Source organism: Brenneria alni, from assembly GCF_003666245.1.
Lineage (GTDB): Bacteria > Pseudomonadota > Gammaproteobacteria > Enterobacterales > Enterobacteriaceae > Brenneria > Brenneria alni.
Genome location: NZ_MJLZ01000005.1, coordinates 57,672 through 115,342, shown reverse-complemented (window position 1 = coordinate 115,342; position 57,671 = coordinate 57,672). Strand labels below are relative to the sequence as shown.

Annotated in this window: 57 protein-coding genes and 1 pseudogene (2 of these 58 cut by a window edge); 40 read left to right on the top strand and 18 right to left on the bottom strand. The window is 50.8% G+C overall.

The features are described from left to right. Both BIY29_RS04375 and mdoH read left to right on the top strand, forming a co-directional pair. Window positions 1–449, top strand: partial view of a glucan biosynthesis protein G gene (locus tag BIY29_RS04375; RefSeq protein ID WP_121573927.1) — the 3' end only. It extends 1,120 nt beyond the left edge of the window; the window shows 449 of its 1,569 coding nt (coding positions 1,121–1,569); its start codon lies off the left edge, out of view; it ends in the stop codon at window positions 447–449. Continuing rightward, complete coding sequence (gene mdoH, locus BIY29_RS04370) at window positions 442–2,988, top strand: glucans biosynthesis glucosyltransferase MdoH (protein WP_121573926.1); 2,547 nt, start codon at window positions 442–444, stop codon at window positions 2,986–2,988. Before BIY29_RS04375 ends, mdoH begins: the two co-directional genes overlap by 8 nt. 294 nt (window positions 2,989–3,282) lie before the next feature. Here mdoH and BIY29_RS04365 read toward each other — a convergent pair whose 3' ends face one another. Continuing rightward, window positions 3,283–4,203 carry a Kdo(2)-lipid IV(A) acyltransferase gene (locus tag BIY29_RS04365; protein ID WP_121573936.1) on the bottom strand — a complete coding sequence of 307 codons (921 nt, stop codon included), beginning with the start codon at window positions 4,201–4,203 and terminating at the stop codon, window positions 3,283–3,285. Between the two features lie 279 nt (window positions 4,204–4,482). Further along, a complete protein-coding gene (locus tag BIY29_RS04360) occupies window positions 4,483–5,577 on the bottom strand; it encodes an NADH:flavin oxidoreductase/NADH oxidase (RefSeq protein ID WP_121573925.1) in 1,095 nt (364 codons plus the stop codon). 227 nt (window positions 5,578–5,804) lie between these two features. Between BIY29_RS04360 and trhO the strand changes: the two genes are divergently transcribed. Beyond that, window positions 5,805–6,872: an oxygen-dependent tRNA uridine(34) hydroxylase TrhO gene (trhO, locus tag BIY29_RS04355; protein WP_121573924.1), complete on the top strand. Its 1,068-nt coding sequence runs from the start codon at window positions 5,805–5,807 to the stop codon at window positions 6,870–6,872. A gap of 70 nt (window positions 6,873–6,942) precedes the next feature. Here the strand turns inward: trhO and BIY29_RS04350 are convergent, their stop codons facing one another. The 6 genes and pseudogenes from BIY29_RS04350 to pyrC all read right to left on the bottom strand — a co-directional run bounded on the left by BIY29_RS04350 (window position 6,943) and on the right by pyrC (window position 10,649). Next, window positions 6,943–7,518, bottom strand: coding sequence for a YceI family protein (locus tag BIY29_RS04350; protein ID WP_121573935.1), 576 nt, complete (start codon window positions 7,516–7,518; stop codon window positions 6,943–6,945). Between the two features lie 29 nt (window positions 7,519–7,547). After that, window positions 7,548–8,102: a cytochrome b gene (locus tag BIY29_RS04345; RefSeq protein WP_121573923.1), complete on the bottom strand. Its 555-nt coding sequence runs from the start codon at window positions 8,100–8,102 to the stop codon at window positions 7,548–7,550. Between the two features lie 461 nt (window positions 8,103–8,563). Next, entirely contained in the window at window positions 8,564–8,818 is a 255-nt protein-coding gene (bssS, locus tag BIY29_RS04340) for a biofilm formation regulator BssS (RefSeq protein WP_121573922.1), read from the bottom strand. 215 nt (window positions 8,819–9,033) lie between these two features. After that, window positions 9,034–9,291 carry a hypothetical protein gene (locus BIY29_RS04335; RefSeq protein WP_121573921.1) on the bottom strand — a complete coding sequence of 86 codons (258 nt, stop codon included), beginning with the start codon at window positions 9,289–9,291 and terminating at the stop codon, window positions 9,034–9,036. A gap of 180 nt (window positions 9,292–9,471) precedes the next feature. After that, window positions 9,472–9,585 (bottom strand): annotated as a pseudogene (locus BIY29_RS04330) (DinI-like family protein); the annotation flags it as partial. A 20-nt stretch (window positions 9,586–9,605) separates the two neighbouring features. Next, window positions 9,606–10,649: a dihydroorotase gene (gene pyrC, locus BIY29_RS04325; RefSeq protein ID WP_121573919.1), complete on the bottom strand. Its 1,044-nt coding sequence runs from the start codon at window positions 10,647–10,649 to the stop codon at window positions 9,606–9,608. Window positions 10,650–10,842: 193 nt separating this feature from the next. Between pyrC and BIY29_RS04320 the strand changes: the two genes are divergently transcribed. Beyond that, window positions 10,843–11,130, top strand: a complete 288-nt coding sequence (locus BIY29_RS04320) for a putative quinol monooxygenase (protein WP_121573918.1) — start codon at window positions 10,843–10,845, stop codon at window positions 11,128–11,130. Between the two features lie 56 nt (window positions 11,131–11,186). Here the strand turns inward: BIY29_RS04320 and rne are convergent, their stop codons facing one another. Beyond that, on the bottom strand, window positions 11,187–14,411 hold the full coding sequence (rne, locus tag BIY29_RS04315) for a ribonuclease E (RefSeq protein ID WP_121573917.1): 3,225 nt from the start codon (window positions 14,409–14,411) through the stop codon (window positions 11,187–11,189). Between the two features lie 551 nt (window positions 14,412–14,962). On the opposite strand from rne, the gene rluC reads away from it, so the two are divergent. Next, a complete protein-coding gene (gene rluC / locus BIY29_RS04305; protein ID WP_121573915.1) occupies window positions 14,963–15,919 on the top strand; it encodes a 23S rRNA pseudouridine(955/2504/2580) synthase RluC in 957 nt (318 codons plus the stop codon). A 252-nt stretch (window positions 15,920–16,171) separates the two neighbouring features. On the opposite strand, the gene BIY29_RS04295 is transcribed toward rluC, so the two are convergent. Then, complete coding sequence (locus tag BIY29_RS04295) at window positions 16,172–16,756, bottom strand: Maf family protein (protein ID WP_121573914.1); 585 nt, start codon at window positions 16,754–16,756, stop codon at window positions 16,172–16,174. Window positions 16,757–16,896: 140 nt separating this feature from the next. Here BIY29_RS04295 and yceD point away from each other — a divergent pair, with 140 nt between their 5' ends. The 23 genes from yceD (at window position 16,897) to BIY29_RS04180 (ending at window position 37,189) form a co-directional block, all read left to right on the top strand. Further along, window positions 16,897–17,418: a 23S rRNA accumulation protein YceD gene (yceD, locus tag BIY29_RS04290; protein ID WP_121573913.1), complete on the top strand. Its 522-nt coding sequence runs from the start codon at window positions 16,897–16,899 to the stop codon at window positions 17,416–17,418. A gap of 16 nt (window positions 17,419–17,434) precedes the next feature. Further along, a complete protein-coding gene (gene rpmF / locus BIY29_RS04285) occupies window positions 17,435–17,605 on the top strand; it encodes a 50S ribosomal protein L32 (RefSeq protein WP_009112338.1) in 171 nt (56 codons plus the stop codon). A 29-nt stretch (window positions 17,606–17,634) separates the two neighbouring features. After that, the gene (plsX, locus tag BIY29_RS04280) at window positions 17,635–18,681 is read left to right on the top strand and encodes a phosphate acyltransferase PlsX (protein WP_121573912.1); all 1,047 of its coding nucleotides are present in this window, start codon (window positions 17,635–17,637) and stop codon (window positions 18,679–18,681) included. A gap of 6 nt (window positions 18,682–18,687) precedes the next feature. After that, window positions 18,688–19,641, top strand: coding sequence for a beta-ketoacyl-ACP synthase III (locus BIY29_RS04275; RefSeq protein ID WP_121573911.1), 954 nt, complete (start codon window positions 18,688–18,690; stop codon window positions 19,639–19,641). Between the two features lie 18 nt (window positions 19,642–19,659). Next, a complete protein-coding gene (gene fabD, locus BIY29_RS04270) occupies window positions 19,660–20,589 on the top strand; it encodes an ACP S-malonyltransferase (protein WP_121573910.1) in 930 nt (309 codons plus the stop codon). Between the two features lie 14 nt (window positions 20,590–20,603). Then, window positions 20,604–21,338 (top strand): 3-oxoacyl-ACP reductase FabG, encoded by a 735-nt coding sequence (gene fabG, locus BIY29_RS04265; RefSeq protein ID WP_121573909.1) that lies wholly within the window; start codon window positions 20,604–20,606, stop codon window positions 21,336–21,338. Window positions 21,339–21,492: 154 nt separating this feature from the next. Then, the gene (acpP, locus tag BIY29_RS04260; RefSeq protein ID WP_005970506.1) at window positions 21,493–21,729 is read left to right on the top strand and encodes an acyl carrier protein; all 237 of its coding nucleotides are present in this window, start codon (window positions 21,493–21,495) and stop codon (window positions 21,727–21,729) included. 82 nt (window positions 21,730–21,811) lie between these two features. Next, a complete protein-coding gene (fabF, locus tag BIY29_RS04255; protein ID WP_121573908.1) occupies window positions 21,812–23,053 on the top strand; it encodes a beta-ketoacyl-ACP synthase II in 1,242 nt (413 codons plus the stop codon). A 205-nt stretch (window positions 23,054–23,258) separates the two neighbouring features. Further along, on the top strand, window positions 23,259–24,056 hold the full coding sequence (gene pabC / locus BIY29_RS04250; RefSeq protein ID WP_121573907.1) for an aminodeoxychorismate lyase: 798 nt from the start codon (window positions 23,259–23,261) through the stop codon (window positions 24,054–24,056). Window positions 24,057–24,070: 14 nt separating this feature from the next. Then, window positions 24,071–25,093, top strand: a complete 1,023-nt coding sequence (gene mltG, locus BIY29_RS04245; RefSeq protein ID WP_121573906.1) for an endolytic transglycosylase MltG — start codon at window positions 24,071–24,073, stop codon at window positions 25,091–25,093. Then, window positions 25,080–25,748 (top strand): dTMP kinase, encoded by a 669-nt coding sequence (tmk, locus tag BIY29_RS04240; RefSeq protein ID WP_121573905.1) that lies wholly within the window; start codon window positions 25,080–25,082, stop codon window positions 25,746–25,748. The genes mltG and tmk overlap by 14 nt, the downstream gene beginning before the upstream one ends. Beyond that, on the top strand, window positions 25,748–26,761 hold the full coding sequence (gene holB, locus BIY29_RS04235) for a DNA polymerase III subunit delta' (protein ID WP_121573904.1): 1,014 nt from the start codon (window positions 25,748–25,750) through the stop codon (window positions 26,759–26,761). Before tmk ends, holB begins: the two co-directional genes overlap by 1 nt. Before the next feature lie 19 nt (window positions 26,762–26,780). Continuing rightward, the gene (locus tag BIY29_RS04230; protein ID WP_121573903.1) at window positions 26,781–27,578 is read left to right on the top strand and encodes a metal-dependent hydrolase; all 798 of its coding nucleotides are present in this window, start codon (window positions 26,781–26,783) and stop codon (window positions 27,576–27,578) included. 315 nt (window positions 27,579–27,893) lie between these two features. After that, window positions 27,894–29,327 (top strand): PTS glucose transporter subunit IIBC, encoded by a 1,434-nt coding sequence (gene ptsG, locus BIY29_RS04225; protein ID WP_121573902.1) that lies wholly within the window; start codon window positions 27,894–27,896, stop codon window positions 29,325–29,327. A 244-nt stretch (window positions 29,328–29,571) separates the two neighbouring features. Beyond that, window positions 29,572–29,925, top strand: coding sequence for a purine nucleoside phosphoramidase (gene hinT / locus BIY29_RS04220; protein ID WP_121573901.1), 354 nt, complete (start codon window positions 29,572–29,574; stop codon window positions 29,923–29,925). Between the two features lie 4 nt (window positions 29,926–29,929). Continuing rightward, complete coding sequence (locus BIY29_RS04215) at window positions 29,930–30,301, top strand: YcfL family putative periplasmic lipoprotein (protein ID WP_121573900.1); 372 nt, start codon at window positions 29,930–29,932, stop codon at window positions 30,299–30,301. A gap of 21 nt (window positions 30,302–30,322) precedes the next feature. Next, window positions 30,323–30,904, top strand: coding sequence for a penicillin-binding protein activator LpoB (gene lpoB, locus BIY29_RS04210; protein WP_121573899.1), 582 nt, complete (start codon window positions 30,323–30,325; stop codon window positions 30,902–30,904). Then, window positions 30,885–31,742, top strand: a complete 858-nt coding sequence (gene thiK / locus BIY29_RS04205) for a thiamine kinase (RefSeq protein WP_121573898.1) — start codon at window positions 30,885–30,887, stop codon at window positions 31,740–31,742. Before lpoB ends, thiK begins: the two co-directional genes overlap by 20 nt. Window positions 31,743–31,808: 66 nt before the next feature. Continuing rightward, window positions 31,809–32,837, top strand: coding sequence for a beta-N-acetylhexosaminidase (gene nagZ, locus BIY29_RS04200; RefSeq protein ID WP_121573897.1), 1,029 nt, complete (start codon window positions 31,809–31,811; stop codon window positions 32,835–32,837). A 56-nt stretch (window positions 32,838–32,893) separates the two neighbouring features. Further along, complete coding sequence (gene ycfP, locus BIY29_RS04195) at window positions 32,894–33,436, top strand: alpha/beta hydrolase YcfP (RefSeq protein WP_121573896.1); 543 nt, start codon at window positions 32,894–32,896, stop codon at window positions 33,434–33,436. Window positions 33,437–33,708: 272 nt separating this feature from the next. Continuing rightward, on the top strand, window positions 33,709–35,013 hold the full coding sequence (locus BIY29_RS04190) for an NAD(P)/FAD-dependent oxidoreductase (RefSeq protein WP_121573895.1): 1,305 nt from the start codon (window positions 33,709–33,711) through the stop codon (window positions 35,011–35,013). Window positions 35,014–35,360: 347 nt separating this feature from the next. Beyond that, on the top strand, window positions 35,361–35,900 hold the full coding sequence (locus tag BIY29_RS04185) for a glycine zipper 2TM domain-containing protein (RefSeq protein ID WP_121573894.1): 540 nt from the start codon (window positions 35,361–35,363) through the stop codon (window positions 35,898–35,900). A gap of 386 nt (window positions 35,901–36,286) precedes the next feature. Beyond that, window positions 36,287–37,189 carry a hypothetical protein gene (locus BIY29_RS04180; protein ID WP_121573893.1) on the top strand — a complete coding sequence of 301 codons (903 nt, stop codon included), beginning with the start codon at window positions 36,287–36,289 and terminating at the stop codon, window positions 37,187–37,189. Window positions 37,190–37,326: 137 nt separating this feature from the next. Here BIY29_RS04180 and mfd read toward each other — a convergent pair whose 3' ends face one another. Continuing rightward, window positions 37,327–40,776, bottom strand: coding sequence for a transcription-repair coupling factor (mfd, locus tag BIY29_RS04175; RefSeq protein WP_121573892.1), 3,450 nt, complete (start codon window positions 40,774–40,776; stop codon window positions 37,327–37,329). A gap of 137 nt (window positions 40,777–40,913) precedes the next feature. Here mfd and lolC point away from each other — a divergent pair, with 137 nt between their 5' ends. The 5 genes from lolC to cobB are packed head-to-tail and all read left to right on the top strand — an operon-like array spanning window position 40,914 to window position 45,855. Beyond that, window positions 40,914–42,116, top strand: coding sequence for a lipoprotein-releasing ABC transporter permease subunit LolC (gene lolC / locus BIY29_RS04170; protein ID WP_121573891.1), 1,203 nt, complete (start codon window positions 40,914–40,916; stop codon window positions 42,114–42,116). Then, on the top strand, window positions 42,109–42,816 hold the full coding sequence (lolD, locus tag BIY29_RS04165) for a lipoprotein-releasing ABC transporter ATP-binding protein LolD (RefSeq protein WP_121573890.1): 708 nt from the start codon (window positions 42,109–42,111) through the stop codon (window positions 42,814–42,816). The genes lolC and lolD overlap by 8 nt, the downstream gene beginning before the upstream one ends. After that, window positions 42,816–44,060, top strand: coding sequence for a lipoprotein-releasing ABC transporter permease subunit LolE (lolE, locus tag BIY29_RS04160; RefSeq protein ID WP_121573933.1), 1,245 nt, complete (start codon window positions 42,816–42,818; stop codon window positions 44,058–44,060). The genes lolD and lolE overlap by 1 nt, the downstream gene beginning before the upstream one ends. A 38-nt stretch (window positions 44,061–44,098) precedes the next feature. After that, window positions 44,099–45,013, top strand: coding sequence for an N-acetylglucosamine kinase (nagK, locus tag BIY29_RS04155; protein WP_121573889.1), 915 nt, complete (start codon window positions 44,099–44,101; stop codon window positions 45,011–45,013). An 11-nt stretch (window positions 45,014–45,024) separates the two neighbouring features. Beyond that, window positions 45,025–45,855, top strand: coding sequence for a Sir2 family NAD+-dependent deacetylase (gene cobB / locus BIY29_RS04150; protein WP_121573888.1), 831 nt, complete (start codon window positions 45,025–45,027; stop codon window positions 45,853–45,855). A gap of 33 nt (window positions 45,856–45,888) precedes the next feature. Here cobB and BIY29_RS20010 read toward each other — a convergent pair whose 3' ends face one another. Beyond that, window positions 45,889–46,083 carry a hypothetical protein gene (locus tag BIY29_RS20010; RefSeq protein ID WP_147437136.1) on the bottom strand — a complete coding sequence of 65 codons (195 nt, stop codon included), beginning with the start codon at window positions 46,081–46,083 and terminating at the stop codon, window positions 45,889–45,891. 250 nt (window positions 46,084–46,333) lie between these two features. On the opposite strand from BIY29_RS20010, the gene btuC reads away from it, so the two are divergent. The 7 genes from btuC to BIY29_RS04115 all read left to right on the top strand — a co-directional run bounded on the left by btuC (window position 46,334) and on the right by BIY29_RS04115 (window position 52,055). Continuing rightward, window positions 46,334–47,335 carry a vitamin B12 ABC transporter permease BtuC gene (btuC, locus tag BIY29_RS04145; RefSeq protein ID WP_121573887.1) on the top strand — a complete coding sequence of 334 codons (1,002 nt, stop codon included), beginning with the start codon at window positions 46,334–46,336 and terminating at the stop codon, window positions 47,333–47,335. A 62-nt stretch (window positions 47,336–47,397) separates the two neighbouring features. Then, window positions 47,398–47,949, top strand: coding sequence for a glutathione peroxidase (locus BIY29_RS04140; protein WP_121573886.1), 552 nt, complete (start codon window positions 47,398–47,400; stop codon window positions 47,947–47,949). A 21-nt stretch (window positions 47,950–47,970) separates the two neighbouring features. Further along, window positions 47,971–48,741 carry a vitamin B12 ABC transporter ATP-binding protein BtuD gene (btuD, locus tag BIY29_RS04135; protein WP_170158882.1) on the top strand — a complete coding sequence of 257 codons (771 nt, stop codon included), beginning with the start codon at window positions 47,971–47,973 and terminating at the stop codon, window positions 48,739–48,741. A 124-nt stretch (window positions 48,742–48,865) separates the two neighbouring features. Beyond that, a complete protein-coding gene (locus BIY29_RS04130; protein ID WP_121573884.1) occupies window positions 48,866–49,336 on the top strand; it encodes an NlpC/P60 family protein in 471 nt (156 codons plus the stop codon). Between the two features lie 120 nt (window positions 49,337–49,456). Next, window positions 49,457–49,579 carry a hypothetical protein gene (locus tag BIY29_RS20385; RefSeq protein WP_420808405.1) on the top strand — a complete coding sequence of 41 codons (123 nt, stop codon included), beginning with the start codon at window positions 49,457–49,459 and terminating at the stop codon, window positions 49,577–49,579. A 138-nt stretch (window positions 49,580–49,717) separates the two neighbouring features. Then, window positions 49,718–50,443: an EAL domain-containing protein gene (locus BIY29_RS04120; protein WP_121573883.1), complete on the top strand. Its 726-nt coding sequence runs from the start codon at window positions 49,718–49,720 to the stop codon at window positions 50,441–50,443. A 160-nt stretch (window positions 50,444–50,603) separates the two neighbouring features. Beyond that, window positions 50,604–52,055 (top strand): protein adenylyltransferase SelO, encoded by a 1,452-nt coding sequence (locus BIY29_RS04115; RefSeq protein ID WP_121573882.1) that lies wholly within the window; start codon window positions 50,604–50,606, stop codon window positions 52,053–52,055. 8 nt (window positions 52,056–52,063) lie between these two features. Here the strand turns inward: BIY29_RS04115 and BIY29_RS04110 are convergent, their stop codons facing one another. From BIY29_RS04110 to BIY29_RS04085, 6 genes are all read right to left on the bottom strand, one after another. Beyond that, complete coding sequence (locus tag BIY29_RS04110) at window positions 52,064–52,861, bottom strand: heme ABC transporter ATP-binding protein (protein ID WP_121573881.1); 798 nt, start codon at window positions 52,859–52,861, stop codon at window positions 52,064–52,066. After that, window positions 52,854–53,858, bottom strand: a complete 1,005-nt coding sequence (locus BIY29_RS04105; RefSeq protein WP_121573880.1) for a FecCD family ABC transporter permease — start codon at window positions 53,856–53,858, stop codon at window positions 52,854–52,856. The genes BIY29_RS04110 and BIY29_RS04105 overlap by 8 nt, the downstream gene beginning before the upstream one ends. Continuing rightward, window positions 53,855–54,673, bottom strand: coding sequence for a heme/hemin ABC transporter substrate-binding protein (locus tag BIY29_RS04100; RefSeq protein WP_121573879.1), 819 nt, complete (start codon window positions 54,671–54,673; stop codon window positions 53,855–53,857). The genes BIY29_RS04105 and BIY29_RS04100 overlap by 4 nt, the downstream gene beginning before the upstream one ends. Beyond that, window positions 54,670–55,722 (bottom strand): hemin-degrading factor, encoded by a 1,053-nt coding sequence (locus BIY29_RS04095; protein ID WP_121573878.1) that lies wholly within the window; start codon window positions 55,720–55,722, stop codon window positions 54,670–54,672. Before BIY29_RS04095 ends, BIY29_RS04100 begins: the two co-directional genes overlap by 4 nt. 221 nt (window positions 55,723–55,943) lie before the next feature. Then, window positions 55,944–57,269 carry a 6-phospho-alpha-glucosidase gene (locus BIY29_RS04090; RefSeq protein WP_121573877.1) on the bottom strand — a complete coding sequence of 442 codons (1,326 nt, stop codon included), beginning with the start codon at window positions 57,267–57,269 and terminating at the stop codon, window positions 55,944–55,946. Beyond that, window positions 57,266–57,671: the final stretch of an alpha-glucoside-specific PTS transporter subunit IIBC gene (locus BIY29_RS04085; protein WP_121573876.1), read on the bottom strand. It continues 1,178 nt past the right edge of the window; only the last 406 of its 1,584 coding nucleotides appear in the window; its start codon lies beyond the right edge, outside the window; its stop codon occupies window positions 57,266–57,268. The genes BIY29_RS04090 and BIY29_RS04085 overlap by 4 nt, the downstream gene beginning before the upstream one ends.

Genomic DNA, 57,671 nt, shown 5'->3' with positions numbered 1-57,671 from the left:
TCGTTGCTTTCTGGACTCCGGACTCGTTACCTGAAACAGGTAAACCGCTGGAGCTGAGGTATCGTTTGCATTTTACCCGTGATGAAGACCAACTGCATTCACCGGATATTGCTTATGTTCAGCAGACTCGCCGTTCTACCGGGGATGTTAAACAGTCGAATCTGATTCGTCAGCCCGATGGCACGGTTGCTTTCATCGTGGACTTTGTTGGCCCGACGTTGAAAGAGATGGATGAAGCAACCCCTGTCGCCGCTCAGGTCAGTATTGGTGACAATGGCGAGATTGTTGAAAACAACGTTCGCTATAATCCGGTCACTCAGGGCTGGCGTCTAACAATGCGCTTGCGCGTGAAAGACAACAAACAGCCAACAGAAATGAGGGCTGCGCTGATGAATGGTGAAACAACCTTGACTGAAACCTGGAGCTATCAGCTACCTGCCAATGAATAAGTCAACTCCTCCTCTCGATTATATCGGAAAATTGCCCTTGTCTGCCGAGCAGGCAAGGGTGTTGCGTGAAAAGCTACCGCAGTCAGGTAATATCGATCAGTCTGCATTACATCAGGCACTGTCTGGCGACAGCCAGATTAAGATACAGACAGAAGAAGATGCTGCGCTGAATTCGGTTCAGACACGTTTGGAAATGGCCTGGCCTGATGGTTTGAATAACAGTCAGCAACTGGGTAAGGATACGCAAGGGCGAACAGCATTGAAGGCGATGCCGACGATCACGCGTTCTTCTATGTTTCCTGATGTCTGGCGCACGAATCCATTGGTTCGCTGGTGGGAAAGTCTACTGGGTCGGACGGTGCCGCCTCGTCATCACTCCAGTCCGGAAGAAACTATTGCTGAAAACAGATGGCGTATCGTTGGTACTATCCGGCGCTATATCCTGTTGATTCTGACCCTTTTTCAGACGGCAATTGCAACCTGGTATATGAAAACTATCCTGCCTTATCAAGGCTGGGCGCTGATCGATCCATTTGAAATGGCCGACCAGCCATTGATGCAATCATTCCTGCAACTGCTGCCATATGTGTTGCAGAGCGGCATTCTTGTGTTGTTCGCGGTTCTGTTCTGCTGGGTTTCTGCTGGCTTCTGGACTGCCCTGATGGGATTTCTGCAATTATTGATTGGCCGGGATAAGTACAGTATTTCTTCCACCACGGTTGGCGATGAGCCGCTCAATGCGGAACATCGCACTGCGCTTATCATGCCTATCTGTAATGAAGATGTAGAACGGGTTTTCGCTGGCTTGCGCGCCACATATGAGTCTGTGGAAGCAACCGGGATGCTCGAACACTTTGATATTTATGTTTTGAGCGATAGTAACGATCCCGATATTTGCGTCGCTGAACAAAAAGCCTGGATGGATCTTTGCCGTGATGTGGGCGGCGCAGGTCGGATTTTTTACCGCCGCCGCCGCCGCCGTGTAAAACGTAAGAGCGGCAACATTGATGACTTCTGTCGTCGTTGGGGCAGCCAATACAGCTACATGGTTATTCTGGATGCGGACAGCGTTATGAGTGGCGAATGTTTGACCTCTCTTGTCAGGTTGATGGAAGCGAACCCTAATGCGGGGATTATCCAGTCTTCACCGAAAGCATCAGGTATGGATACGCTGTATGCGCGTTGCCAACAGTTTGCAACCCGTGTCTACGGTCCGTTATTTACCGCCGGTCTGCATTTTTGGCAGTTAGGTGAATCCCATTACTGGGGCCATAACGCCATCATTCGGGTGAAACCGTTTATTGAGCATTGTGCGCTGGCGCCGTTACCTGGTGAAGGTTCATTTGCGGGCGCTATCCTCTCTCATGACTTTGTCGAAGCAGCATTGATGCGCCGTGCCGGATGGGGAGTCTGGATAGCCTATGACCTGCCAGGCAGCTATGAGGAATTGCCGCCTAACTTGTTGGATGAGTTGAAACGCGATCGCCGCTGGTGTCACGGTAATCTTATGAACTTCCGGTTGTTCCTGGTTAAAGGTATGCATCCGGTTCACCGTGCGGTATTCCTTACTGGCGTCATGTCTTATCTCTCCGCGCCGTTATGGTTCATGTTCCTGGTGTTGTCAACGGCTTTGCAAGTTGTACATACCTTGATGGAGCCTCAGTACTTCCTACAACCCAGACAGTTATTTCCTGTGTGGCCACAATGGCGACCTGAGCTTGCCATTGCGTTATTCTCCACAACGCTGGTGTTGCTGTTTTTACCGAAATTATTAAGTGTGATACTGGTTTGCGCCAAGGGCGCGAAGGCTTATGGCGGTGTTTTCCGGTTGTTTATTTCGCTGCTGATGGAAATGCTGTTCTCTGTTCTGTTGGCGCCGGTCAGGATGCTGTTTCATACCGTCTTTGTGGTCAGTGCATTCCTTGGGTGGTCGGTACAATGGAACTCGCCTCAGCGTGACGATGATGCTACGTCATGGAGTGAGGCCTTTGTTCGTCATGGTTCACAATTAGTTTTGGGACTGGTTTGGGCATTAGGGATGGCGTGGTTGGATCTGCGTTTCCTATGGTGGCTTTCCCCGATTGTATTCTCATTAATTCTTTCGCCGTTCGTCTCTGTTTATTCCAGTCGCGCCTCATTAGGGCTGGGTTGTAAACGAGCCAAACTATTGTTGATTCCTGAGGAATATGAACCGCCGCGTGAATTGGTTGCGACCGATGCGTATTGTCAGTTGAACCGGCAGCGTAAGTTGGAGCATGGTTTTATTCAGGCTGTTTTTGATCCGTCGATTAACGCGCTTGCCAGCGCGATGGCGACTGCCCGTCACCGTTTCAGCCAGGCTATTGAGGATGTTCGTGAACAGAGCGTCAGTGATGCGTTAAGCCGGAAACCTGAGGATGTTGGCAATAGTCAGCGTCTGGCGCTGTTGAGCGATCCTGTGACGATATCCCGTCTTCATTACCATTTATGGCAGAAGCCGGAACAGTACGCGGCATGGGCCGATTATTACCGGAAATTACCATCACCGGTGATTAAGTAATAATATCCTTCTGCTGGATATAACCTCTAAAAAGCAACGGCATGTACCGTTGCTCAGACCATTGACAAAGTTCCTTATTAGGGAGAGCGTACTGAGGGGTCGTAGCGGCGTAAGCCGCCGGAGTGCCCCTCGGTACGGTAGGCCCGTGTATCTCAGGCTTACAAGCGACTTTGTCAGCAACCTCGCAACGGCGTTGCTTTTTTTGCGTACTATTTAGCTATCGATGAATACGAATAGTCGATATATTCAGGTTTTGCTGACGGTAGGTATACGCCCGGCTGCTGTGAATGGGCTTTAATAAAGCGACGGTTCGCCTGCTGGACGAGTTTTAAAACGGCGGTGCAACCACATATATTGGTCGGGCGCCAATAGGATATTTTTCTCAACGATCTTGTTCATCCACTCCGCTGCGGCCTCTTCGCTTTCCAGTGGAATATCTAATTCAGCTGGCTGAATCAACATCTCATAGCCTTTACCTTTCGGCAGGCGATGCGGCACAAAAGGCACAATAGCCGGTTTAGCCGATCTGGCTAGCATGTAACTGCCCACCGTGGTGGCTGCTTTATCAACAGCAAAGAGAGGCACGAAAACACTGCTGCGTGGGCCATAGTCATGATCGGGGGCATACCAGATGATCTCACCTTGTTTTAGCGCTCGAATCATGCCTTTAAGATCCTTTCGATCCAGCATGGATTTGTTTGAACGCATTCTTCCCCAGGTCTGCAACCAGTCAATCAGCTTGTTATCGTTAGGACGATAGACACCAATACCGGCATTATGAATACCAAAGATACGGGCGCCGAGTTCCAGCGTCAGAAAATGCAGGCCGATCAATAGAATCCCGCGATTTTGTGCACGTAATTGTTGTATGTGCTCAAGACCTTTTACCGTAAACCAACGCTTGATACGCCAGTCAGGCCAGAACCATGCCATGCCGGTTTCAAGTACCCCCATGCCAACAGCCTCAAAATTTTTTCTGACTAATTCATCTCGCTCTGCCAGTGGCATGTCAGGAAAGCATAACTCAAGATTTCGTGTAGTAATTTCAACACGACGTGGCAGCAGTCGTATTGATAGGTGACCGAGTCCAGTCCCAATGCGGTAAAGCAGGGGATAAGGCAGTAATACCACCAGGTAAAGTATGCCAATACCCAACCAGGTTAACCAATAACGCGGGTGCAACAGTGAACGATTAAAAACAGGGAGTTGTGTCATGGCCTCAGTATCAAATTCTGGTGCTTGCAGGCACACATACCGTTAAAAAGAATAAATGGAATTTCCACTCAACAGAATAGATTATTGCGGTACTTTCATTGGAATACAAATTTGCGGCATGCTATAGCCTGATTTTTATACAAAAAACGAGTGAGCCTGTAATGATAACATCGGCAACGAGCGGTTTGTGGCTTTTAATGGCATCGTGATGGGTAAGTCCCGGTTATCTGATAGTGCCGACCCCCGTCCGTGGGCTTTCCGGGGATCAGGCGTTTTGATTTACTGTTTAAATATCCCTTGGGCGTAATGTGGCTCACTGCGCCAGTATTGCGGCGGCACGGTCACCTGAGCACCCAGTCTGGCTGCTGCATACCACGGCCAGCGTGGATTAAACAGAATGGCGCGAGCCAGCCCGACAGCATCGGCTTCTCCCGTTCCTACAATGGCCTCAGCTTGTTCGGGTTCGGTAATCAGCCCGACGGCAATCGTGGTAATACCAACTTCCCGTTTGATCCGCTGTGCATAGGGTACTTGATAGTTTGGTCCTGGGTGAATTTGCTGTTTTACGGACAGGCCTCCGCTGGAGACATGAATAAAATCGCAGCCCGATTCATGCAATGCTTTGCTGAGTTGAACGGATTGGTCTAAATCCCAACCACCTTCAACACCGTCTGTTGCGGAAATGCGTACGCCCACGGCTTTATGCGGCGGGAATACCTGGCGAACCGCTTTATAGACCTCTACTACCAGGCGCAGTCGATTCTGAAGCGAACCGCCGTATTCATCTGTGCGGTAGTTTGCCAGTGGTGATAAGAACTGGTGCAGCAAATAGCCATGTGCGGCATGAAGTTCTATCAAATCAAAACCAAGTCGGTCTGCCCGTTTTGCTGAATCGACAAAGGAAGCAATCAATTCGTTAATTTGCTGGTGCGTCATTGCCAGCGGCGCATCGTCTTTTTCACTGTAAGGAACGTCTGATGGCGCGAGTGTTTGCCATCCTCCTTGTTCCTTTCGCAGAAAGGCGCGTCCGCTCCAGGGGGTATCCGTGGATGCTTTACGTCCGGCATGAGCAAGCTGGATTCCCAAGGGAATATCTGAGTATTTTTTTATTGCCTGAATGACTGAGGCAAGAGCGTCTTCGGTGCCGTTATCCCATAGGCCAAGATCGTTGGGCGAGATTCGGCCTTCTGGTGCAATGGCGGTGGCTTCAAGGATTAACAGCCCAGCGCCTGAATGAGAGAGATTGCCCAAGTGCATGGTATGCCAGGCCGTAGCTTTACCCTCCACGGCAGAGTATTGGCACATCGGAGCGATGATAATACGGTTAGGGAGCGTGAGTTTACCGAGAGATACAGGAGAGAATAACTGACTCATATGGCGACCTTAAATTGTGATTTTCTTATGAGATCCGAAGAGTAATGCTCCAGGTAAGATAGGGCGGTAATCTTCTTACTGTAAGATCACTATTCCATATTCCGCCATCAATTTCACGTCCTGACAGCGATTACGCTATCAGGTATGATGCCGTGTTAATTAGTCTGTCAGGTAAACCTGATGCAGAACAGTAACCCTTAACCTCAATGAAGACAGGAAAGTACACCATGCCAGTGTTACATAACCGGGTTTCCAATGAGGAGCTGAAAGCGCGAATGCTTGCTGAAACCGAGCCGCGTACCACAGTCTCTTTCTATAAGTATTTCACGATCGATGAACCGAAAGCGTTTCGCGATCGTCTGTATACCCAATTTGGGCAATTAAACGTGTTTGGCCGGATCTACATTGCGGCGGAAGGTATCAATGCTCAAATCAGTGTGCCGAATAATCAGTTTGATGCTTTTAAAACCGTATTATTCGGCGCACATCCTGCGCTTGATCAGGTTCGGCTGAACATTGCGTTGGATGATGATGGAAAATCGTTCTGGGTATTGCGAATGAAGGTTCGTGACCGCATTGTGGCCGATGGTATTGATGATCCAACGTTTGATCCGACGAAGGTTGGTCAGTATCTGAAAGCCGAACAGGTCAATGCTATGGCGGACGATCCCGATACGCTATTTGTTGATATGCGCAATCACTATGAATACGAAGTCGGGCACTTTGAAAATGCACTGGAGGTTCCCTCAGATACCTTCCGTGAGCAGCTCCCGATGGCCGTAGAGATGCTTAATCATGAGCGGGATAAAAATATCGTCATGTACTGTACCGGGGGGATACGGTGTGAGAAGGCGAGTGCTTATATGCGCCACCACGGTTTTAAAAATGTTTACCATGTCGAGGGCGGGATTATTGAATATGCCCGTCAGGCACAAGCACAAGGGCTGCCACTGAAATTTATTGGCAAAAACTTTGTGTTTGACGAACGAATGGGCGAGCGAATTTCTGATGAGGTAATCGCACATTGTCATCAGTGCGGAATATCTTGCGACAGCCATACCAATTGCCGTAATGAGGGTTGTCATCTATTGTTTATCCAGTGTCCTGCATGTGCAGAAAAATATGAAGGCTGCTGTAGTGCAGGCTGCCAGCAAGAGCGGCGGCTTCCACTGGAAGAGCAACGCTCCCGGCGCAGCGGTCGTGAAAACGGCATGAAGATTTTTAATAAATCGAAAGGATTATTGAAATCGGCATTACCTATTCCATCACCTCCCACAGAGGGTGATGCTAAGTAACGCTATTAAAAAACCCTTTCATGTGCTGAAAGGGTTTTAATCGAATGTGGATGCTCGTATGGAAGATGCCTTATTTCTGACGAATGCCTTCGAGAGAAATTATCAATTCTACCTCCTGGGATGCTGGCCCCAGATCTGTCGTGATATTAAAGTCTTTCAGTTTGATATCCCCTTCCGCTTCAAAGCCGGCGCGATAGTTACCCCACGGATCATCACCCTGACCAATCAGTTTCGCTTCCAGCTTAACCGGTTTGGTTACCCCGTTTAAGGTCAGGTTACCGGTGATATCGAGTTCATCACCGTCTTTTTTCACTTCGGTAGAGGTGAACGTAGCTTGCGGGTACTTAGACACGTTGAGGAAGTCAGCACTACGGATATGTTTGTCACGTTCAGCGTGGTTGGTATCGACGCTGCTGGTGTTGATGGTGACGTTCACCTTATCAGCAGCAGGGTTCTTTTCATCAAAAGTAAAAGACCCATCAAAATCGTTAAAGCTGCCATAAAGCCAGCTATAACCCAAATGTTTAATGCGGAATTCGATAAACGCGTGCTGACCTTCCTTATCAAATTTGTAATCGGCAGCCAGAGCCGATCCGGCAGAGGCAAGCAAGGACGCGGCAGTCAGGCTCAGTAGTGTTTTCTTCAGCATTGGTTTTTCTCCATAAGTCCAGATAATTAAGGGATGTTGCGACCCAACATCCGTTTCAACGTTATATCACCATCTATAAAGTGATGCTTTAATGCGGCTAAACCGTGCAGTGCTGACAAAACCACCACCACCCAGGCAAGATAAAGATGCACGGTGCCTGCAATATCGGCTTGGTCCGTCAAGCCGCTTAATGTGGCTGGAATAGAAAACCAGCCAAAAACTGAAATAGATTGCCCCTCAGCAGTGGAGATCAGATAGCCACTGATTAATATCGCAAACAGCACGACATAGAGGGTAATATGCGCCAGCGTGGCACTGATGCGGGTAAAGGTTGAATAACTGCTTAACGGCGGCGGAGGAGGGGAAATAAAACGCCAGATAACCCGAAAGACCATAACGGCAAAAAGTAACATACCGATGCTTTTATGAATTTCGGGAGCGCGGTGATACCAGACATCATAGTACCCTAGCGTTACCATCCACAGCCCTAGCGCAAACATGGCATAAATGGTCAGCGCGGCTGTCCAGTGGAGAAGAATGCTGATATGACCGTAACGAGATGAGGTATTGCGCCAAAGCATGGTTATGACTCCTGATCTGGTAACGAGAGTAATCTTGCAAAATTAAACAGCTAGAAACCCAAAAGCAATATAAAATTATCAATTATAACAATAGCGCAATTTTGAACAATTTTTTTGAATTTAAATTCATATCTTATTCAATCTGATTATTGTCCTTAATGAGAAAATAAATCTTTGATTGTTTGCTTTTTCAACAACGGACGAAGTGGAGAATATAGTCGTCAGAAAATATCAATATGTACGATGTGTTTTATTAGTTGAATAATTATGTGGCGGGTGAGTACTTGCGGCGAGTATTAAAGCAGGTTGAGTGATCGTTTTAACTTAGCGTGAAGAAGTGCAGAGAAATACACTGTAACAGGTAAAATAACAACACCGCCAGTGAGACGGTGCTGTTATTGGTGGCAGTGAATCATAAATTGATAAATCTGGTATAAAATAATAACAAACAATATCAATGACTAATGCTTGCGATAATCAAGGGACTGACAGTCTGTTGATTCAATTTTCGCAATGCCTGCTTCAAGAATGTATATAAGTTGTCTGGCTACATCTGTCGTTAACCATAACGTCCGGTCAACTTGCGCTTCATCTGGAGCTTGATCCGCGGTGGATAAATAGTGTAAACGGATCATCATGGCGTCATAACTGTCAACGGTGCTGATGTCCCAACCTACAAGAGGATGTGTTTGAATAACTTCATCTTTTCTATCCATAATTACCCCTTATTGACTAGTTACTAACATGAGTGACTAACGAGGTCTAAGGCGGCTCCTTATTTAGAAGAGCTATACCAGTATATCGTTGCTTATTTAATTTATGGGAAATATTTTCGAAAAATCTGCAAAAAAAATTTGCGTGATAATTAAACAACGGGAACGAAAACACATTCGCCCCGGATCATGTCGATGGATAGGAGAAATGAAAAATGCTATTCGGTATTTAAACCGGCATTTTTCTCTAATGTGGCCGCAAAGTGGGCAAGGTGTTTTTTCATCAACGGATCCCGGTTCTCATTTTGAGATTCCAGCTTCAGTTTATGGATCATAAGTTGGTTTGCTTTTTCATCAAGACAGAAGACCAGTGATGAAAATGCAAGCTCCAATGCGTCAATTTTGCGCTGCTGTGCACCAATCAACTCCAGCAGTTCACCGAATGTCATTGCTTCTTCAGGTTTTTCTACTGCCATAATAGGTATCCTCAGTCGTAACTAACAGGATGGTGAAATGCCCGGTACACGTGGACATTACAGTGTATAACGTATCATTCAGCCAACTATTTCAACAGGATAAACAACATGCCAGAACACAACATATAAAGCGAGCCCCGGCCTGAAGTAGATTGTATGAAATATTCACGTCCCAGACTATTATTCTGGTATAAACCAGTCGTCCTCACTTTCCCAGGTTTCTTGCAGAATTTCAGATATACGCTCTTTGTTATCTTTACCTGCGCCCATCAGGGTAAGGCTATTGGCTGTAGCGGTGAAGAAAAATTAGGATCTTACCGAACGGCCCAATCAAGACGTTGTCCTGCGAGGAATGGAATTAACGATTCACTCCCCATTGAAATTTCTTCCGGGAAGCTAACCGGCTTGCGGTGAAGCTCAATCCAGTCTTCATTAAGGGGCAGACCATAAAAGCGCGGGCCGTTCAACGAACAAAATGCTTCAAGTTTGTCCAGTGCATTCATTTCATCAAAAACGGTCGCGTAGGCACTTAATGCAGCCTGGGCATTGAATACACCCGCGCAGCCGCAGTCGGATTCTTTTCTGTGTTTAGCATGAGGGGCTGAATCGGTGCCGAGAAAAAGCCGGTTACACCCGCTGGCGACAGCATTACGCAGTGCCTGCTGGTGAGTATTTCTTTTGAGAATAGGCAGGCAATACAGATGTGGGCGAACCCCTCCCACCAGCATATGATTGCGGTTGAACATTAAATGCTGAGGGGTAATGGTGGCAGCAAGGTAATCATTACCAGAAACAACATATTGTGCGGCTTCTTTGGTCGTAATATGCTCGAATACGACTTTCAGCTCGGGAAACTGCTGACGCAATGGTTCCATTACGGACTCAATAAACCGAGCTTCCCGATCGAAAATATCTACAGCAGGATCGGTCACTTCACCATGTATCAGCAGCGGCATTCCTGTTTTTTGCATCTTTTCCAGAATGGGGTAAATATTGGCGATGCTTGTTACGCCATGACTGGAGTTGGTCGTGGCATTGGCCGGATATAATTTGGCGGCGGTGAAGACGCCCTGCTCAAATCCATTTACCACTTCTGCGACATTCGACGAGTCAGTCAGGTAGCAGGTCATCAACGGTTGAAAATTATCCCCCTCAGGAATTGCCGAAAGAATGCGCTGACGATAAGCAATGGCGCTTGCTATGCTAGTGATTGGTGGTGTCAGATTTGGCATGACGATAGCACGGCCAAAAAAACGACTAGTATACGGAAGAACAGTTTCAAGCATCTGATCGTCGCGTAAATGAATGTGCCAATCGTCAGGACGGCGGATTTTCAAAATTTCAGGCAGTGCGGTCATGGAGTATGCTCCGGCGGTCAGTAGAAAAACATCATCTGTCGGTTGGTTTTGGGACTGATACGGCGGGGAATAAGAATAGGTGTAAAGCCGTCTGAATGCATCCGTTTGTTGATGAATGCTTGAAATTGTCGACTAACTGGCATTTTATACCTCAATCTTGTGATCGCTCACCATATTGTAAAGAAGGATTATCATGGAAATCCGCATCGTTGCCAGTTTACAGGCAAAAGCTGAGTTTATTGAAGCGGTTACTACCGCAGTGAAACAGGTTGTGGCTCCAAGTCGTCAGGAGCCGGGTAACTTGCAATACGATCTGCATGAAGAGATCGACAAGCCAGGCGCGTTTGTCTTCTTTGAACGTTGGAAAAACCAGGCTGTGCTGACAGAGCATAATCAGACCGAGCATTTTCGTCGTCTGGTTTCTCAGCTCGAAGGGAAAACCGAAGAGATGGATGTTAAGTTGCTGAAATACCTGGGCTAATCCGCCATAAAAGCACACCCGCCGATTGGCGGGTGTGCTTACTGATGGTGATACTATTATTCACTGGCTGCTGGTTTGGCTGCGGGTGCCGTAGCTTGATTAACGGCTGAGTGGCCGCCAGCGGCGCCTTTGCCCACAAACTGATACTCAGGACGCTTCCAGTCGCTTTGGCGCACTGGCTCTGGCCGATAATCCGGAGCCGGTGCTTTAGTCATCGGGGCCGTCGCGAGAAACTTATAACGAGCATGCGCGGACAGGTTCTTTTCCGCCAGCACTGGCGAAGTGGAAACGGCAGGCGTTTCAGGCGCGGAGCTTATCGATGGCGCGACAACCGGCTGAGACGTTACCTCTGTAGCGAAGTATTTCTCCTCATCGACTGATACCGGCAGAGCTGTAGCTGCATCGGTTGGCGTCTCTGAAGAGGCGGTGGTAGCTGCATTAGTCACAGCAGTATCAACAACAGTATCCTTAGCAGGGGCTGCATCGGTAGCGGTTGCTTCATCGACTTCTGCGACATCACTAACCGTTGTTTCAACAACAGCCGTGTCAGCTTTTTCTGCGGTTGGCGCTTCCTGTATCTGTGGCACTGGCTCAGTAACCGAAGTCACCACATCATCCTGTGCAATGGTTTCAGGCGTGGCGTTCACCGGTTCGTCTAGCACTGCTGGCGCGTCCTGTGCGACGGGTTTGATAACCGGAACCGCATCCACGATGGCTGGCAGAAGAGGCGTCGCGGCAGAAGTTTCTTCCGGTAGCTGATCATCAGCCTGTGCCAATTGCTGATATTGTGCGACAGGATAGTTAACCCACACTTTTCCTGAGGCTAATTCCGGGGACGCCACGGCATAATCCAGCGGCATTGGTGACTGAGACGGATAGCGCTCATCACGATAACGACGGCGACGCTGACCACTAACACGCAGATGGCGTGGTGAACGACGCGAACGGCGCGGCATTCCGCCATTTTCTGCATTAGCGCCACGGTTAGCGTCAAAGCTCTGCGTATTTTCCGCTTCGCTATTGATGGCAATATCAACCATTTCATTCACAGGGTTGACCTGTGTTTGTGTGGTTTCCACTGTTGACGCCGGGGCCATATTTTCAACGGCTTCACTTTGCACGTTTTCAGACTGAACCCGCACCTTTTGTGTCAGTTGGCGACGCTGGCGGCGTGGCATAACCTGAGCAGGTTTATCCTGTTCGGTAATACTCTCTTCTATTTCATCCGCAACGGCATCTTGTACTTTCGTTTCCTGCTGTGGCTGACGTTTGTCATCCTGACGTCGGCGCTGACGTTCTGCGCGTGGTTCGCGACGAGGTTGTTCATCAATCGAGGTTTTTTCAGTTTCCTCCGCAGCACGTGTTTCAGGCGCAGTTTCCGTATTCTGGCGTTTATTCCGGCGCTGATCTTCACGTGGTTCACGGTTACCACGATCGCGGCGGTTATTACCCTGTCGACGTGAATGACGACGCTCCTGACGTTGACCCTCATCCGCCTCTGCCGGCTCGTTTTTCTTCTCATCCACGGTATCCGCGACCTGAGTAGAAGGTTCAGCAGCGAACATGCCTTTCAGCGTACCCAGTAAACGGCTGATAAGCCCTGACTGGGCTGGGGCCGTTTTTGTCGCCGGGGCGGTTTGTTCCACTGCCGGCGCTTTAGTTTCCGCTGGCATGTCAGGCATGGTGAAGGTAGCCAAAGCAGGCTGTTCAGGCTGCTTACGCTCGACAGTCTGCTCTTCCTGCAACTGCTGCGTTTCGGTCTCCAGCCGTTGTGGCAGTAGATAGCTGAGAGTCGGTTTCTCTTCGCCTTTACGGACACGCACAACGGAATAGTGTGGCGTTTGCATACCATCATGCGGGACGATGATGGCGCGAACGCCACCCTGACGCGTCTCAATGGCATTGACCGCATCGCGCTTCTCGTTCAGCAGATAAGAGGCAATCTGCACAGGAACGATGGCATGAACTTCTTTGGTGTTCTCTTTCAGCGCTTCTTCTTCAATCAAGCGCAGAATAGACAGAGAAAGCGATTCATTATCACGAACAGTTCCGGTGCCGCTGCAACGTGGGCAGACGTGGTGACTTGACTCACCCAGCGACGGGCTGAGGCGCTGACGGGACATCTCCAGCAGGCCAAAACGCGAAATCCGGCCAATTTGAATACGGGCGCGATCCTGACGTACCGAATCGCGCAGGCGGTTTTCTACCTCGCGCTGATGACGTACCGGCGTCATATCGATAAAGTCGATAACGATCAAACCGCCCAGATCCCGTAACCGCAGTTGGCGGGCAATTTCATCCGCCGCTTCCAGATTGGTATTGAACGCGGTTTCTTCAATATCACCCCCGCGGGTGGCACGGGCGGAGTTGATATCAATCGCGGTTAAGGCTTCCGTGGTATCAATGACGATAGAGCCGCCGGAAGGCAGACGCACTTCACGCTGGAAAGCGGATTCAATCTGGGATTCAATCTGATAATGACTGAACAGAGGGATCTCACCGCTGTAAAGTTTGATTTTACTGCTGAAATCGGGGCGACCCAGTGCAGAAATGTGCTCTTTGGCCCGTTCGAGGATCTTGGGGTTATCGATCAGGATCTCACCGATATCCGGACGTAGATAATCGCGGAAGGCGCGAACAATCACATTACTTTCCTGATGAATAAGGAAAGGCGCAGGACGGCCTTCCGCCGCTTTCTTAATCGCTTCCCAATGTTTCAGGCGGAAAGCCAGATCCCATTGTAATGCTTCGGCTGACTTACCTACACCCGCAGTACGAACAATCAGTCCCATGCCGTCGGGTAACTGTAAAGATCCTAGCGCCTCTTTCAGCTCCGTTCGATCATCACCCTCGATACGGCGTGAAATACCACCAGCGCGTGGGTTGTTTGGCATCAGTACCAGATAACTACCGGCCAGACTGATAAATGTTGTCAGTGCTGCGCCTTTGTTGCCTCGCTCTTCTTTATCGACCTGAACGATAACTTCCTGACCTTCGCGCAAGACATCTTTGATGTTAGGGCGACCATGAGAGGAATAGTTGCTGGGGAAATATTCGCGAGCGATTTCTTTGAGAGGGAGAAAACCATGTCTTTCTGCGCCATAATCGACAAAAGCAGCTTCAAGACTGGGTTCAATACGGGTGATTTTACCTTTGTAGATATTTGCTTTCTTCTGCTCATGACCCGGACTTTCGATATCCAGATCATACAGCCGTTGACCATCAACCAAGGCAACACGCAACTCTTCCTGTTGAGTTGCGTTAATCAACATTCTCTTCATCTTTAACTTACTCGTTATTTTTACTTACATTATTGATAGAGCTGCGGACAAAAGAACCGCATGACCGGAGTGAACCGATGGCCTCGTGGCTTATCGCAGAGACGTCAACCTCCCGGTTGTCGCCTGCATAGGGGCGCATGTTTCGGTAGCCTGTATTTCCTGATGGAAAACAGCGCATTTACTGAGGGAACAGCTTCTGAATAATGTTGCCAGATCTGATTCCATTTGCCGGCCAAGCTGCAATCCGCAGCCCGCTAACTGCTTGATATCACATTACGTCTTACGCCATTGCTGCGTTTATGTGTTATCAGGCAAACTTAATAATTCCGCAATTTCCCTTGTTTTAATGGAAATCAGCGCGGAAAACACGAAAAGCATTATTCCATTGCTGACACTGTTATAGCAAGGTGACTTTGCCTGTCAGTATGAAGATAGTTGTGTTGTTATTCGCCAACCCTGTTGGTGTAACGCTAACTTCATCAGCCAGACTCACAGTTAAGCACAGAAAAAGAAGTGGCGCTATCCAACTGCTCTATTTAGAATCGCGCATCATGAAAACAGACAATCCTACAGTACAATTTGTAACGATATCCGCCGATGAGGCCGGACAACGCATTGATAATTTTTTGCATACCCGCTTAAAAGGTGTGCCTAAAAGTATGGTTTATCGCATCTTGCGAAAAGGGGAGGTGAGGGTAAATAAAAAGCGGGTAAAGCCGGAATATAAGTTGCTCGGCGGAGATGAAATCCGTATCCCTCCGGTCCGACAGGCCGAGCGTGACGCCCCGCCGGTTTCCGCCAGCCTGGGCAAAGTCGCCGCGTTAGCGGAATGCATCATCTATGAAGATGATCATTTGCTGGTGCTAAACAAACCTTCCGGCACTGCGGTTCACGGTGGCAGCGGGCTGAGTTTCGGCGTTATTGAAGGGCTGCGTGCGTTGCGTCCTGAGGCACGCTTTCTGGAGTTGGTGCACCGCCTGGATCGTGATACCTCCGGTGTGTTGCTGGTTGCCAAGAAACGCTCTGCCTTGCGTTCTCTGCATGAGCAATTACGTCTCAAAGGGATGCAAAAGGACTATCTGGCGCTGGTGCGAGGAAACTGGCCGTCGCATTGCAAAGTTGTGCAGGCTCCGCTGCTGAAGAATATTCTGCAAAGCGGTGAACGCATTGTACGGGTAAACAGTGAAGGTAAGCCTTCGGAAACGCGTTTTAAGGTTGAAGAGCGCTTTGAGATGGCAACACTGGTTCGTGCCAGTCCGGTAACAGGCAGAACCCACCAGATCCGTGTGCATACGCTGCACGCGGGTCATCCGATCGCCTTTGACGACCGTTATGGCGAGCGTGATTTTGATCGCCAACTGACTGGAACAGGTCTGAAACGTCTGTTTCTTCATGCTCAGTCGTTACGCTTTGAACACCCCAATACAGGCGAAACGCTTCGGGTTGAGGCGCCGCTGGACGAGCAACTGCGTCACTGCCTGCAAATTCTGCGTAAGTCGAAGACATAACAGGACGATCTTTGACGAGATACCAGATATACCGGTATCTCGTGAGGTTGATGATAAACCCATGTGTGAGATCGAAATACCCGGGCTTATCGCACCGAGGGGCCATTATGGGACACATCCATGTGTCCCACCCTGCGGGTCAGCATAAATGCTGTTCAAATTTTGCTCCCGGCAAATTTGTCGGCGGCTTACGCCGCTACGACCCCATCGGCACGCTGTCCCTAATATCAGACTTTGTCAATGGTTTGAGGGTTATACCGTCAGCGGATTAATCCCTTCTATTCGCAGCATCTGCGCCAGGGCGATTAAAGGCAGGCCAACGAGCGTATTGGGATCGCGCCCTGATAATTTATCGAACAGCGTAATACCTAATCCCTCGCTTTTAAAACTGCCAGCGCAGTTCCAGGGCTGTTCTTTTTCCAGATAGCCATCGATCTCCTCCCGCGTTAGCGTGCGAAAATGAACGTCAAACGGTTCAACAAGGCGTTGCATTCGTTGATGCGCGCTATTAAACAGGGCTAAACCGGTAAAAAAAGTAATGCGTTGTCCACTTGCTTGTCGCAGTTGCTGCAAGGCATTTGCTTTATTATGCGGTTTTCCGGTGATGATACCATTTAATACACAAACCTGGTCGGCACCTATAATCAGATGATTGGGATAATAATCCGCTAATGCACGCGCCTTGCTTTCAGCGAGTCGTGCAACTAATGCCATAGCGTCTTCGCCGGGATATGGGGCTTCATTAATCGCCGGGGCTGCGCAGGTAAAAGGAATATTGAGCTTTTCCAGCAGCAATTTGCGGTAGGCTGAGGTTGAGGCGAGAACGATCTGATACATAATTTTTTTATAAACCGTAGCGTAATGATGAAAGGCATTTTAAACTGTGCGCCGCTCTGGAAGCGAATATTGGTGAAAGGTCGTGCTTCACTGCCTTTTTCTTTGACTCTATATCGTTACGACGTTAATATGCGCGCCCTATGCAAAAGGTAAAATTACCCCTAACCCTTGATGCGGTTCGCACTGCTCAAAAGCGTTTAGATTATGTTGGTATCTATTCGCCTGAACAGGTGGCGCGTGTTGCCGGATCAGTGGTGAGTGTGGATAGTGATGTTCAGGCTTCTTTGTCTTTCAATATCGATAATCAGCGCCTGGCGGTGATTGATGGTAGTGCAGATGTTTCCGTCACATTAATGTGTCAGCGCTGCGGAAAGCCATTTGAACATCAGGTTCATGCGACGTTTTGTTTTAGCCCGGTCATCAATGATGAACAGGCCGAAGCCTTACCGGAAGCGTATGAGCCGATCGAGGTCGATGAGTTTGGCGAAGTCGATCTGCTGGCAATGATTGAAGATGAAATCATCCTCACCTTGCCTATCGCTCCGGTACATGATTCTGAACACTGTGAAGTGTCCGAAGCGGACATGGTGTTCGGTAAGTTGCCTGCCGAGGCAGAAAAACCGAATCCGTTTGCCGTATTAGCCAGTTTAAAGCATAAGTAATTAAGGAGTAAGGTCCATGGCCGTACAACAGAACAAACCTAGCCGTTCCAAACGTGGTATGCGTCGTGCTCACGACGCGCTGACCACCTCTTCTGTATCCGTAGATAAAGTTTCTGGTGAAACTCACCTGCGCCACCACATCACTGCGGACGGTTACTACCGCGGTCGCAAGGTCATTGCCAAGTAATTCTTGCGAATTATCAACAAGGCAATACCTTGACACGCCTAACTCTGGCGTTAGATGCGATGGGCGGGGACTTTGGTCCCTGCGTAACAGTGCCTGCTGCATTGCAGGCACTGGCTTCTAATTCAAATATCAACCTGATGCTTGTTGGCGATCCTGCTGCGATTACTCCATTACTTGCCAAAGTCGATTCTGATGTATTGTCCCGGTTAGAAGTTGTTCCGGCTGAATCGGTTATTGCCAGTGATGCCCGTCCGTCGCAGGCCATCCGTGCGAGTCGCGGAACCTCAATGCGCATCGCGCTTGAACTGATTAAAGACGGAAAGGCACAAGCTTGTGTCAGCGCGGGTAACACCGGTGCGCTGATGGGGCTGGCGAAGCTTCTTATTAAACCGCTTGACGGCATTGAACGCCCTGCATTGGTTTCTGTTTTACCTCATCAGCAACATGGGAAAACCGTAGTGCTGGATTTAGGGGCCAATGTTGAATGTGACAGCACCATGCTGGTTCAATTCGCGGTCATGGGGTCGGTGATGGCAGAAGAAGTTCTTGGGTTAAAAAACCCGCGGGTGGCGTTACTGAACATCGGTGAAGAAGAGAGCAAAGGCTTAGATAACATTCGCGATGCGGCAGCCAAATTAAGGATCACGCCTTCGATCAACTATATCGGTTATCTTGAAGGTAACGAATTGTTGACAGGGAAGACGGATGTCATGGTTTGCGACGGCTTTGTAGGTAATGTTACGTTGAAGACCATGGAAGGCGTGGTAAGGATGTTTCTGTCACTGTTGAAATCTTCATCTTCCGGTACGGAACGCAGGCAAAAGCAATCCTGGTGGCTGCGATTGTTGGGACGTTTGTTACAAAAACGACTGGCGAAGCGTTTCGGTCATTTGAACCCTGACCAATATAATGGCGCATGTCTGTTAGGATTAAGAGGTACTGTAATTAAAAGCCACGGTGCTGCAAACCCGCGAGCATTCGCGGTTGCTATCGAACAGGCAATGCAGACGGTACAGCGGCAACTGCCTGAGCGAATCGCTGCCCGTCTAGAAGCTGTATTACCCAAGAGTGATTAAGCGTACATGTATACAAAAATAATCGGAACGGGCAGCTTTCTGCCTGAAAAAATCAGGACGAACGCTGACTTAGAGAAGATGGTGGATACGTCTGACGAATGGATCGTCACGCGTACCGGGATCTGTGAGCGCCGTATTGCGGCGCCAGATGAAAATGTGGCCACGATGGGCTACCATGCCGCGCAAAAAGCGCTGGAAATGGCGGGCATTGATAAATCACGTGTTGGTTTACTGATCGTTGCGACTACATCCTCAAATTATGCTTTTCCAAGCGCAGCCTGCCAGATTCAGCAGTTGCTTGAGATTAAAGATACCATCGCATTTGATCTGGCTGCGGCCTGCGCGGGTTTTACCTATGCCCTTAGCGTTGCCGATCAATTCATCAAAAATGGTGCGGTGGATTATGCTTTGGTTATCGGTTCTGATACCTTGTCCCGCACGTTGGACCCTGAAGACCGCGGTACGCTGATCCTGTTCGGTGATGGCGCGGGGGCCGTTTTATTGTCGGCTTCAGCGCAGCCGGGGATACTGTCTACGCATCTTCATGCGGATGGGCGCTATGGTGATTTGTTGACGCTGCCGCATCAGGATCGCAATAACCTGGAAAAACCTGCCTATCTGACTATGGCGGGTAATGAAGTGTTTAAAGTTGCCGTAACCGAACTGGCTCATATTGTTGAGGAAACGTTGCAGGCGTCTCAATTGGACAAAAGTGAATTAGACTGGCTGGTGCCTCATCAGGCTAATTTGCGCATTATCAGCGCCACAGCAAGAAAATTAGGCATGGGGATGGATAAAGTTGTTGTGACGCTGGATCGTCATGGCAACACATCGGCGGCTTCAGTTCCTTCAGCGCTGGATGAAGCGGTGCGTGACGGGCGGATTAAACCAGGGCATCTGGTATTGCTTGAAGCCTTCGGCGGCGGTTTTACCTGGGGTTCTGCGCTGGTTCGTTTTTGATTAAACAGGATTTTTGAAATGACGCAATTTGCAATGGTATTCCCAGGCCAGGGATCTCAAACCGTTGGTATGTTGGCTGAACTGGCGGCAGAATATCCGGTGGTTACTGAAACGTTTGCTCAGGCTTCCGCCGCTTTAGATTATGACTTATGGCAGCTTACCCAGCAGGGGCCGGTTGAAGAACTGAATAAAACCTGGCAAACCCAGCCTGCGCTGTTGACGGCATCTGTTGCTATCTGGCGTGTTTGGCAACAACAGGGTGGAAAAACGCCTGCGCTGATGTCCGGTCATAGTCTGGGCGAGTATTCTGCTCTGGTTTGTGCGGGTGTTCTTGATTTCCAGCAGGCTGTGCGTCTGGTTGAATTGCGTGGCAAACTTATGCAGGATGCCGTACCGGAAGGTACTGGCGCGATGTATGCGATCATCGGTTTGGATAATGACGCCATCGCCAAAGCCTGTGAAGCGTCCGCACAAGGGCAGGTTGTTTCTCCGGTTAACTTTAATTCCCCTGGGCAGGTGGTTATTGCCGGGAACAAGGAGGCGGTAGAACGTGCTGGTGCGGCCTGTAAAGCGGCGGGAGCTAAACGGGCGTTGCCCTTGCCTGTCAGTGTGCCTTCACATTGCGCGTTGATGGAACCGGCGGCGAAGAAACTGGCGGTTGCGCTTGAGTCCGTAGATTTCAATGCGCCGGAAATTTCAGTGGTAAATAACGTCGATGCACGGATTGAAACCTCACCAGCCGCTATCCGTAGTGCGCTGGTGCGTCAGCTTCACTGTCCGGTGCGTTGGACTGAATGCATCGAATTTATCGCCTCTCAGGGGGCTGAGTCGCTATTGGAAGTTGGACCGGGTAAAGTTCTTACCGGTTTAACTAAACGAATTGTTGATACCTTGACAGCTGCCGCGGTGAACGATCCTGTTTCTCTGTCAGTAGCGCTTGAAAAATAGGAATGGAGAAGACAATGAGTTTTGAAGGGAAAATTGCGCTGGTTACCGGAGCAAGCCGCGGCATAGGCCGTGCTATTGCTGAAACATTCGTTGCCCGCGGGGCAAAAGTCATTGGTACTGCAACCAGTCAGAAGGGCGCTGAAGCGATCAGCGCGTGGCTGGGTGAGAACGGTAAAGGTTATATGCTGAACGTCGCGGATGTGGCTTCAGTGGATAAAGCATTAGCAGAGATTCGCACTGAGTTTGGCGAAATTGATATTTTAATCAATAATGCCGGTATTACCCGCGATAACCTGTTGATGCGGATGAAAGAAGATGAATGGCAGGATATTCTGGATACCAATTTGACATCAGTATTCCGTCTGTCCAAAGCTGTAATGCGCGCTATGATGAAAAAACGCTTTGGCCGTATCATTACCATTGGATCCGTGGTTGGAACGATGGGTAATGCCGGGCAGGCAAACTACGCGGCGGCAAAGGCTGGTCTGATTGGTTTCAGCAAGTCTCTTGCGCGTGAAGTGGCTTCCCGTGGTATTACGGTTAACGTTGTTGCTCCAGGGTTTATTGAAACTGATATGACTCAGGCGTTGACAGAAGAACAGCGAGCAGGCATTTTGAGCCAGGTTCCAGCTAACCGGCTTGGTGATGCTAAGGAAATCGCCAGTGCTGTTGCATTTTTAGCCTCTGATGAGGCGGGTTACATCACTGGCGAAACATTGCATGTCAATGGCGGCATGTATATGATCTAAAAAGCACGGAAACTATTTGCGTTATTTGCGGTGATAACCGCAAAATAGCACAAAATCGTGGTTCGACCAGCCGGGATTTTGTTGCATCTTTTTCAACATTTTATACACTACGAAAACCATCGCGAAAGCGAGTTTTGATAGGAAATTTAAGAGTATGAGCACTATCGAAGAACGCGTTAAGAAAATCATCGTTGAACAGCTTGGTGTTAAGCAGGAAGAAGTCGTAAACAATGCTTCTTTCGTTGACGACCTCGGCGCTGATTCTCTTGACACTGTTGAGCTGGTAATGGCGCTGGAAGAAGAATTTGATACTGAAATTCCAGATGAAGAAGCTGAAAAAATCACAACTGTTCAGGCAGCCATTGATTTCATTCAAGCTAACCAGCAGTAAGCGAACATATCTAGGCGGTCATTCGACCGCCTAAGTTTTTTTGTCCCGCAGTGTCATATTTTTCCCTCCATGGAGGACCAGCGTGTCTAAGCGTCGAGTAGTTGTGACCGGACTGGGCATGTTATCTCCTGTCGGCAATACAGTTGAGTCTACCTGGAGTGCTCTTCTTGCCGGTCAGAGTGGTATCAGCCCGATCAGCCATTTCGATACTAGTGCCTACGCAACGCGTTTTGCTGGCTTAGTAAAGGATTTTAATTGTGAGGAATTCATTTCGCGTAAAGAAGCTCGCAAAATGGATGTCTTTATTCAATATGGAATCGCAGCGGGCATTCAGGCCATGCAGGATTCTGGTCTTGAAGTAACGGAAGAAAATGCACCGCGTTTTGGTGCGGCGATTGGTTCCGGCATTGGTGGTCTGGGTCTTATTGAAGAGAACCACAATTCACTAGTGAAGGGTGGCCCGCGTAAAATCAGCCCGTTTTTCGTGCCGTCAACTATTGTTAACATGGTTGCCGGGCATCTCACCATCATGTACGGGTTGCGTGGGCCGAGTATTTCTATCGCCACAGCCTGTACTTCTGGTGTGCATAACATTGGCCATGCTGCGCGTATCATTGCTTATAATGATGCAGACGTCATGATCGCCGGAGGCGCAGAAAAAGCCAGTACGCCGTTGGGCGTGGGTGGTTTTGGCGCGGCTCGTGCGTTATCAACTCGGAATGACAATCCGCAGGCAGCAAGCCGTCCGTGGGATAAAGATCGTGATGGTTTCGTGCTGGGTGATGGCGCGGGTATGGTGGTGCTGGAAGAGTACGAACATGCGAAAAAACGCGGCGCCAGGATTTACGCGGAAATTGTCGGGTTTGGTATGAGTAGCGATGCCTATCATATGACCTCGCCGCCTGAAAACGGCGCCGGAGCTGCATTGGCGATGGAAAACACCTTGCGCGACGCCGGGATTTCGACTTCTCAAATCGGTTATATCAATGCGCATGGTACGTCTACCCCTATGGGTGATAAAGCTGAGACTCAGGCGGTTAAGTCGGTGTTTGGCGCAGATGCCAGCCAGGTATTAGTCAGCTCGACAAAATCGATGACCGGGCACTTATTGGGTGCCGCAGGGGCGATTGAGTCTATTTTCAGCATTCTTGCGCTGCGCGATCAGGCTGTTCCCCCTACGATCAATCTGGATAACCCGGATGAAGGTTGCGATCTGGATTTCGTGCCTCATGAAGCACGTCAGGTTCGCAATATGGAGTATACGTTATGTAACTCCTTCGGTTTCGGTGGGACTAACGGTTCTCTGTTATTCCGTAAGGTTTGATCATCAATGCCTTGTGAAAAAACCCGGTTTCCGGGTTTTTTTTTGTGACGAGCCATCCGTGGACGTCCCCCTTACGGGCCGCCGCTGACGCGGCGTCAAAAACTTCTCCCGGCGTTTTTTACCTGTATAAAATCAGAGTGGGTGACTTGTCTGGCGCTCCTGTTTGCTGGCAAGCTGACAACTCTTAGCCGAATGGAAGATATACATGCTCTGGATAAATGGTCAGTTGCAGAAACAATTAGCGGTATCGGATCGCGGCACCCAGTTTGGCGATGGATGTTTTACCACGGCCAGAGTATGTGATGGAAAGATCGTGTGGCTTGACAGACATCTGACCCGATTGCAGCAGGCCGCAGCACGTTTGATGCTGCCTGACATCGACTGGCCGTTGTTGACGATTGAAATGAACCAGGCCGCACAAGGCTGCCGCAAGGGTGTGGTTAAAGTTATTCTTACCCGCGGTCAGGGTGGGAGAGGGTACGGCATTCAGGGATGCGATCGGCCAACTCGTATTGTTATGCAAGCAGACTACCCTGCTCACTATGCTCACTGGCGTGAACAGGGCATTCGTCTGCATCTAAGCCCGGTGGCGCTGGCAAAAAATGCCCTTTTGGCGGGGATAAAGCATCTGAACCGTCTGGAGCAGGTATTAATCCGTATACATCTTGAACAGACATCCGCCGATGAGGCTTTGGTGCTTGACACCTCTGGAGCGCTGGTGGAATGCTGTGCGGCTAATTTATTCTGGCGTAAGGAGAACCAGGTTTATACGCCGGATTTATCCTACGCTGGCGTTGATGGCGTTGCCAGGCAACATATTATCTCGTTGCTGACTAGGTCTGATTTTCAACTGCATATCGTTGCCGAGCCTGTAGACACTCTGGCTGATGCGGATGAGGTGATTATTTGTAACGCATTAATGCCGATTATTCCCGTAAACCAGGCGCAATCCTGGTGTTATCGCTCCAGAGATCTGTATCAGTTTCTGAGTCCTAACTGTTAGCCGTTGGTTGATTTATGAAGAGAAAGAAGATTGGTATTCTGATAGTGGCTTTATTGCTGTTAGCTTTGTTGTTCCTGTGGCAGAAAGTTCAGCGTTTTGCCAATTCGTCGCTCGCTATCCAACAGGAAACTATTTTTACTCTTCCAGCAGGCACCGGGCGTGATGGATTAGAAACGTTATTACTGGATCAGCATGTCATTACCGACGGAACCTTTTTTCCCTGGTTGCTGCGGGTTGAACCAGAACTGGCAAATTTTAAGGCGGGAACATACCGCTTTACGACGGCAATGACGGTGCGTGAGATGCTGGCACTGTTATCCAGCGGGAAAGAGGCGCAGTTCGCCATTCGCTTTGTTGAAGGTTCCCGGCTGAAGGAATGGCTCGAAACGTTGCGCCGGTCATCCTATATTAAACATACGCTGACGGATAAAAGTGTGCAGGATATTGCCGAACAGCTTGGGATGACGGATAAACCCAATCCGGAAGGATGGTTCTATCCCGATACCTATCTGTACACCGCCAATACTACCGATAGCGCTATACTGCACCGTGCGTATCAGCGGATGAAGCAAACGGTGGATGATGTATGGAAAGGGCGTGAGGAAGGGTTGCCGTATAAAACGCCGGATGAACTGTTAATCATGGCATCGATCATTGAGAAAGAGACGGCGATCGCCGAAGAGCGTACTCAGGTTGCGTCTGTTTTCATTAATCGCTTGCGTGTTGGTATGCGTTTGCAAACCGATCCAACGGTTATTTATGGTATGGGGGATGAGTATGCGGGCGTTATTACCCGTAAAGCGCTGGACACGCCGACGCCATACAATACCTATGTTATTGTCGGCTTACCGCCAACGCCGATAGCGATGCCGGGAAAAGCCTCATTGGATGCGGCCGCGCACCCGGCTAAAACGTCATACCTTTACTTTGTGGCGGATGGCAAAGGCGGGCATAGTTTTACCACCAACCTTGCAGAACATAATCGGGCTGTAAGGCTATACCGCTCAGTATTAAAGGAACGGGATGAACAACAGTAAATTTATCGTCTTGGAAGGCTTGGAGGGCGCCGGGAAGACCAGCGCCAGAAACATTGTGGTTGAGACGCTACGTGCGCATGGTGTTCATAACGTGATATTTACGCGTGAACCCGGCGGTACGCCGTTGGCTGAAAAACTGCGTGAGTTGATCAAGCAGGGCATGGCTGATGAAAGAGTGACGGATAAAGCTGAAATCCTGATGTTGTATGCTGCTCGTGTCCAACTGGTTGAAAATGTGATTAAGCCAGCTCTGGCTCAGGGAAGCTGGGTGGTTGGCGATCGTCATGATCTCTCCTCGCAGGCGTATCAAGGCGGAGGGCGCGGGATCGATCAGCAATTGCTGTTGTCATTACGCGATACTGTGCTGGGGGATTTTCGCCCTGATCTGACGCTCTATCTCGATTTACCACCCGCTGTCGGATTACAACGCGCCCGCCAGCGCGGAGAGCTGGACCGCATCGAGCAGGAGTCATTCGCTTTTTTTGAGCGAGCCCGTGCCCGCTATCAGTCTCTGGCCGCAGAAGACAGCAGTATCGTGACGATTGACGCCGATCAGCCGATAGAAAAAGTCAGCACCGACATTCAGGCGGCGTTGCAGCAATGGTTGCAATGCCAGGGGTTGCACCCGCAGGCGTTGGCACAGGATCGAACCTGATGGACTGGTATCCGTGGCTTAATGCGCCTTATCGTCAGATGATTAGCCAATATCAGGCGGGGAGAGGGCATCACGCCATATTGCTACATGCGTTGCCCGGCATGGGGGATGACTCGCTGGTTTATGCGCTGAGTCGCTGGCTGATGTGTCAGCACCCTGATGGGATAAAAAGTTGCGGGAAGTGTCATTCCTGCCATTTGATGATGGCGGGGACGCATCCTGACTGGTATGTGCTGAACCCGGAAAAAGGCAAGCAGAGTTTGGGCGTTGATCCCGTGCGTGGAGTGCTGGATAAGCTGTATCAGCATTCCCGACAGGGAGGGGCTAAAGTTATATGGTTGCCGTCGGCGGAGCAACTAACTGAAGCGGCGGCCAATGCGTTGCTTAAAACGCTGGAGGAGCCTCCGCAGAGCACCTATTTTTTGTTTTGCTGCCGTAACCCGGCCTGCTTGTTAGCAACGCTGCGTAGCCGCTGCCTGTATCATTATCTGGAAGTGCCGGATGAAACGCAGAGCGTATTGTGGCTGAATTCACGCCATAAGAATGATGATCAGGCGTTGTGTACCGCATTAAGGCTACAGGCGGGGGCTCCGTTGGCGGCGGAGAAACTGTTGCAGCCGGAACGATGGAAGCAGAGAACCGTTTTATGTCAGATGTTTTCTGCGGCTCTCTCCTCTCACGATCTGCTTTCTTTAATCCCGCAACTTAACCATGATGATGCTGATGAACGTATCCACTGGCTGGCATCATTGCTGCTGGATGCAATGAAATGGCAACAGGGAGCGGGAGATTATCTGGTGAATCAGGATCAGGTCTCGCTGGTTGAATGTTTGGCTGATGAATTTAACAATCCTCAGTTACAGTACGAACTGCATCAGTGGCTGGTTTGCCGACAAACGTTACTGACAGTAACCGCTGTGAACCGTGAGTTACTATTGACGGAACGGTTGCTTGATGGTGAACAAAGCCTGTCTATGCCTGTCCCGCGGCGTTTTCATCCCTTTTCGTCTTAATTAATTTCGAGTAAATATCATGTTGTTAGTTGATTCACACTGTCATCTTGATGGGCTGGATTATCAGTCAATACATAAAGATGTTTCTGATGTATTGGATAAAGCCAAAAGCCGTGACGTCGGTTTTATTCTGGCTGTCGCTACCACGCTGCCCGGATTCCGAGCCATGACCGAACTGATTGGCTGCAGGGATAATGTTGCTTTCTCCTGTGGTGTTCATCCGCTAAATCAGGGTGAGCCCTATGATTACGCCGAGTTGCGTCAACTGGCTGCGGCCAGCCAGGTGGTGGCGATGGGGGAAACAGGGCTGGATTATCACTATCAGGCAGAGACAAAAGTACAGCAGCAGTCCTCTTTTCGTGAACATATCCGTATTGGCAACGATCTGAATAAGCCAGTGATTGTCCACACACGGAGTGCGCGAGAAGATACGCTGGCTATTCTGAAAGAAGAGCGGGCAGAGAAGTGTGGCGGCGTGCTGCATTGCTTTACCGAAGATTTAGCCACGGCAAAGTCACTGTTGGATATGGGGTTCTATATTTCATTTTCCGGCATTGTCACATTTCGTAATGCGGAAGAATTACGTGATGTGGCCCGTTATGTGCCGCTGGACCGTATGCTGGTTGAGACGGATTCCCCCTGGCTGGCGCCTGTTCCTTTTCGGGGGCAGGAAAACCAGCCTGCCTACGTCCGGGATGTGGCCGAGTATTTATCGGTACTGAAAGGCATAACGCTGGAAAATTTGGCTGCTTCCACGACAGATAATTTCTCCCGATTGTTCCACATCGATCCGGCACGGTTGACCACTGCGTCATAGTGGTTGAGAATAGCCGAGTTTTTTTTGGGCTGTGTAATTAATGGCGAAGAATATACAACCTGGTTTGGTTTTTCCTCACCGGGAATGGGTATTTTTTAGTGATATATCACCAATAAGCTGAATTTATGCTCAGTTTCGACTGTTTGGCTCATTGAAACGTGATAGCAGTCAAACATTGATCGCGCTATTTATTTTACTCTGCGTAAAAATTATAAGGGTGCTAAGACATCCTCAACTGTAAAGGGTTTTCTCCCCACCTTTGCGCACATGAAATATCAGAAGTAAAAGCACTATTACTCAGGAGCACACTCAATTATGTTCAAAAATGCATTCGCAAACCTGCAAAAAGTAGGTAAGTCGCTGATGCTGCCGGTATCCGTACTGCCTATTGCAGGTATTCTGCTGGGCGTCGGGGCGGCAAATTTTAGCTGGTTACCCGAGGTTGTTTCCCATGTCATGGCGGAAGCCGGTGGATCTGTTTTTGCCAATATGCCGTTGATTTTCGCCATCGGCGTGGCTTTGGGTTTTACCAATAACGATGGTGTATCTGCACTGGCCGCTGTTGTAGCTTATGGCATTATGGTGAAAACCATGGCGGTGGTTGCTCCACTGGTTCTGCATTTGCCGGCAGCGGAGATTGAAGCGCAGCACCTTGCGGATACCGGTGTATTAGGCGGTATTATAGCGGGTTCAGTAGCGGCTTATATGTTTAACCGCTTTTATCGTATCCAGCTTCCAGAATACCTCGGCTTCTTCGCTGGCAAACGCTTTGTGCCGATCATTTCCGGGCTGGTTGCAATTATCCTGGGGATTGTTCTGTCATTTATCTGGCCACCGGTCGGGCGGGCGATTCAGGCGTTCTCTCAATGGGGAGCTTATCAAAATCCGGTGTTGGCATTCGGTCTGTATGGTCTGGTTGAACGTTCTCTGGTGCCTTTTGGTCTTCACCATATCTGGAACGTTCCTTTCCAGATGCAAATTGGTGAGTTCACCAATGCTGCCGGTCAGGTGTTCCACGGTGATATTCCCCGTTATATGGCCGGTGACCCGACTGCGGGTAAATTGTCTGGTGGCTTTCTGTTCAAAATGTACGGCCTGCCTGCGGCGGCTATCGCCATCTGGCACTCCGCTAAACCAGAAAATCGCGCCAAAGTGGGCGGTATCATGATTTCGGCGGCACTGACCTCTTTCCTTACCGGGATTACCGAACCTATTGAGTTCTCCTTCCTGTTTGTGGCGCCGATCCTGTATGTCATTCATGCGATTCTCGCTGGTCTGGCGTTCCCGATCTGTATCCTGCTGGATATGCGTGATGGCACCAGTTTCTCTCATGGTTTGATTGACTTCATCGTACTGAGTGGAAACGGCAGCAATCTATGGCTGTTCCCGATCGTGGGTCTGGGTTATGCGGTGATTTACTATACTGTGTTCCGCGTTTTGATTACCAAGCTGAACCTGAAAACCCCTGGGCGTGAAGATTCTTCCACTGAACAGGTTACTCAGGGAAGTTCTGAGATGGCTGCCGCGCTGGTTAACGCATTTGGCGGTAAAGAAAACATCACCAATCTGGATGCGTGCATCACCCGTCTGCGTGTCAGCGTGGGTGACGTATCAAAAGTCGATCAGGCTGGTTTGAAACAGTTGGGCGCTGCTGGTGTGGTTGTCGCCGGTTCCGGTGTTCAGGCAATTTTTGGTACTAAGTCTGATAACCTGAAAACCGATATGGACGACTATATCCGTAATCACTGATCGGTACGCTTTCCCTAATAAAGAACTTTGTCAATGATCTGAGGGGCGGAAGCCCCTTTTTTTATAGCAGATTTTCCTACCCCGGCACCTTACGTGCCGCTGCAAGCGATGTTGCAAAATGCGCCCGGCTTTTTTATACGTACAATAAGCGAGTATCATTCAGTAATGGTTGAAAGAAACGGAATATGTCACTCATACTGCATACACGACTTTGATCCGCGCTTGTTTTAAAAGGAAATCAATCATGGCTGAAGAAACCATTTTTAGTAAAATTATCCGCCGGGAAATTCCTGCCGACATCGTTTACCAGGATGAACTGGTAACAGCCTTTCGAGATATTACGCCACGTACGCCAATACATATTCTGATCGTACCTAACATATTGATTCCTACTGTTAATGATACGACCTCTGAGCATGAAGCCGCTCTGGGGCGGATGATTACGGTTGCCGGGAAAATTGCCCAACAGGAAGGTATTGCTGACGATGGCTATCGACTGATTATCAATTGTAACCGGCATGGCGGGCAGGAAGTTTATCATATCCACATGCACTTGCTTGGCGGCCACGTATTAGGGCCTTTGGGCTTTCAGGCATAATCTGATGAATCAATATCTGTCCGTGTTGTTGATCACGTTTGTGCTGGCCGGATGCAGCGCACCCACGGTGCTTACCATCAATCAGCGGCAAACCCTGGTGCTGGATGCGCCGCTGCTGTCTGCAGGTATTACGGCTGGTAATCCTTCACTGGATACACTAAACGATAAAAAACGCGCGTCCTCTGTTATCAGTAACAATACGAGACAGCCTGTCAGCGTACATTATCGTTTCTATTGGTATGACGGCAGTGGACTGGATGTATTACCTTATGAAGAAGCACAAACCATTGTGATCCCACCTCAGACGGACGTCAGCGTTTTTTCAACGCGCGGCAATCCTGATGCGCGTCAGGTTCGCCTTCATCTATTTTTATAATGGTGTGTTGAGAGAGGAAACATGAAAAAGTATCTATGGGTGGTGCTGGCAGCGTTGGTGCTGACAGGGTGTCCAAGTCGACCGCCAGAACCTACTGAACCGCCTGTGACGATTGAACCGGTAGAACCCCAGGTTCCGGCAACGCCAACGCCACCGCCGGGGGAACAGGTTCCACCGCCGCCTAAAATTCTAACGCTGAATTGGGATGCCACCATTAATCCGTTGGTTGCTCAAATGTTGAAAGCCGAAGGGGTAACGCCGGGCAGTATCCTGTTGCTGGATAGCGTAAAAAATAATACCAATGGGGCATTGCCGACGGCGAAGGCCAATAGTGCACTGTACAACGCGCTGTCGGCCAGTCGGGCTTTTACGTTGGTGCCGCGTGAACAGATGGCTGCGGCTAAACAAACGCTGGGACTGTCGGTTGACGACAGCCTGGGTTCGCGCAGCAAGGCAATTGGGTTAGCCCGCTATGTCAGCGCACAGTATGTACTGTACAGCGATGTAAGCGGCGATGTGAAATCACCGGTACTGGATATGCAGTTGATGTTGGTTCAGACCGGGGAAATTGTGTGGTCGGGTAATGGTGCGGTACAACATTAAACAACAGCTTACCGACATTATCAGTAAGCACTTTCCGGCGGCAGAGTCCGCCGGTTTTCATTTTTCCCTTATTAGCGGATTAAGTAGTGAAAGCTGGCGGATCAGCGCACCGGGATTCGACGCCCTGGCGCGACCGCAGTCCGCGGCTGGGCGTCTGGCGGGCACCGATCGTCAGCGGGAGTTTCGTCTGTTACGGCAGATGGCTGGGCTGGGGCCACGTCCGTTACTGTGGGACAGCGGCTGGTTGATTGTCGAGTGGGTGTCGGGACGTGTGGCAACGGCGGCGGAGTTTTCTGACGCGTTGAGTGACGGCGAACTGGCCCGTTGTCTTGCCCATCTTCATCAACGACCATGCAGCGGTTACCCGTTGGCGTTGAAGCCGTTGTTTGCCCGTTATTGGCAACAGATGGACAACCGTCGTCGTTCGCCATCATTGTTACGGCTCCATCAGCACTTTCAACGTCAGAGGTTACCCAAAATACTGGCCTATGCGCCGCTGCATCTGGATGTTCATGCGGAAAACCTGCTGCTGACAGATGAAAAGATGATGCTTATTGATTGGGAATACGCGGCGGATGGCGATATTGCGCTGGAGATGGCGTTTATTATTCGCGCCAATAAGCTGGATACTGAAATGCAGTTACGCTTGTTACAAACTTATCAGCAGCAGCGTCCGGGCTTTTCCGTCGCAGGCCTGCAACAGCATGTGACGCAGTGGCTGCCGTGGGTCGATTATCTGGTGTTGATGTGGTACGAAATACGCTGGCAGCAGACAAAACAGGACAGATTTCTACAAGCGCTGGCGCCGCTGCGTCAGCAGTTGGGTGTAGGGGAATGAGGGTATTTGCGTTAGTACAGAGTCAGGAAAACGTATCAATAACATTAAGTAACGAATGAGGTTTGCGTGGGCCCGGTAATGTTAGATGTTGCCAGCTATGAGCTGGATGCAGAAGATCGAGAAGTGTTAGCCCACCCGCTGGTCGGCGGGGTCATTTTATTCACCCGGAATTTTCATGATACGCAACAGTTGCGCGAACTGGTGCGCCAGATGCGAGCAGCATCAGGCGAGCGTTTGGTTGTGGCGGTCGATCAGGAAGGCGGGCGAGTTCAGCGTTTCCGTGAAGGGTTTACCCGCTTGCCGGCTGCACAGGCGTTTGCCGCGTTGAATGCCGAACCTGAAGCATGCCGTTTGGCGCAAGAGGCTGGTTGGGTGATGGCGGCGGAAATGATCTCGATGGATATTGATATCAGTTTTGCCCCGGTGTTGGATATTGGCCACCAAAGTGCCGCGATAGGCGAGCGATCATTCCACGCACAGCCTGAGAAAGCATTAATGATAGCCCAACATTTCATTACCGGAATGCACAGCGCCGGAATGAAAGCGACAGGTAAACATTTCCCCGGTCATGGCGCGGTCAGCGCAGACTCACATAAAGAGACGCCGCACGATCCCCGGTCGCTGGATGAAATCCGCGCCCATGATATGCTGATATTCAGAGAATTGATTCAGCAACAGCAGTTGGATGCGGTTATGCCCGCCCATGTGATCTATACCGAAGTCGATCCCCGTCCGGCCAGTGGGTCGCCGTTCTGGCTAAAGCAGATACTGCGGCAGGAATTGGGCTTCAATGGCATCATCTTTTCAGATGATCTGTCTATGGAAGGCGCGGCGGTGATGGGCGGCTATCCAGAGCGGGCGCAGGCATCGCTGGATGCGGGGTGTGACATGATTCTGGTTTGTAATCACCGGGACGGCGCGGTAAGCGTTTTGGATAACCTGTCCCCGGTCAAAGCGGAACAATTGACCAGCTTATATCATCAGGGTTCATTCTCCCGTCGGCAGTTGTTGGATTCGCCACGTTGGAAGCAGGCTAATCAGGCGCTTACGACGCTCAGTGAGCGCTGGCAAGGGCAGAAAGACAGCGGGAAATAGGTTCTCCGGTACACCGTATGCGATACGGTGTATCAAAAACAGGGGTGAGGATACAGATGATTATCTACTTACATGGTTTTGATTCGACCAGTCCCGGTAACCATGAGAAAGTGTTGCAGCTTGAATTCATCGATGATGACGTCCGGTTATTGAGCTACAGCACCCTCCATCCGCGTCATGATATGCAACACCTATTGAAGCAGGTAGATAAAATAATTCAGCAGGTTGATGACGAACGTCCGCTGATATGTGGTGTCGGGCTTGGCGGTTTCTGGGCTGAACGGATAGGTTTTCTGTGTGGGGTACGACAGGTGATTTTCAATCCCAACCTTTACCCGCAGGAAAATATGGTCGGTAAAATCGATCGCCCTGAAGAATATTTGGATATTGCAACCAAATGCGTCGACAATTTTCGTGAGAAAAATCGTGATCGGTGCCTGGTTGTGTTATCCCGCGAGGATGAAATGCTCGATAGTCAGCGCAGTGCGCAGGCGTTGGCTAACTATTATGAAATTGTCTGGGATGATATCCAGACGCATAAATTCAAAAATATCTCTCCCCACCTGCAACGCATAAAAGCATTTAAAACGCTGGGCTAAACGTCAATCTGCTATTTTCTGCTTTTTCAGTGACGTTGTCACGTAACTGCCCAGTCAAAAACCCGCTAACTAACTCAGATATAAATGAAATGTCAGACAGTCAAATCGGCAAACTGAAAATAAATTGATATATATCAATTTTGGTATGACCAAATGACCTGACATGCTATTCTTGCCGTAGATATTGAATTTAATTTACGTTAACCATATGTAATTAAAGATATTATTTTTTACTTTTTGGTAACTATTGGGTCACAATTTAGGGGGTCATTTTGACATTGCCAACCAAAAAAATCGTTATTGTCGGCGGGGGAGCCGGTGGACTCGAACTGGCAACCAGTCTGGGTCACACGTTAGGTCGTAAGAAAAAAGCGGAAGTTACGCTGGTGGATCGCAATCACAGTCATCTGTGGAAGCCGTTGCTGCATGAAGTTGCAACCGGATCGCTGGATGACGATATGGATGCATTGAGCTATCTGGCTCATGCCCGTAATCATTATTTCCAGTTTCAACTGGGAATGCTGACGGATATCAACCGTGAGCAGCAGCATATTCAACTGGCTGAAATCTGTGACGAACAGGGTGAACGGTTGGTTGCAGCCCGTAAAATCCCTTATGACATTCTGGTCATTGCATTAGGCAGTACCTCCAATGACTTCGGTACGCCAGGGGTAAAAGATCACTGTATTTTCCTGGATAACCCGAAACAGGCGCGACGTTTCCATAATGAAATGCTGAATCTGTTCCTGAAATTCACGGCCAATACGGATGAAAAAGAGCGGGTAAATATTGCTATTGTGGGCGGTGGTGCCACCGGGGTTGAACTCTCGGCGGAACTGCATAACGCGGTGAAGCAACTGCACAGCTATGGTTTTGACGGCCTGGATAAAGACACGCTGAATGTGACGCTGGTGGAAGCCGGTGAACGTATTTTGCCTGCATTGCCACCGCGCATTTCTGCGGCTGCGCACCAGGAGCTGACGAATATCGGCGTCAGGGTCTTAACGAAAACGATGGTAACCAGCGCTGAACCAGGTGGACTAAATACTAAAGATGGCGAGTTTATTGATGCAGATCTGATGGTGTGGGCCGCCGGAATTAAAGCGCCGGACGCCATGAAAGATATTGCCGGTCTGGAAACCAACCGTATTAATCAGTTAGTCGTTGAGCCTACCTTGCAGACGACGCGCGATGCCAATATTTTTGCCATTGGCGACTGTGCTTCCTGTGCGCAGGAAGGCGGTGGTTTTGTACCGCCGCGTGCGCAGGCTGCTCACCAGATGGCGTCACGTTGCCATAAGAACATATTGGCGTTATTGAGTGGACAGACGCTGAAACCCTATGTGTATAAAGATCATGGTTCACTGGTTTCGCTGTCTAAATTCAGTACGGTTGGCAGCCTGATGGGCAATCTGATGCGTGGCTCCGTGATGGTTGAAGGGCGCATTGCCCGTATTGTCTACATTTCGCTGTACCGTATGCACCAGATTGCACTGCATGGCTATGTGAAAACGGGTCTGATGATGTTGGTTGGCGGTATCAACCGGGTTATTCGTCCTCGTCTTAAATTGCACTGACACTGTGATTTCTCCACCGCCTGTCCCTGCACAGGCGCTTTTATTCCGCACTGCCTATCAGCTCTCCAGCCAGTAGAAAATATCGCTTATTAGCCGTTCCTGTTAAGATAATTCTCAAATGATGATTTTTTGTTATCAGAATGACATATTTGGTTAATTAGTCTTATTGCGAGGGTCATCGACATTGTGCAGACTTTTCACTGTTAATTGGCGACGTAGCACGCACGTCGCACATCGTGAATACCTGGTATTCAGGAGAAGCCATCGGATCCACCCGTTGATGTGAGTCCTGATCAACGCGGTATCGCAGATGGGGAATGCGTGGGAAAACATTCGGGAGGTATCCTGTGAACAAATCAATGTTAGCGGGTGTTGGTATCGGTGTGGCTGCGGCGTTGGGTGTGGCGACTGTGGCGAGCATGGACGTTTTTTCATCTAAACCGCAGTTTGCGCAGGTGCTTACAGCAACACCAATAAAAGAAACGGTTAAAACCCCTCGTCAGGAGTGCCGTAACGTTACTGTCACTAATCGTCGCCCGGTTCAGGATGAACATAAAATCACTGGATCGGTGCTGGGGGCGGTGGCCGGTGGCGTGCTGGGCCACCAGTTCGGCGGTGGACGCGGCAAGGATGTGGCGACGGTCGCCGGTGCTTTAGCGGGGGGGTATGCCGGCAATAAGGTACAAGGCGGTATGCAGGAAAACGATACTTACACCACGACACAGCAGCGTTGTCAGACGGTGTACGACAAGTCGCAGAAAGTATTGGGTTATGACGTCACCTACCAAATTGGCGATCAGCAGGGAAAAATCCGTATGGATCGCGATCCTGGAACACAAATTCCGGTGGATAGAAATGGTCAGTTGATTCTTAATCAACAGAGCTGATTGATAACTCCATCGTCTTAACGTTTGTCTTTCTCCCCTCCGGTATTTGGCCTGAGCGGGAGAAAGACCGCCATCCTCCCTTCACGCGGTATAGCGCAAAACAACCCTCCTCTGTAGTGAGAATAACAGGGCGAATGCTTTTCCTGCGGCATATGTCCGCATTCATCATCACCACGGAACAGGTGGCTGCTTCATAGCCAAAACCGATAATTACCTTGAACTGGCCACGCCATATAAAAAGGTGGGGACTTTATTATTCTCTGCGGAACCCAATACCAATTCGGGCCACCATAATTACAAACACAGCAAGTGTTGTACGGATGTTATCTCAATTAATAAGTTTGGATTGGTCATTTTTAGGACAACGATTTTTAAGGAGCCGTCAAGTGTTCAATATAGATCCCGTGTTTTATAACGTAAATGCATACAATCAATTATGCGAAGCAGCTAAAAACGCCGCGCCACAGCATACGCAGGCTGTAAGTGATGAGCCAGCCAGCGCTTACAATAATGCCAGCAGATTTCAATATCCCCAGCCACAAGCGCCGCATCCTGCAACCAGGATGGCCGCCACTCCTGGCTATGGTAATCTGGACCCGGTGTTTTATAACGTAAATGCATACAATCAATTATGCGAAGCAGCTAAAAACGCCGCGCCACAGCATACGCAGGCTGTAAGTGATGAGCCAGCCAGCGCTTACAATAGTGCCAGCAGATTTCAATATCCCCAGCCACAAGCGCCGCATCCTGCAACCAGGATGGCCGCCATGCCTGACTATGGTAATCTGAGTCATCTTGCACAAGGCTTTGTTGTCGTAATTCAGCCGCCACTCAGTAGCTTTTCATCGTATGGGCCGACCAGCAGCGCTCCATCGCATAGCCCTTCGCTAGGTTTTGACCCTGGAAGAGGGATGGAGCAGGGATGCGTTTTGTCCTGTATAGCTACGGTGGCTGGCGTGTCTTATGAAAAAGCACGTGCAGAGGCGGCAGATTTGGTGGGTTTCCACACCTATAGCCCCGGATTAAGGTTAAAAGATGCGAAAAAAATTCTTAACTCCCTGGGAGTTACATCCTCCAGACACAGACAGAAGGGTGTCGACTGGAAAGATCTTCCTGATTTAGCCATTGTGTCGGTGGGCACCAGTAGTACTCGTCATGCGGTTGTATTTGAAAGAAATGGAAATAACGAATATATCTACGATCGAAATAACTACGGGCCGGTTCCTCGTTTGTCGAACTATCAATTGTTGAATGACGATTTTTATCTGAAAATTGATCGCAATAGTTAAGATGACAATAGGCTATGCTCGGCACGGGCTGATGGCCGAATGGGGCGGGGATAAGTTGAAGTTGGTTTTGGCGGGATTCCGATAAACAAACCCTCCCGTATTCAGGAGGGGAAAAGACGTTCCGTGGTGGTTATGCCTTACGCCGCCAGCGTATGCTGGGCCATATTGGTCAGTAGCGTCTTGATGAACTCAACGCGCTGTGGGCGGGCGCTTAAGTCCTTAATGAATTTCAGGCGCGTCGGTCCATCTAATCGGTAAGTACCTGGATTATGCTGAAGCAGCCCGATCAGGTGGGCCGGATCGACGCGGTTTTGTTCGCTGAATTCGATAAATCCGCCTTTTTCATTGCCTTCAATCCGTTTTATTCCCAGCAGCCGGGCCTGCTGACGCAGTTCGGCGATCTGCAACAGATGCCGTGTGGCATCCGGCAACAGACCGAAACGATCGATAAGCTCGACTTTGAGTTCTTCTAAATCATGCGATTGTTTCGCACTGGCAATACGTTTGTAAAAGGACAGACGGGTATTTACGTCAGGGATAAAATCCTCTGGCAGCAGGGCCGGTAAACGCAGTTCAACGTCTGTCTGGTTGCTGATGAGGTCTTCCAGTGATGGCTCCCGACCGGCTTTCAGCGCTTCAACGGCGCTTTCCAGCAACTCCATATACAACGAGAAGCCGACGCTGGCCATTTGCCCGCTTTGGTCTTCCCCCAGCAGTTCGCCGGCGCCGCGTATTTCCAGATCGTGTGTGGCGAGCGCAAAGCCCGCGCCCAAATCTTCCAGTGAGGCGATAGCTTCCAGACGTTTATGCGCATCGGTGCTCATTGCTTTGGGGTTAGGCGTCAGCAGGTAAGCATAGGCCTGATGATGTGAGCGCCCGACACGGCCACGTAACTGGTGCAATTGCGCCAGCCCGAAATGATCGGCGCGCTCAATGATAATGGTATTGGCGCTGGGGATATCAATACCGGTTTCAATGATGGTGGTACACACCAGCACGTTGAAGCGCTGGTGATGGAAATCATTCATCACCCGTTCCAGATCGCGTTCACGCATCTGGCCGTGGCCGATGGTGATTCGCGCTTCCGGCACCAGTTCGGCCAGGCGTTGCGTGGCTTTTTCGATATTTTCCACGTCGTTGTAGAGATAGTAAACCTGACCGCCGCGTAAGATTTCACGCAGCATGGCCTCGCGCACCACCAGATTGTCATATTCCCGCACAAAGGTTTTCACCGCCAGACGGCGCGCCGGTGGGGTGGCGATAATCGACAGATCGCGCATACCGCTCATGGCCATATTCAGCGTGCGCGGGATAGGTGTGGCGGTCAGGGTAAGAATATCCACATTGGCGCGCATCGCTTTAATCCGCTCTTTATGCCGCACGCCAAAGCGGTGCTCTTCATCCACAATCAGCAGACCCAAATCGCGCCAGTGGACATCATTCTGCAACAGCTTATGGGTGCCGATCAGAATATCAACCTTGCCTTCCTGTGTTTCTGCCAGAATCTGCGTTTGTTCGCGGGCGCTGCGGAAACGGGAGATCATTTCGATTTTAACCGGCCAGTTGGCAAAACGATCGCGGAAATTGTCGTAGTGTTGCTGCGCCAACAGGGTGGTCGGCACCAAAACGGCCACCTGTTTATGGTTTTCCACCGCCAGGAACGCGGCACGTATCGCCACCTCGGTTTTACCAAAACCCACATCGCCGCACACCAGGCGATCCATCGCCAGCGGCCGACACATATCGCTCAGTACCGCATTGATGGCCTGCGCCTGATCGGGCGTGGTTTCAAAAGGGAAACTCTCGCAGAAAAGCTGATATTGGCCTTTGTCATGCTTAAAGGCAAAACCGCTTTTTACGGCGCGCTGGGCGTAGACATCCAACAACTCGGCGGCTACGTCGCGCACTTTTTCGGCGGCTCTCTGCCGTGCGCGTGACCAGGCATCACCGCCGAGCTTGTGCAGCGGCGCGCTTTCGTCAGCGCCGCCAGCATAACGGCTGATCAAATGCAGTGAGGAAACCGGTACGTAAAGTTTATCTTCTCCGGCATAGGTCAGAATCAGATATTCGGCTTTAATGCCGCCCGCCTCCAGCGTGGTTAATCCGACATAGCGCCCCACGCCGTGTTCAAGATGCACCACCGGCTGACCTGGACGAAGTTCCGCCAGATTACGGATCAAGGTGTCGGTATTAATCGTTCGCCGGTTATCCTGCCGCCGCCGACTGACCCGTTCACCCAGCAAATCGCTTTCACAAATCAGTGCCCGCTGGCCGATCGTATCAATAAAACCATGCTCGCTGGCGCCGATAATCAGATGGACGCCGTTGCTTTTTGCCTGATCCAGATGATCAATAGGCGTGGGGTTCAGCTTGATGCGCGCCAGCAGATCTTGCAGGGTTTCGCGGCGGCCCTCGCTTTCGACAGAAAAAATAACCTGCCCGTCAAATTGTTCGATAAAGCGGCGCAAGGTATCCAGCGGCGCTTTCTGCTGGTGCTGGATGGCCAAATCGGGCAATGGCAGATAGCCAAGATTCACATTGGCGGCTTTTTCCGGCAGCGTATCGGTTCGCAACTGTACCCGCGGCCACGCTTTAAGCTCGGAGAACAGGCAGTCAACGCGCAGCCATAGCGACTCCGGTGGCAGTAGTGGCCGCATGGGATCAACCCGACGGCTTTCGAAACGTTGTTGAATATCTTGCCAAAAACGTTCGGCGCCCTGTTCGATATCGCCGGTGTTGACCAGCAGCGTGTTATCAGGGAAATAGCTGAACAACGATGGCAGCGGCTGACTGAAAAACAGCGGCTGCCAGTATTCAATACCGGCGGGCCAGGCGCTTTTACTCACCTGCTGATAAATGTGTTCCGCATCACGACGGACTTCAAACTGTTCGCGCCACTGGCTACGGAACAGTTCGATGGCGTTTTTATCGGTCGGAAATTCGTGGGCGGGCAGCAGATTGATTTGCGGCACTTCATTTAATGTCCGTTGTGTATCGACATCAAAAAGCCGCAGACTGTCGATTTCATCGTCAAAAAAATCAATCCGGTAAGGATCTTCGCTCCCCATTGGGAAAAGATCCAGCAGCGCGCCGCGTGTCGCGTATTCTCCGTGTTCCATCACCTGGTCGACGCTGCGGTAACCGGCCTGTTCCAGTTGAGAACGCAGCTTGTCACGCGACAAATGCTGGCCTTTTTTCAACATCAGCGCATAGCCGTGCAAAAAATTATGCGGGCAAACTCGTTGCATTAGCGTGTTGACCGGCAGGATCAGCACGCCCCGATCCATTAACGGTAGCTGATACAGGGTGGCAAGCCGGTTGGAAATAATTTCCTGATGGGGCGAAAAACTGTCGTAAGGCAGCGTTTCCCAATCAGGCAAGGTGGTAACGGTCTGTTCGGTGAGTTGCTGAATTTCGTCGCGCAGACGTAAGGCGTTCTGCATATCAGGGGCGATAAGGATGACCAGCCCGGCGTAGCGGTCGACAATCTGTGCACATTCTACGGCACAGGCTGCACCGGTTAATTGTCCCAGCAGGCGTTGCTCACCCGATTTGAGCGGCAACGAATAACGATATTTTTCAGGCATAATCTGATTATCAGGTCTCGACCCCGGTATCCGCTAAGAAAAAGCCGGAGAGTGAGGGTGTTAGGGTTCCATAAAGCGGTACTACCCTTTATTATCCTTGATCACTTTGCTTTGGCAACCATATCCAGACGGATTTCATGTATCAACCTGTCGCATTATTTATTGGCTTGCGTTATATGCGTGGCCGAGCATCAGACCGCTTTGGGCGGTTTGTCTCCTGGTTATCGGCCATTGGCATCACCCTTGGGGTGATGGCGCTGGTAACTGTGCTGTCAGTCATGAATGGCTTTGAGCGTGAACTGGAGAACACTATCCTGGGGTTGATGCCACAGGCGTTGATTACCACTCCACAGGGATCGCTTGACCCACAGACCCAACCCGCGTCGTCTCTGGACTCTCTACCGGGCATTACCCGCCTGGCGCCGTTAACCACCGGAGAAGTAGTGTTGCAAAGCGCACGCAGCGTCGCCGTGGGCGTCATGCTGGGCATCAACCCGGATGACCCGGAACCGTTGTCGCGCTATCTGGTGAATGTAGAGCAACGGCAGCTACAGCCGGGGCAATATCAGGTCATTCTCGGTGGGCAACTGTCGGCTCAACTGGGGGTAAAACCAGGTGAACAACTACGTCTGATGGTGCCCAGCGCCAGCCAGCTCACACCGATGGGGCGTATCCCCAGCCAGCGGTTATTTACCGTTGCGGGTACATTTTCCGCCGGCAGTGAGGTGGATGGCTATCAGTTGCTGGTCAATCAGCAGGATGCCTCACGGTTGATGCGCTATCCGGCAGGCAATATTACCGGTTGGCGTCTGTGGCTCGAACAACCGCTGGCTGTGGATACGTTGAGCAGCCAGACATTGCCGCAAGGACTGGTCTGGAAAGACTGGCGTGAGCGCAAAGGCGAGTTATTTCAGGCGGTACGGATGGAAAAAAACATGATGGGGCTGCTGTTGAGTCTGATCGTCGCCGTTGCCGCATTCAATATCATTACCTCACTGGGCTTGCTGGTGATGGAAAAACAGGGCGAGGTCGCTATTCTGCAAACGCAGGGACTCACCCAACGTCAGATCATGGCGGTATTTATGGTGCAGGGGGGAAGTGCCGGGATCGTCGGGGCATTTTTAGGCGCGGTTTTAGGTGTTCTGTTGGCCAGCCAGTTAAATACTCTGATGCCAATGCTGGGATTATTGCTTGACGGCGCGGCATTGCCGGTGGCGATAGAACCGTTGCAGGTTGTCACCATCGCGCTGACCGCCATGATCATTGCCCTGTTGTCCACGTTGTATCCGTCATGGCGCGCCGCCGCCGTTCAACCCGCTGAGGCTTTACGTTATGAATGATTTACTGCTGTTGCAGTGCAATAACCTGTGCAAGCGCTATCAGGAAGGCAAACTGTCAACGGATGTCCTGCGCAATGTCTCCTTTGAAATGCGCAGCGGGGAAATGATGGCGATTGTCGGCACCTCTGGTTCCGGCAAGAGTACATTATTGCATTTATTAGGCGGACTGGACTCGCCAACTTCCGGTGAAGTCGTCTTTAAAGGGCAGCAGATAAACCAGCTTTCAGCGGCAGATAAGTCTGCGCTGCGCAACCAGGAATTGGGTTTTATTTACCAGTTTCACCATTTGCTGCCGGATTTCACCGCGCTGGAAAATGTGGCCATGCCATTGTTGATCGGTCATGTACCGGTATCGCAGGCACAGCAAAAAGCGCACGACATGCTGGCGGCGGTTGGGTTGGCGGCGCGCAGTCATCACCGCTCGGCGGAGTTGTCCGGCGGGGAGCGTCAGCGCGTCGCTATCGCCAGAGCGCTGGTGAATAGCCCGTCACTGGTTTTGGCGGATGAGCCGACCGGCAACCTTGACCAGCGAACGACGGATACGATTTTTGAACTACTGGGTGAATTAAATGCCCGCCAGGGGACGGCGTTTCTGGTTGTTACCCATGATTTACAACTGGCTGGACGCCTGAGCCGTCAGTTGGAAATGCGTGATGGTCAGTTGCAGCAGGAACTGACGCTTATGGGAGCGCCGCAATGATGTTTCCTCCGCTTTCCCTGCTGATTGGCCTGCGTTTCAGCCGTGGTCGGCGGCGCGGCGGCATGGTTTCGCTGATTTCGGTTATTTCGACGGTAGGTATTGCACTGGGGGTCGCGGTACTGATCGTCGGTTTAAGCGCGATGAATGGTTTCGAACGCGAGTTGAATAATCGGATCCTGGCAGTGGTTCCCCACGGTGAAATTGAACCGGTTAATCAACCCTTTGACGGCTGGCGGACGATTTTGTCCAAAGTCGAGCAGGTGCCGGGCGTTGCGGCGGCGGCACCCTATATTAATTTTACCGGCCTACTGGAAAATGGCGCCAATCTGCGGGCCATTCAGATGAAAGGCGTTGACCCGCGGCAGGAGAGCCAGCTCAGTGCATTACCCCGTTTTGTGATGAATAATGCGTGGCAGCGATTCCGTGCCGGGGAGCAGCAGGTCATTATCGGTCAGGGGGTGGCAAAAGCGCTCAACGTCAATGAAGGCGATTGGGTGACGGTGATGATCCCCAATAGTGATCCGCAAATGAAGCTGATGCAGCCGAAACGTATCCGCCTGCATGTCAGCGGTATTTTGCAACTCAGCGGTCAGCTTGATCACAGTCTGGCGCTGGTGCCGCTGGCGGATGCGCAGCAATATCTGGATATGGGGGAGAGCGTAACGGGGATTGCGATTAAAGCCGCGGATGTATTTACGGCCAATAAACTGGTGCGGGACGCGGGTGAGGTCACCAATGCCTATGTCTCTATTCGCAGTTGGATCGGCACCTATGGCTATATGTATCGTGATATCCAGATGGTGCGCACCATTATGTATCTGGCGATGGTGCTGGTGATTGGCGTGGCTTGCTTTAATATCGTTTCAACGCTGGTGATGGCGGTAAAAGATAAAAGCAGTGATATTGCCGTGCTACGCACACTTGGCGCTGCGGACGGGCTGATCCGGGCTATATTTGTCTGGTATGGCCTGCTTGCAGGACTGCTGGGCAGCGTGATCGGTGTTGTTGTCGGCGTGATCGCAACGTTGCAGTTGACCAACATTATTCGCGGTATTGAATCGATAACCGGTCATCGTTTCTTATCGGGCGATATTTATTTCATCGATTTTCTGCCGTCAGAGTTGCAAGTGATAGACGTTATCAGCGTGCTGGCAACTGCACTGCTGCTGAGTTTGATCGCCAGTTGGTATCCGGCGCGGCGCGCCAGCCGGATTGATCCTGCACGGGTGTTGAGCGGGCAGTAAGTTGCGTGGGAATGTGTCATCAACCATCAGGGGCGGTTATGTATTACGGTTTTGACATGGGCGGCACGAAAATTGAGCTGGGTGTATTTGATGCCGCGCTAAACAAGGTTTGGCAGAAGCGGGTTGCCACTCCCCGCAACCATTATGACACGCTGCTAAATACGTTGGTTGAATTGACAAAAGAAGCCGATGCACTGACAGGAATGGAGGGCAGCATTGGTATTGGCGTACCGGGGATACAAACCCCAGGAGACGGTGCTTTATTTACCGCAAATTTACCGGCAACCATGGGACGCACACTCGGTCTGGATCTGAGCCATTTATTACAGCGCGAGATCCGTATTAGCAATGATGCTAGCTGTTTTGTCCTGTCTGAAGCCTGGGATGCGGAATTCCGTGCTTACCCGGTAGTACTGGGGATGATTCTGGGCACCGGGGTCGGCGGCGGGCTAGTGGTGAATGGACGCCCGGTGGATGGGTTAAACGGCATCACCGGTGAGCTTGGCCATTTCCGGTTACCGTCTGACGCGCTGGATATTATCGGTGAGGATATTCCACGGGTTAAATGTGGCTGTGGGCAGTCTGGTTGCATTGAAAACTATATTTCAGGCCGTGGATTCGAGTGGCTTTATGCCCATTTTTATCAACAGACGCTGCCCGCCGTGACCATCATCAGACATTATCGTGCGGGTGAAGCGAATGCCCTGGCGTTTGTCGACCGTTTTATGGATTTACTGGCGGCCTGCCTGGGCAACCTGTTTACCCTTTTCGATCCCCATCTGCTGGTGCTGGGTGGGGGGTTATCGAATTTCGATGAAATTTATCAGATATTACCGACTCGTTTGCCCACACGATTATTGCCGATTGCCAAACTGCCGCGCATAGCCAGAGCGCGTTATGGTGATGCTGGCGGCATTCGTGGCGCGGCTTTGCTACACTTAATGGATAAATAGCAGGAGCAGTTATGCATACGCATCAACGTTTAGGACGTTTTCATAAAGGGAAGCGTATGCGTCAGCAGCGTCTGCGCGCACGTATTTTCCACCGAGACTATCTGGCGGCAACTGAAGTGAAAAAACCACGAGTCGTTGTTTTAACCGGTGCGGGCGTTTCCGCAGAGTCCGGCATCCGAACCTTTCGTGCGGCGGATGGCCTGTGGGAAGAGCATCGGGTTGAGGATGTGGCAACCCCTGAAGGTTTTCATCGTGATCCTGAATTGGTTCAGGCCTTTTATAATGCCCGGCGCCGTCAGTTACAGCAGCCTGAAATTGTGCCCAATGCGGCACATTTAGCGCTGGCCAATCTGGAAACGCTACTGGGGGATAATTTTTTACTCATCACGCAGAATATTGATAATTTGCATGAGCGCGCCGGTAGCGAACGCATTATCCATATGCACGGCGAGTTATTGAAGGTGCGTTGCTGTCAGAGTGGACAGATTTTTGACTGGCCGGGGGATCTCTCTGCCGACGACCGCTGCCACTGCTGCCAGTTTCCCGCGCCTTTGCGCCCGCACATTGTATGGTTTGGCGAAATGCCGCTGGAAATGGATAAGATTTATCAGGCGTTGTCACAGGCCGATTATTTTATTGCTATCGGTACATCGGGGCATGTCTATCCTGCCGCCGGATTCGTGCACGAAGCACACGCGCATGGCGCTTATACACTTGAGCTAAACCTTGAACCGAGTCAGGTGGAAAGCCAGTTTGATGAAAAAATCTATGGCCCGGCCAGCGCCGTGGTGCCTGAATTTGTCAGCGCATGGCTGACGCGGCGGAAAAGTATCAAATTTTAGGCTGTCAGTTTTCTATGGTTTTATCTGCGGAGTTTACTCTCCGCTTTTTTCTTTCTGTGGCGGCGCGTGGGTTTCACATTCGTTGACCTGATCAAACGCAAAAGTCGCCGCGTGATTAAAGAAACAGAATTCGCTTTCACGACAGTGGCAAGGGATCGTCGTTTTTGACGAAGAGTCAGGGCGGGGATAAGCATCTCGCCGTATGATGCGTCGAAAGGGAGTCAGCATACCGTTATCCTCATACCAATACCGTTGAGGCGCATCGCCAGACGAACCTAATGAGAAAGGTTCTCATATAACTAAGCGTAGCCCAGACTGTTGACAAAGCTCATTATTAGGGAGAGCGTGCTGAGGGGTCGTAGCGGCGTAAGCCGCCGGAGCGCCCCTCGGTACGGTAGGCCCGTGCATCTCAGGCTTACAGGCGACTTTGTCAGCAAACTAAGCGTAGCCGATTTTTTTTCTTTGTCGCGGATGGATTATGCAGACTTTGACTCCGGGGTACACCCAGTTAAAACGACAGCAACATGCGCAGGATCGCCAGCGGTTGATACTGCTGTTTTTTCTGGCACTACTCACGCTGGCCATCGGCTTGTGTGCGGGCGAACGCTGGATTTGGCCCTTAAACTGGCTGGATGAAGCACAGCGCATCTTTGTCTGGCAGTTGCGTTTACCCAGAACGCTGGCCGTAATGCTGGTGGGCGCGAGCCTGGCAATGTCCGGCGCGGTGATGCAGGCCATTTTTGATAACCCGCTGGCCGAGCCAGGGCTGCTTGGTGTCGCCAATGGCGCGGGGGTGGCGCTGGTACTCACCGTATTACTGGGGCAGGGTATGCTGCCGATATGGGTGTTAAGTCTGAGCGCTATCGCAGGCGCACTATTGATTACTTTTTTGTTGCTGCGCTTTGCCCGACGGCATGTCTCCAATGCCCGTTTGCTGTTGATTGGCGTGGCACTGGGGATCGTCTGTAGCGCGGTCATGACCTGGGCGGTCTATTTCAGTACCAGTCTGGATTTGCGCCAGCTTATGTACTGGATGATGGGCGGTTTCAGCGGAATTGACTGGCGGTATGGCTGGCTGATGCTGGCCCTGGCGCCATTGATCCTATGGCTGGGCCGCCAGGGGGCCGTGCTGAACGGGCTGGCGCTGGGCGAGATACAGGCGCGTCAACTGGGGGTGTCGGTCTACTACTGGCGCAACGTGCTGGTACTGGTCATCGGCGCGTTGGTCGGGTTGAGCGTTGCGCTGGCGGGAGTGATTGGATTTATCGGCTTAATTATTCCACATATGCTGCGCCTGTGTGGATTAACCGATCAGCGTTATTTATTAACCGGCTGTGCGCTGGCTGGCGGCTCGATTCTTATGCTGGCTGACATTGTGGCGCGGGTGGCGCTGGCTTCAGCCGAGTTGCCGATTGGCGTGGTTACCGCTACGCTGGGTGCGCCGTGGTTTATCTGGTTGTTGTTGCGCAACAGGCTTTAGCCCTCTGCCGGGCAGAAATGGCTGACGGCCTCCATTTTCACAGGATAAAAAGGATTAAGACGATGAGTAATGAAATCTACGCCATTCCCCTGAAGACCATTGATGGTCAGGAGACGACGCTTGAGCCCTATCAGGGGAAAGTGGCGTTAATTGTCAATGTTGCTTCAAAGTGCGGCTTAACCAAACAGTACGACGCGTTGGAGAAAATCTACGAAACCTATGGTGATCAGGGATTTGTGGTACTGGGATTCCCATCGAACGAGTTCGCCGGGCAAGAGCCGGGCAGTGATGAAGAAATTCAGGCGTTTTGCCGTGGAACATTTGGCGTTCAGTTCCCGATGTTCAGCAAGATCGAAGTCAACGGCACTGGCCGCCATCCGCTATACCAACTGTTGATCCGTGCACAACCCAAAGCCGAGGGTTCGCTACTAAGCGGGTTTTACGCCCGTCTGGTTAATAAAGGCCGTAAGCCCGCTCACCCGGAAGATATATTATGGAATTTTGAAAAATTCCTGATCGCCCGTGATGGCAGCGTGATACAGCGCTTTTCACCCGACCTTACCCCGGACGATCCGGTGATTATCGGCGCCATTGAAGCGGCGCTGGCAAAGTAATTGGCGCTGCAATCTCCATCCTTGTTGCAACTGAGGCAGGCAGGTGTCTTTCCCCGTCTGTCTCCGGTTGATGCTGAGTGCGGAACGGGCCGATTGCTGCATATCATCGGCCCGAACGGGGCAGGGAAAAGTACCTTGCTGGCCCGGATAGCGGGGATGCTTGACGGAGAGGGAGAGGTATATTTTTCCGGCCGGCCGCTGTCGGGCTGGCCTGCACAGGATCTGGCGCGGCGACGAGCTTATCTTGCCCAGCAGCAGCCTCCTGTATCGATGATGCCGGTATTTCAATACTTACGGTTGCACCAGCCGCCAATGGCCAGTGAGACGGTTATCGAAGAGGTGGTTAATTTTCTGACAGACCGCCTGATGCTGGCTGACAAACTGGCGCGAGCGTTAACTCAGCTTTCCGGTGGGGAGTGGCAGCGTGTCAGGCTGGCCGCCACGCTATTGCAGATATGGCCGACGGCCAACCCCGAGAGCCGCCTGCTCCTGCTGGATGAACCGGCCAACAGTCTGGATGTGGCGCAACAGGTTGCGTTGGACGATCTGCTCCACTCGCTTTGCCAGTCGGGCTTAACGGTCATTGTCTGCGCGCATGATCTGAACCACAGTTTGCACCATGCCGATGGCGTTTGGCTGATGTCCTCCGGGCAATTGGTGGCGCAGGGCGACACCGCCGGGGTGATGCAACCAGAAACCCTGTCGCCCGTCTTTGGCGTTAATTTCCAGCGCTGTAGGGTCGATGACCGATACTGGTTGATAGCCTGCCGTGATCGGCCAGCCGTTGATTGAAAATAGGAAGAGTCAGCTTTACTTGCCAGTCGTGTCTTTTCGACGCTAAATTACCTATATATCATTCTGATAGATTTCATCCGCCGGTTTTCTGCATCGACTGGCGGATTTTCAGGTAAAAAGCATGAGACATCTAAAATATTTATTGCTGTTGGCAAGCCTGATACTGGCGGGGTGCAGTGGTCATAACAATCCTCCGCCGAATGCGCGTCTGAGCGATTCGATTATGGTGGTGGCTCAGTTGCATGACCAACTCAGACAATGGTACAGAACGCCTTATCGTTATGGCGGTCTGGATCGCAACGGTGTTGATTGTTCTGGCTTTGTCTATTTGACGTTTCGTGATCGGTTTGGCATCCAGTTACCGCGCAGTACCGATGAGCAAACCGAAGTTGGGGAACGGGTGGATCGCGGCAACCTTATACCGGGCGATCTGGTATTTTTCAAAACAGGCAGCGGCGGCAATGGGCTGCACGTGGGTATCTACGATAAAGACGATCAGTTTATCCACGCGTCCACCAGTCAGGGCGTCATTCGCTCATCATTGGAAAACGTTTATTGGAAGCGGGCCTATTGGCAAGCCCGGCGTATCTGATTGCTTCAGCTTATCGCCGATGAGGGCAACCTATCATCATTATGGCACTCTGCTGTTGAATGCGGATCTGAGCCGTTTAACCGACTATCTCAACCCAGATGTGAAAAAATTACAGGCGAGTTGAATCCCGCTCTTCTGGAAGCCCTGGCCGTTGCCTTATGCGGTACGGCGTATCGTCCAGAAAATATGGCCGCTGTCTGTCAGCAAATGGCAGAAAAATTCCCGCAACAGCATAGTGAATGACAACAAATGGAAGCGTGGCTAGCGAGGAGTGTCCGGTAATATACGGATACTTTTATTCCTTAATTTTTCATAAGTGTGAAAAATGTATTGTTCTGGTTTATAAGTTAAGTAGCATATTTTATAGGTTGTAACAGCTACATGCTCATCAGGCTAGAAGTAGACTATATCAATGATTATGTTTTCTGGCCTATTTATAGCTTGGAAGGGAAGTTATTGGCCGTTGAAATGGTAAACAGATTTAATAGTCTGTCAGGGAACCTAAGTATGCCAGCAGATATTTTCTTTAACATGTTAACATTATCTCAACAGCATGAATTAATTAAAGAAAACATTAATTTTATAAAAAATAAAGCTGACTGGTTTACTCATAATCATATTCTTCTGGTTCTGAAGGCTAATGATGAAATAGTGAATTTTCTAATGAAAGCAGAAACAATTCGTAATGATATCAATAGACTGTCTTTTGTTCATTTGGAAATTAATGAATTATTCCCACATCTTTCTCAGGGAAAAGAAAATGCTTACCTTTTGAACCTGAGTCAATCATTTAATCTTTGGTTGGATAATTTTGGCTCGGGAAAAGCCAATCTTAAACCCTTACATGATGGACTGATTAATACAGTAAAGATCGATCCAAATCTTATGGAGCATCTACTATCCCAGTCTGCAAACACATTGATTATGGAGCCATTATTACGGATTATCAAAAATTATTATCCAGGGGTAATGATTATCGCTAAAGGTATCGACACCGCTGATTATTTGAGTAAAGCCAGGCATTTGAGTATTGATGCGGTACAGGGAAATCTTTGGCCAGCGGTGCACTTTGATGAAATTAAAACACAGGTTAATTTCTTTCCGTAAATCACAGCGCGGTTCCTGTATATGCCCTTCATCTTTCATGTTGCAGGTGTGTCGGGCGCGTCCGTAAAGAGCCAACGCGTTGCGTTGTGCAAAACGACGACGTTTTGTCCTGCAACTCGAATTATTTAGGGTATACACTTTCCTTTGCAGAGGAGAAAACATGCCGCAGAAATTATTGTTCATTAATCACTACTTTCAACAGTTGCCGGGGTTTTATACCGCGCTAAAACCGACGCCGCTCCAGGGAGCGCGTCTGCTCTATCATAGTAAAGGGCTGGCGGAAGAACTTGGGCTATCTCCTGAGTGGTTTACCCGCAAGCATGATGCGGTCTGGCGTGGTGAAACCTTGTTACCCGGCATGGCGCCGTTGGCGCAGGTCTATAGCGGTCACCAGTTTGGCATGTGGGCCGGGCAACTGGGCGACGGGCGCGGCATTCTTCTGGGGGAGCAGCAACTGGCGGATGGCCGCAACATGGACTGGCATCTTAAAGGCGCTGGCCTTACGCCGTATTCACGGATGGGTGATGGACGAGCGGTGTTGCGTTCGGTTATCCGTGAGTTTCTGGCTTCTGAAGCCATGCATCATCTGGGTATCCCCACTACACGGGCGCTGACGGTGGTCACCAGCGAGCAGGCTATCGCACGCGAACAGGAAGAACCGGGCGCGATGCTGCTGCGCGTAGCGGAAAGCCATGTGCGATTTGGTCACTTTGAACATTTCTATTATCGCCGTGAACCAGAAAAAGTCCGCCAACTGGCGGATTTCGTTATCGCCCGTCACTGGCCGCAGTGGCAGGACGACGGGCAGCGTTATGCCTTATGGTTTGGTGATGTGGTGGAACGCACCGCTAGGTTGATTGCGTACTGGCAGGCTGCCGGCTTTGCACACGGGGTGATGAATACGGACAATATGTCCATCCTGGGGTTAACCATTGATTACGGGCCGTTCGGATTTATGGATGATTACCAGCCAGGTTATATCTGCAATCACTCCGACCATCAGGGGCGCTACGCATTTGATAATCAACCGGCGGTTGGGCTGTGGAATCTGCATCGTCTGGCACAATCGCTGTCGGGATTGATGAGCACGGATGAACTGGAAATGGCATTGGCGCGTTACGAGCCAGCGCTGATGCAGAAATTTGGCGAGCTGATGCGCGCCAAACTGGGGCTGTTTATCGCCGATGGCGCCGATAACAATATTCTGATGGGCTTATTGCGGTTGATGCAGCAGGAGGGTGCTGATTACACCCGAACGTTCCGTCTGCTGGCGACGAGCGAGAAAAACGACAGACTTTCCCCCCTGCGTGATGAATTCATCGATCGTCCGGCGTTTGATCACTGGTTTACGGCGTATCGCAAACGTCTTGCGCAGGAACCACAGGATGATGCCGAACGTCAGCAACGGATGAAAGCCGCCAATCCGAAATATATTTTGCGTAACTTCCTGGCCCAACAGGCTATTGAAACGGCGGAAAAAGACGATATCCGCGTGTTGGCCCGCTTACATCAGGCGCTTTGTCAGCCGTATGCCGACCAGCCGGAAATGGATGATCTGGCGGCGTTACCGCCAGAGTGGGGCAAACATCTTGAGATATCCTGCTCCAGTTGAAAGACAGGCTATTGGCGCAGATAGACTTGTGGGATCGGATAATCGGGGTGCTGGCCGACGTTAAGATCAGCCTGATACCAGCGGCTGAGGATCTCCGTTTGCAGTACCTGATCCGGTGAACCTTGCGCTACCAGTTTCCCTTCATGCAGCAGCAGAATGCGATCGGCATACAGGGCGGCCAGATTAAGATCGTGCAGGACGCAGCAAACGGCCAGCGGCTGCTGCCGGGTCAGTTGCTTTAGCAACCGTAGCAGATGTTGCTGATGATAGAGATCCAATGCCGAGGTGGGTTCATCCAGAAACAGCCAGCCCGGCGTCGGCTGCGGGTGCCAGAGCTGTGCCAGTACGCGGGCCAGTTGCACACGCTGCTGCTCACCGCCGGAGAGGTGGCGATAATCCCGCGTTGCCAGATCTGAACAGCCGGTTTGCTCCATGACCCGCCGAATAATGTCATCATTGTGTCGATCGCGCCCATAGGGTGATCGTCCCATTGAAACAACATCCTGCACGCTAAACGCAAAAGCCATTGTGCTGTGCTGACGCATCACCGCACGGGTTTTCGCCAGTGCGGTGGGCGTCCACTGTGAAAACGGCCTGCCGTTTAATAAACATTCACCCTGATGAGGCGTTAAATACCCGGTCAACAGGCGCAGCAACGTGGATTTGCCTGCGCCATTCGGCCCGATAATCGCCACGATCTCACCGCAGTTAATCTCCAGAGAAATCGTGTTGGTCAGGCATCGTCCGGCAGTATGGAAACTCAGATTACGGGCCACCAGCGCGTTGTTGTGAATGGCGTCATTCATTTCCTCGTCCTTTATGCTGTACGATCAGCCATAAAAAGTAAGGCCCGCCAATCAGACTGGTTAACAGCCCGACGGGCATTTCCGCCGGGGACAGCAGCGTACGGGCCAGCGTGTCTGCGGCCAGCAACAGACTGGCGCCGCCCAGTACGGAGCCTGGGATCAACCAGCGGTGATCGGCGCCCATATGTAACCGGATCAGATGAGGAATAATCAGCCCAATAAAACCGATAATGCCGCTGACGGCAACCGCGACGCCGACCAGCAGCGAACTTAATAGCAGCAGCGTATGTTTGGTTCGTTTTACGTTAACGCCAAGATAATGGGCTTCTTCATCACCCAACTGTAACAAATTTAATTTACCGACTTGATACAGGGTCATCGCAATGGCAGGGATCACCAGCGTGGCCGCCACCAGCAGCATCGGCCACTGTGCCTGCCCCAGACTTCCCATACCCCACAGCGAAAACTGGCGCAGTTGCTGATCGTTACTGATATAAGTTAATACGCCGATGGCGGCGATGCACAGCGCATTAAGCGCAATGCCGGCCAGCAATAGCCGTGTTAGCCCGCCCGGTTCGCTGCGGCTGAGGACAAAAATGACGGCGGTAATCGCCAGGCTACCGGTAAATGCCGCCAACATCGGGCCGTAGAGTGACAGCAATGGCGGGAGTCCGAGCGGCAGAACAATGGTTAACGCCACACACAGCGCCGCGCCGCTGCTGATCCCCAGCAGGCCGGGGTCGGCCAGTGGGTTACGGAACAGCCCCTGCATAATAGCGCCTGAACAAGCCAGCGCACTGCCGACCAGAACGGCCAGCAGGACACGAGGCAGACGGATATTCAACCAGATATGCCACAGCGGATCGTCAAATGGCGTCTGCCACAGGATGTGAAACGACAGGGCGAGTGCGCCCATATTTGCTGCGCACACCATCAGTATCAATAAGAACAGCAGCAGACCGGCCAGCAGGTAGCGAGGATGAAACCGTGGGGTCATTTTATTTGTTCTGCCGCCTGACGGAGCGTTGCCATCAGGGCTGGCGTTTCCAGTGTAAAGCCGAGTATCGCCATGTCATCAACAACCAGCAAACGATTATTTTTTCCTGCCGGCGTCAACGACATGCCCGGCAATTGCCAGATTTTCGCTTCACCGCCCAGACTTTTTAATCCCTGACTGGAGATCAGGATCAGATCCGGGGCGCTGGCAATCACTCCCTCCTGTGATAATGCCTGATAGCGCTGGATGCCCTGCATGGCATTGTTTAATCCGACGCTACGGATGATGGTATCGGCAGGGGTATTCTGCCCGGCAGCCATTGCGGTCATACCACCGTGGCTGAGAACGAAAAGTACCTTAACCGGCAGGGGGGTTTTGGTTACGTTGGCCACTTGCTGCTGGTAAGTCTCAGTCAGTTTCTTACCTTCCGCTTCTTTTTGTAAGGCCTGAGAGATGATGTCAATTTTTTGCGGAACGGTTTCCAATACCGGCTTGGCCGGAACATGAACCACTTTGGTTCCGCTGTCTGCCACCTGCGTTAACACCAGAGACGGCTGAGACAATTCACTGGCGATCACCAGCGAGGGTTTCATCGCCAGAATGCCTTCGGTATTGAGCTGACGCATATAGCCAACGTCGGGCAGTTTGGTCGCGGCATCGGGGTGAAGACTGGTGCTGTCTCTGGCGACCAGATCCTCCTGCGCGCCCAATGCATAAATAATTTCAGTGACATCACCACCAATAGACACAATACGTTCTGTTGCTGAAATGCTGAACGGTAAAACCAGGAGTAACGGAAATAGCCAGTTTTTCATGCGGCAAGATCCTTAAGCGGTTTGAGCGCACCAATCTGGTCGCGCCATTGCTGCTGCTCCGGGGTGCCTTCGGTACGCTGTCCGAATAACTGAGCAATTTGCGTACCATCCGCAGCGTACAACTCCAGGCTGGTCACGATACCGTCGGCGGTAGGTTTACGCGTGATCCAGCTCTCGGCAATGGCGTTTTCAATCAGATGCAGCGTGAAGTCTTGATTAAAAATATTAATCCATTCGGCATGTTGTTCCATCCGTTCCACTCGTTCGATTTTCCCGGTGAAAATCTGTACGCAGCCACGGTTGCCGACAAATACCATGATTTCATTCTGCGTGTCTTTGGCGGCGAACAAAATTTGTGACAGCGCATCGTTATCAACCTGATAAGCCAGATCGTCGCTGACGGCGCGGAAAGCCTGCTGGCGGGTAAGGTTGTAACGCCTCAGCAGAATGAAAAATTGGTGAACGTCGGTCATGGCGCGCCAATCCGCTTCAAATGCCGGGTTAGGCTCCGCAGACAAGGTTTGCGTAACGTCGCCTGTCAGCGGGCGAATTTGCAGTTCGGGGTTTTCGTTGCCGGCAAAGGTCTCAATGAACTGCTGCCAGGCTTGCATATCGGTGGTGTCGGTGGTGTAAACCTTCAGAATGGCATCACCCTGATGGTCAAAAAACTGAATACTTTGACGTTCGCCGCGTGGCGTGGTTTCCCGCAGGGCGAAAGCGGATGCCCATTGATGCAGGAATAAACGTAAATCCAGCTCGCGCGGATTAAGGATCAGACCGGCGTGACCGTCCAGATGCTGGTTGCGGTAATAGCCGACATGCTCATGGACGGCATAGTGATTGCGGGTAATTGACTTGGTATTACCAACCTGCTCCAGCGCGTTCAGCCAGGTTTTAGCATCACCTTGTAGCCGCTGTGCATCATGACCGACACGCGAGTGCGTCAATTCTGCTTCACTGATGCCGAGCAGTTCAGCCAGATCGCGGGCATATTTACGCGGATGCGCAATTTTGGCCTGTAGATATTGTTGGTAAATTGAAGTCTGCATTGTCGCTTCCTTATTCTTTGTCATTGTCACAGCCTAGCCAGAAATTAATGAGAATCATTTTCATGTAACAAAAACGTTACATCAAGTGAAATTTTCTTAATCCAGCGGCAATGACGGGCGAGGAAGTGCTTGCAGAGTGCTGATGAGCAACGTAGCGGCGAATGCCTGTCTCTTGAACATGAAATGGGGTCAAGAGACAGGACAAGGGAGGGAAACTATGATTATTTCAGTTCAGGCCAGTAGTCGCGGTTAGCCTTGATCAAATCATCAAGAATGGCTTTCGCTACGCTGGCGCTCGGTACGGTTTTAGACAGGCTGATGGCCTGCCACAGTTTTTGATAAGAGTGTTCCACCCAGGCTTCCACCACCAGTTTTTCCACCGCCACCTGTTGGCTCATCAATCCTTTCTGGAAGGTGGGAATATTGCCCATCTGCAACGGTTCTGGCCCGTTGCTGCCGACCAGGCAAGGAATTTCCACCATGGCATCATCATCGAAATTATTGATCGCGCCGTTGTTTTCTACGATCAGCAACATCCTTTCCTGCGTATTAAAGGCAATGGCCCGCGCCAGATCGACAATATAGGAAGCATGTTCGTCAATTTCAAGCTCGCCGGCAGACCCGGATTTCGCGTTGATAATGGCGTTACAGGAGCCGAATACATGTTTCTCACGACCGGCCATCACTTCATTGGCGCGGGTATATTCAGGGTTGGAATGCGCCACCACATAGTCCGGGAAGAAATAGTATTTCAGATAAGTGTTCGGCAGCGTTTGTGGGTCCAGTGCGTATACGTCTTTTGCCTTGGCAAAGGTATCATTCCAGCTTGGCTCGACATTACTTTCTTCGCCGGTATGCGGAATGTAGCCATATTTCGCCACATGTTCGCAAATGGCGGGCAGTAGTTCTTTGCCGTCTTTGTCCTGAACGGAGGTCCACCAGCCAAAGTGGTTCAGCCCATAGTAGCGGACTTTCATTTCCTTACGTGATTTCAGACCGACGATCTCCGCCATCCGTCCTTCAATACCGATAGGCATATCGCAAATATTAAGAATCTTTGACTGTGGACGGAGTTTCCGCGTGGCCTCCGCTACAATGGCGGCTGGGTTGGAGTAGTTGAGCATCCAGGCATTAGGCGAATATTTTTCCATAAAGTCCACCAGCTCCAGCACGCCGCCAATGGAGCGCATACCATAGGCGATACCGCCGGGGCCACAGGTTTCCTGACCGACCACGCCGTGGCGCAGCGGGATTTTTTCATCCAGTTCACGCATCGGATATTTCCCGACGCGAATATGCGCCATAACAAAGTCCACGCCGGTAAAGGCCTCTTTGGGGTCAGTGGTATAGCTGAAAGCAATGTCCGGCGCCTGTTCCTGCAGCAGGATCTTGCAGGCTTCGGCGACAGTTTCCTGCCTTGCTCCGTCATTGTCATAAAACTTCAGTGTGCCGATGGGAAAGCGATCGCGATTTTGTAACAACATCAAAACGATGCCAGGGGTAAAAGTACTACCACCACCAGCGATAACAATTGAGAATTTTTTCATGAGTGAACCTCCGTAAGACGTGAATGTTGCATCAGATTTTCCAGACGATCGCGAACCTGCGGAACCGATAGGCCGACGATAATTTGAACGGCATTGTCGCTACGCACCACACCATGAGCGCCTAACTGACGGAATATGTCGTCAGGCTGCATTAGCGCGGGGTTGGCGAGGATGATACGTAAACGTGTTGCACAATTGGTCAGGTTGACGATATTGGTTGCTCCGCCAAGAGCATCCAGATAGGCCTGCGCCTGTTCAATTAGATCTGTTGGCTGCGTGGTTTGCTTGCTACGCAGGTCTGTTTTGGTATAGAGCTTGATATCGCTGTCTTCCCGCCCCGGCGTTTTAACGTCGAAACGCACAATGATGGTGCGGAAAACGAAGAAATAGATGAATGTAAAC

Bases quoted from the DNA above. Each gene is read 5' to 3' on its own strand.
- mdoH (WP_121573926.1), top strand. From the start codon at position 442: ATGAATAAGTCAACTCCTCCTCTCGATTATATCGGAAAATTGCCCTTG.
- BIY29_RS04365 (WP_121573936.1), bottom strand. From the start codon at position 4,203: ATGACACAACTCCCTGTTTTTAATCGTTCACTGTTGCACCCGCGTTAT.
- BIY29_RS04360 (WP_121573925.1), bottom strand. From the start codon at position 5,577: ATGAGTCAGTTATTCTCTCCTGTATCTCTCGGTAAACTCACGCTCCCT.
- trhO (WP_121573924.1), top strand. From the start codon at position 5,805: ATGCCAGTGTTACATAACCGGGTTTCCAATGAGGAGCTGAAAGCGCGA.
- BIY29_RS04345 (WP_121573923.1), bottom strand. From the start codon at position 8,102: ATGCTTTGGCGCAATACCTCATCTCGTTACGGTCATATCAGCATTCTT.
- bssS (WP_121573922.1), bottom strand. From the start codon at position 8,818: ATGGATAGAAAAGATGAAGTTATTCAAACACATCCTCTTGTAGGTTGG.
- BIY29_RS04335 (WP_121573921.1), bottom strand. From the start codon at position 9,291: ATGGCAGTAGAAAAACCTGAAGAAGCAATGACATTCGGTGAACTGCTG.
- pyrC (WP_121573919.1), bottom strand. From the start codon at position 10,649: ATGACCGCACTGCCTGAAATTTTGAAAATCCGCCGTCCTGACGATTGG.
- BIY29_RS04320 (WP_121573918.1), top strand. From the start codon at position 10,843: ATGGAAATCCGCATCGTTGCCAGTTTACAGGCAAAAGCTGAGTTTATT.
- rne (WP_121573917.1), bottom strand. From the start codon at position 14,411: ATGAAGAGAATGTTGATTAACGCAACTCAACAGGAAGAGTTGCGTGTT.
- rluC (WP_121573915.1), top strand. From the start codon at position 14,963: ATGAAAACAGACAATCCTACAGTACAATTTGTAACGATATCCGCCGAT.
- BIY29_RS04295 (WP_121573914.1), bottom strand. From the start codon at position 16,756: ATGTATCAGATCGTTCTCGCCTCAACCTCAGCCTACCGCAAATTGCTG.
- yceD (WP_121573913.1), top strand. From the start codon at position 16,897: ATGCAAAAGGTAAAATTACCCCTAACCCTTGATGCGGTTCGCACTGCT.
- rpmF (WP_009112338.1), top strand. From the start codon at position 17,435: ATGGCCGTACAACAGAACAAACCTAGCCGTTCCAAACGTGGTATGCGT.
- BIY29_RS04275 (WP_121573911.1), top strand. From the start codon at position 18,688: ATGTATACAAAAATAATCGGAACGGGCAGCTTTCTGCCTGAAAAAATC.
- fabD (WP_121573910.1), top strand. From the start codon at position 19,660: ATGACGCAATTTGCAATGGTATTCCCAGGCCAGGGATCTCAAACCGTT.
- fabG (WP_121573909.1), top strand. From the start codon at position 20,604: ATGAGTTTTGAAGGGAAAATTGCGCTGGTTACCGGAGCAAGCCGCGGC.
- acpP (WP_005970506.1), top strand. From the start codon at position 21,493: ATGAGCACTATCGAAGAACGCGTTAAGAAAATCATCGTTGAACAGCTT.
- pabC (WP_121573907.1), top strand. From the start codon at position 23,259: ATGCTCTGGATAAATGGTCAGTTGCAGAAACAATTAGCGGTATCGGAT.
- mltG (WP_121573906.1), top strand. From the start codon at position 24,071: ATGAAGAGAAAGAAGATTGGTATTCTGATAGTGGCTTTATTGCTGTTA.
- tmk (WP_121573905.1), top strand. From the start codon at position 25,080: ATGAACAACAGTAAATTTATCGTCTTGGAAGGCTTGGAGGGCGCCGGG.
- holB (WP_121573904.1), top strand. From the start codon at position 25,748: ATGGACTGGTATCCGTGGCTTAATGCGCCTTATCGTCAGATGATTAGC.
- BIY29_RS04230 (WP_121573903.1), top strand. From the start codon at position 26,781: ATGTTGTTAGTTGATTCACACTGTCATCTTGATGGGCTGGATTATCAG.
- ptsG (WP_121573902.1), top strand. From the start codon at position 27,894: ATGTTCAAAAATGCATTCGCAAACCTGCAAAAAGTAGGTAAGTCGCTG.
- hinT (WP_121573901.1), top strand. From the start codon at position 29,572: ATGGCTGAAGAAACCATTTTTAGTAAAATTATCCGCCGGGAAATTCCT.
- BIY29_RS04215 (WP_121573900.1), top strand. From the start codon at position 29,930: ATGAATCAATATCTGTCCGTGTTGTTGATCACGTTTGTGCTGGCCGGA.
- lpoB (WP_121573899.1), top strand. From the start codon at position 30,323: ATGAAAAAGTATCTATGGGTGGTGCTGGCAGCGTTGGTGCTGACAGGG.
- thiK (WP_121573898.1), top strand. From the start codon at position 30,885: ATGGTGCGGTACAACATTAAACAACAGCTTACCGACATTATCAGTAAG.
- ycfP (WP_121573896.1), top strand. From the start codon at position 32,894: ATGATTATCTACTTACATGGTTTTGATTCGACCAGTCCCGGTAACCAT.
- mfd (WP_121573892.1), bottom strand. From the start codon at position 40,776: ATGCCTGAAAAATATCGTTATTCGTTGCCGCTCAAATCGGGTGAGCAA.
- lolC (WP_121573891.1), top strand. From the start codon at position 40,914: ATGTATCAACCTGTCGCATTATTTATTGGCTTGCGTTATATGCGTGGC.
- lolD (WP_121573890.1), top strand. From the start codon at position 42,109: ATGAATGATTTACTGCTGTTGCAGTGCAATAACCTGTGCAAGCGCTAT.
- lolE (WP_121573933.1), top strand. From the start codon at position 42,816: ATGTTTCCTCCGCTTTCCCTGCTGATTGGCCTGCGTTTCAGCCGTGGT.
- nagK (WP_121573889.1), top strand. From the start codon at position 44,099: ATGTATTACGGTTTTGACATGGGCGGCACGAAAATTGAGCTGGGTGTA.
- cobB (WP_121573888.1), top strand. From the start codon at position 45,025: ATGCATACGCATCAACGTTTAGGACGTTTTCATAAAGGGAAGCGTATG.
- BIY29_RS20010 (WP_147437136.1), bottom strand. From the start codon at position 46,083: ATGCTGACTCCCTTTCGACGCATCATACGGCGAGATGCTTATCCCCGC.
- btuC (WP_121573887.1), top strand. From the start codon at position 46,334: ATGCAGACTTTGACTCCGGGGTACACCCAGTTAAAACGACAGCAACAT.
- BIY29_RS04140 (WP_121573886.1), top strand. From the start codon at position 47,398: ATGAGTAATGAAATCTACGCCATTCCCCTGAAGACCATTGATGGTCAG.
- BIY29_RS04130 (WP_121573884.1), top strand. From the start codon at position 48,866: ATGAGACATCTAAAATATTTATTGCTGTTGGCAAGCCTGATACTGGCG.
- BIY29_RS04120 (WP_121573883.1), top strand. From the start codon at position 49,718: ATGCTCATCAGGCTAGAAGTAGACTATATCAATGATTATGTTTTCTGG.
- BIY29_RS04115 (WP_121573882.1), top strand. From the start codon at position 50,604: ATGCCGCAGAAATTATTGTTCATTAATCACTACTTTCAACAGTTGCCG.
- BIY29_RS04110 (WP_121573881.1), bottom strand. From the start codon at position 52,861: ATGAATGACGCCATTCACAACAACGCGCTGGTGGCCCGTAATCTGAGT.
- BIY29_RS04105 (WP_121573880.1), bottom strand. From the start codon at position 53,858: ATGACCCCACGGTTTCATCCTCGCTACCTGCTGGCCGGTCTGCTGCTG.
- BIY29_RS04100 (WP_121573879.1), bottom strand. From the start codon at position 54,673: ATGAAAAACTGGCTATTTCCGTTACTCCTGGTTTTACCGTTCAGCATT.
- BIY29_RS04095 (WP_121573878.1), bottom strand. From the start codon at position 55,722: ATGCAGACTTCAATTTACCAACAATATCTACAGGCCAAAATTGCGCAT.
- BIY29_RS04090 (WP_121573877.1), bottom strand. From the start codon at position 57,269: ATGAAAAAATTCTCAATTGTTATCGCTGGTGGTGGTAGTACTTTTACC.